This window comes from Streptococcus oralis (assembly GCF_001075875.1).
Lineage (GTDB): Bacteria > Bacillota > Bacilli > Lactobacillales > Streptococcaceae > Streptococcus > Streptococcus oralis_I.
Map to the genome: position 1 here is coordinate 1 of NZ_JUOS01000074.1, position 45383 is coordinate 45383.

Consider the following 45383-nt stretch of genomic DNA (forward strand, 5'->3'; position numbering starts at 1 on the left):
AGAGCAAACTAGGAAGCGAGCCGCAGGCTGTACTTGAGTACGGCAAGGCGAAGCTGACGTGGTTTGAATTTGATTTTCGAAGAGTATAAGATGTTTTATTTTTATAATTCTAGTATAAAGCATAGATATCAAAGAATCGTCAAGCATTTCTAAAGTGTTTCTAAAGTTTTTAAGTTTCTAAAAATAAAAAGCCCAGTTGGCTAGAAATACTAGTTGACTGGGCTTATTTTCTACAAAATATATTTCTCAATAGCGCGTGCAACACCATCTTCTTCATTGCTAGCAGTTACGGCATCCGCGAGAGATTTGACGTAGTCGCTGGCATTTCCCATGGCAATCCCAAGCCCTGCAAATTCTATCATCTCAATATCGTTATTGGCATCACCCATGGCCATGATTTCAGAAGGTTGGATATCCAAAATCTCAGCCAAGCGAGAAAGAGCAGAAGCTTTTGTGGTACCGAGTGGCATTGCTTCATAGATAACTGGTTGTGAACGAACTCCGCTAAATCTCTGACAAAGTTCATCAGCAAATCGTTGTTCAAAATCATCTGTTTGTTCTTTTGTACCTAAGAACATACCCTGGAACATGCGATATTTTCCACTGGTAGCTTCCTCTAGTGAAATTTCAGTCAGGTCAGAAAAGACGAGTGTCGCATCGTATTTTACGATAGGATTTGGTTCGCCTCCGAGAACGAAGTAGTGCTCTTCATCAAAGAGAGTTAATTGAACATCACTCTTTTCAGCAAGGTCATTGAGGTATTCGATGTCTGATTTGCTAAGTTCCCGCCAGTCAACAAGGCCCCAGTCACTGGTTTGGTGGGTAGAACATCCATTGTTGACGATGACGTATTCATTTTCCAAATCCAGACCCAGTTTCTTATAATATGGGAGGACTCCAAAGAGTGGACGACCAGTACAGAGAACCAGTTTGACGCCTTTGTCGATAGCCTTATGAATGGCGTCAATATGAGCCTGAGGGATTTCCTTGGATTCGTTGAGTAGAGTTCCATCCATATCCAGAGCAAGTAGTTTAATCATAGTATTTCCTTTTCACGTATTTTGTCTATATTATAGCATATTTTGGATGAAATAAGGATTACTATGTCAATTTAGGACGTTTCAATTACAATTCATGATTGGAAGAAGTTTTTTTGCAAATATATGCTATACTAAACTTGCAATATACTGATAGTGGATAAAAAAGCAGAGGGTTTATCATGAAAAGAAGAACAGTACAGATTTTACTAGCCTTGTTAGTAATTATTTATAGGAAGACATGGTTTTGGTGGATTTTTAATCACTTTTCAGCTAGATTTGTAGCCGCTAGTCGAGAATTTTTTCAGGTTCTTTCTATTTTAGAGTTTATCGTTATTCTTCTAGCTATGCTATATTTACTAGTATTCGAAGGTAGAAAAATGCTTGAGTTGAAGTGGAAATGGAGATATCTAGTTTATTTGCTTCTTGCTTATGGAGTCAGTTATCTTTCAGATATTGTGTTTTCTTTTTTAACCCCAGCAACATCCAATCAAATCGCTTTAAATGAATTAGTTGAGATGACAGGGCGACAAGAGTTACCTTATCTTTTACTTATTGTTTGTCTGCTAGGACCAATTACAGAAGAATTGGTATATCGAGGAGTTATCATGAATACTTTTTTGAAAGATTCACCTTGGTATGGAGATGTTTTACTATCAGCCTGTATCTTTGGCTATGTGCATGTCAGTTCAGGTTTAACACCACTCGCCTTTTTCACCTATGCAAGTGGAGGAGCAATTTGTGCATTCCTCTACCGAAAAACTCATTCTCTCTATTATCCTATTTTGCTCCATATCATGATTAACATTACAGCATTTTGGGAATTATGGCTTCTCGTATTTTCATGAAGTTAGTGTTTATCGATCAATGCCGGAAATTTCTGGCATTTTACTTTTTATCAGTAGTTTAAGAACTCTCTATTTATAGGATTAGCAGTCAAAAAATGGTATAATGAAAGGTAATGAAAAAATCAAATGAGGCAGAGATGAAACTACTTTATACCGACATTCGGACTTCTTTGACAGAAATCCTGACCAAGGAGGCTCAAGGACTGGTTGCCCAAGGCAAACGAGTCTTTTACATAGCTCCTAACTCTCTTTCTTTTGAAAAGGAACGTGCCGTGCTGGAGTGCTTGAGTCAGCAGGCTTCTTTTGCGATCACAGTCACGCGCTTTGCTCAAATGGCTCGTTATCTGATTTTAAACGATATACCAGCGAAGTCTAGTCTCGATGATATTGGTCTGGGCATGGTTTTCTATAAATGTTTGTCTGAGATAGACGCTAAGGATTTGCGTGTTTACGGGGCTATTAAGCAAGATCCGCAATTCATCCAACAACTGATTGAGATTTATCATGAAATGACAACTGCGAAGATGAGCTTTTTGGATTTAGAAAGTCTATCTGACGCTGATAAACGTTCTGATTTACTCTTGATTTTTAAAAAGGTAACAGCTTATCTGAATCAAGGTCAAGTTTCGCAAGGGAGTCAATTATCATATCTGATCAATGCTATCGAAGAAAACAAGGTAAGTAGTGATTTTAGTTCGATTGCCTTAGTTATTGATGGTTTTACCCGATTTTCTGCAGAAGAGGAACACCTAGTGGATTTGCTTCATCGTAAGGGTGTTGAAATTGTTATTGGGGTTTATGCGACTAAAAAAGCTTATACAAGTCCGTTTACTGAAGGGAACCTCTACCAAGCCAGTGTTGAGTTTCTACGCCATTTAGCTTTTAAATATCAGACCAAGGCAGAAAATGCATGTCAAGAACACGGAAATCTTGATGCCTTTGCCAAAGCCTCAAAACTTCTCGAAAGTGCCTATGATTATTCCGAAATTAGTTTAGATGTGAATGACGAAGATAGAAAGGACTTGCAAATCTGGTCTTGTCTGACCCAAAAAGAAGAGTTGGAGTTAGTTGCTCGTAGTATTCGTCAGAAATTGCACCAAGAGCCAAAACTTAGCTATAAGAATTTTCGAATCCTACTTGGTGACGTAGAGTCCTATAAACTATCCTTGCAGACAATTTTTAATCAATATCAGATTCCTTTTTATTTGGGCAAGAGTGAGTCTATGGCTCATCATCCTCTAACTCAATTCGTAGAATCCATCGGGCGTTTGAAACGATACAATTTCCGTCAAGAAGATTTGATTAATCTCCTACGAACCGGCTTATATACCGACCTTAGTCAAGAGGAAATCGATAGCTTTGAGCAATATCTTCGTTACTTAGGTATTGATGGTCTTTCTAGTTTTAAACAAGAATTTACAAAAAATCATCATGGGAAATTTGATTTAGAAAAATTAAATAAGCTTCGTGTTCTTGTTCTAGATCCATTAGAAACGTTATTAACCAGTCGTAAGCAAAAAGCCGAGAATCTTCTTGCAAGATGGAGCAACTTTTTGAAAGATGCTTATTTGACCAAGCAGTTACAAACCTTATCTGCAACAATGGAAGTAGCGGAGCAAGAAAGACAAGAGGAGGTCTGGAAGGCCTTTTGCCACGTAATGGAGCAATTTGCAACTGTATTTGAAGGTTCTCAGGTCACTTTGGATGATTTCTTAGCTCTTCTTCATTCAGGCATAAGCTTGTCCAATTATCGTACAATCCCAGCAACAGTAGATACTGTCCTGGTGCAAAGTTATGATTTGATTGCACCTTTGACATCTGATTACATCTATGCACTTGGTTTAACTCAAGATCATCTACCTAAAATTGCTCAAAACACCAGTTTGTTGAGCGATGAAGAAAGAGAAGTGCTGAACCGAGCAACTCAAGAAGGTTCTCAATTACTGATTGCAAGTCAAGAAAACCTCAAGAAGAATCGCTATACCATGCTTTCTTTGGTCAACTCTGCTAGGAAGGAATTGGTCTTATCAGCACCAAGTTTACTCAATGAAAATGAGTGTAAAGAGTCAGTATATCTGAAAGAATTACAAGACTTTGGTTTTAGCAAGATTGAAAAGAGAATTGACCGAAAAAATCTAACAAAGGATGATATTGGTTCTTATCACAGTCTTTTGTCTAGTCTTGTTGCCTATCATCAGCAAGGTGAGAGTGAGACAAGTGACCAAGACTTAACTTTTGTAAAAGTTCTGGCTCGTGTGATGGGTAAAAAGTTGGAAGACCAAGGTTTAGAAAATCCCGTCCTTCCAACAAGTCCGAAAAGCAAAACTTTAGCTAGAGATACACTAGAAGCTTTATATCCGCAGGAACAAGATTTCTATCTATCTACTTCTGGATTAACAGAATTTTACCGTAATGAATACAGTTACTATCTCCGTTATGTCTTAGGTTTGCAAGAAGAATTGCGTCTGCGTCCTGATGCAAGAAGTCACGGTAATTTCTTGCATCGTATTTTTGAACGTGCATTGAAACTTCCGAGTTATGAATCCTTTGATCGTCGTTTAGAACAAGCTATCTCTGAAACCAGTCAAGAACGTGAGTTTCAAGCTATTTATCAGAAAAGTTTGGAGGCTCAATTTACTAAGGAAGTCCTCTTGGATGTCGCACGCGCTACTGGACATATTCTTCGACATAATGCGGATGTTGAAACGATTCAGGAAGAGGCAGTCTTTGGTGGCAAGGAACAAGCCTTTATTCAGCTAGATAATGGTCGAAATCTCTATGTTCGTGGTAAGGTTGACCGAATTGACCGTCTAAAATCAGATGGAGCTATCGGTGTTGTAGATTATAAGTCTTCTTTGACTCAGTTCAAGTTCCCTATGTTTTATAATGGTCTTAACTCGCAATTACCAACCTATCTAGCTGCCCTCAAGCAAGAAGGGAATAGAGACTTCTTTGGAGCTATGTACCTAGAAATGGCTGAACCAATTCAGTCATTACAAACTGCTAAAACTCTTTCAAAGGCAGTAACAGAAACGAATAAGACTATGAAATACCAAGGCCTCTTTCTTGAAAAAGAGATAAAAAACCTTGGAGAGTTTTACAATAAAAACAAGACTTATCAGTTGTCTGATGAGGAATTCCAGTTATTGTTGGACTATAATGCCCTTCTCTACAAAAAAGCGGCAGAGAAGATTTTATCTGGTGAATTTGCGATCAATCCCTATACAGAAAACGGTAGAAGCATTGCACCTTATGTTCAACAATATCAAGCTATTACAGGTTTTGAAGCTAATTACCATCTAGGTCAGGCTAGATTGTTAGATAAGGTTGCTAAGAGCAATGATAAAGAAGCATGGTTTAATAAAATCAGAGAGGAGTTGGAGCGATGAAATTTTTATCCCAAGAAGAGATTGCAGCCTTGCAAGTAGCAGAAGCTCAGTCTAACAAGAAACCCAAGAAAACTGCTGAACAAATTCAAGCTATTTACAGTTCTGGTCAAAACATTCTGGTCTCAGCATCAGCTGGTTCAGGAAAAACCTTTGTCATGGCTGAACGAATTCTTGATCAACTAGCGCGTGGTGTTGAGATTCGCCAACTCTTTATCTCAACCTTTACGGTAAAGGCAGCAACCGAGTTAAAAGAACGCTTGGAAAAGAAAATCAGCCAACAAATCCAAGAGACTCAAGATTTGGAGCTAAAAAAACATCTTGGAAGACAATTAGCTGATTTACCAAACGCTGCGATCGGGACCATGGACTCTTTTACTCAGAAGTTCCTAACCAAACATGGCTATCTTCTCGACCTTGCTCCAAACTTCCGCATTCTTGAGAATGAAAGTGAGCAACTCCTCTTAAAGAATGATGTGTTTCGACAAGTTTTCGAAAGTCACTACCAAAGTAAGGAACAAGAACAGTTTAGTCAGCTAGTCAAAAACTTTGCAGGAAAAAGCAAGGATGCGCGTGGTTTGCGTAAACAGGTCTATATGATTTATGAGTTCTTACAATCCACTAGTAATCCCCAGGATTGGCTACAGGAATCTTTCATAAAAGGATTCGAAAAGGCCGATTTTACAAGTTCTAAAGAAAAGCTAGCTCAAGACATTCAGCAAAGACTCTGGGATTTGGAAAGTTTCTTCCGTTACCATCTAGAGAATGATGCTAAGGAATTTGGGAAAGCAGCCTACTTAGAATGTGTCCAACAAGTTCTTGATGAAATTGGAGCTTTAACCAACGAATCAACTTTTAATCAATATCAAGAAGTTCTAGAGCGAGTTGTGAATATTTCTAAGGATAAGGGTGGCCGTGCTCTCACAAATGCTAGTCGCAAGGCTGAACTCCAAGCTCTAAAAGAAGCGTACAATCAAGAGAGAAAAGATAAGTTTGAAAAGTTAATTGCATTAAATGTCCAACTTACTTTATTGAAATTCCAGGAAAAATATCATCAAGAGTCTTGGGACTTAGCTAAGACTTTCCAAGTTTTCATGAGAGATTTTGTTGTAGCTTATCGACAACGTAAACGTGAAGAAAACGCCTTTGAATTTGCTGATATTAGCCACTATACCATTGAAATTTTAGAAAACTCCCCTCAGGTTCGACAAGAATATCAAGAACGTTTCCACGAAGTCATGGTCGATGAGTACCAAGATACCAACCATATCCAGGAAAGAATGTTGGAACTTCTCTCTAACGGGCATAATCGTTTTATGGTAGGAGATATTAAGCAGTCTATTTATCGTTTCAGACAAGCAGATCCCCAAATCTTCAATGAAAAATTTAATAGCTTTGCTCAAGATGGCAAAGAAGGTCAGTTAATTCTGCTTAAAGAAAATTTCCGTAGTAGTTCAGAAGTTCTTGATGCTACTAATGATGTCTTTAAACATCTTATGGACGAGGAAGTTGGAGAGATTTCTTATGATGGTATGCACCAGCTTGTTTTTGGGAATACTGATATACAAGCAAATCCTGAAAACAAGGCAGAAGTTCTCTTATATGATAAGGATGATGATAGTGATGACGATGAGGAATTAGTAACCAACAAACTGACTGGTGAAATGCGAATGGTGCTTAAGGAGATAATTCATCTTCATAATGATAAAGGTGTGCCCTTCAAGGATATTGCTCTTTTGACTGCAAGCAGAAGTCGCAATGACCAGGTTCTACTTGCTTTGTCGGAGTATGGGATTCCAGTCAAGACAGATGGTGCTCAAAGCAACTATTTACAGTCTTTAGAAGTCCAAGTTATGTTAGACACTCTTCGAGTCATCCATAATCCTCTTCAAGATTTCGCTTTAGTTGCTTTAATGAAGTCTCCAATGTTTAGCTTTGATGAAGATGAATTGGCTCGATTAGCCCTTCAGAAATCCGAGGATAAGGTTCAAGAAAACTTTTATGAGAAACTAGTCAATGCTCAGGAGAAAATTGGTCTTCAAAAGGATTTAATCAAAGCTGAATTACAAAAGAAGCTAGGCTTTTTCATGGAAACCGTCCAAGATTGGCGTTTGTATTCCAAAACGCATTCACTTTATGATCTCATTTGGAAAATTTATAGCGACCGCTTTTACTATGACTATGTTGGTGCTTTACCAAATGGACAGGCCAGACAGGCAAATCTCTACGCCCTTGCCCTAAGAGCCGATCAGTTTGAAAAGAGTAATTTCAAGGGATTATCTCGCTTTATTCGAATGATTGACCAAGTCTTGGAAGCCCAGCATGATCTTGCCAATGTCGCTGTGGCACCACCTAAGGATGCTGTAGAACTAATGAGTATTCATAAGAGTAAGGGGCTTGAGTTCCCTTATGTCTTTATTCTCAATATTGATCAGCAATTTAACAAGCAAGATTCCATGTCTGAAGTTATCCTAAGTCGTAAAAATGGCCTTGGTCTTAAGTACGTAGCTAGAGTAACTACAAATGCAAAAGAGGAATACGTTCCATCTACGATTAAATTATCTATCCCTAGCTTGACCTATACGCAAAATGAAGAAGAACTCCAATTAGCAAGCTATTCTGAACTCATGCGTTTGCTTTATGTAGCCATGACGCGTGCTGAGAAAAAATTATATTTAGTCGGAAAAGGATCTCGAGAAAAGTTGGAGTCTAAAGAATATCCGACAAATGGAAAAGGTCTTTTGACTCGAGAAACTAGACTAGATGCTACTAATTTCCAGGACTGGATTTGGGCGATTTACCAAGCATTTACGAAAGAGGATTTGCACTTCACTGTACGTTTTGAGGGTGAAGAAGACTTAACCAAGGAAGCTATCGGAGTCTTGGAAAATAAAAGTAAGCTTCAAGATCAATCTCAAGCAGATAACCGTCAATCTGATACCATTAAGGAAGCTTTAGAAATGCTGAAAGAAGTGGAAGTCTATAATCAAGTTCACCGTGCAGCAATTAACCTTCCAAGTGTTCAAACGCCAAGTCAGATTAAAAAATTCTATGAACCTGTCATGGATATGGAAGGCGTAGTAGTGGCTGGTCAAAGTCAACTAAAAGAAAGCACAGTTCATTTCAACCTTCCTGATTTCTCTAAAACTAAGAAAGTTACTGGTGCTGAAATTGGTAGTGCTACCCATGAACTAATGCAACGAATCAATCTCGATAAAAAACCTACTTTGGAAACCCTGACAGAAGCCTTGGAGCAAGTTCAGGCTAGTACAGCTGTTAAAGATAAAGTTAATCTAGAAAAAATCTTGTCCTTCTTTGATACAGCTCTAGGTCAAGAGATTCTTGCAAATCAAGATAAACTCTATCGAGAACAACCTTTCGCAATGTTAAAAAGAGACGAGAAAAGTCAAGAAAACTTTGTTGTCCGTGGAATCTTAGATGGGTATCTCCTCTACAATGATAAGATTGCTCTCTTTGACTACAAGACAGATCGTTATGAGCATGCTAGTCAGCTTGTTGAACGCTATCGAGGACAATTGGATCTCTATGCAGAGGCTCTATCTCGCTCTTATCAGATAGAAACAGTTGAGAAATATTTGATTCTACTTGGTAAAGACCAAGTAGAAGTCGTTAAACTCTAAAAAGAAAGGAGACATCATGTCCATTCCTGTTAGAAAAAACTTATATGATGCAGTTTTAGAGGCATCTAAAGCCGATACTTGGGAACAAGCTACCAAAGAATGGAGTGAAGTTTCCTTGATTTTTAATGGAATCGGTCGAAGCAATTGTGTCTGCGGTAATGCTATTAAGTATGCTTATGAACTTTTTAACGGAGTTACTGGCAAACGTCTCTTTCCCATTGGGAGTGACTGTGTTCGCCATTTCCAGAGAATTAGCCTAGATCAACAGCTAGAAGAGGAGGAAAAACTTCTCAGAAAGCTTGAAAATCTAACCAGAAAGGTCCAGAAAAAAGAAACCATTCGAGTTAATAAAACAGATTTTGATGAGCGACTGATCAACTGGCTATGGAAAAAGGGAGCTTTTAAGTCAAATCGAGGTAATCAATTCTCACCAGAAAAGGATTATCAACTCTTTTTGGAGGTATTTCAAGGTGGAAGTTGGACTAAGGCAGAGCCTTTGAAGAAAGCTCGTATGGAAGAAGTCCTTGAGAAATTTATCAAACCCTTTCTACTTGGAAAATCTGACGATCAACTTTATCTAGTTAAACTAGGAAAAGAAAAAATTGACTATGAGCAAGAACTTCGCATCAAAGCTGAAAAGGAACGAAAGAAGCGAGACAAGATTGCAAAACAATATGCGGATAACCTGGTTCTAGCAATGGGACCAGCTGAACGTGCCTATCAAGATTACTTTGGACTGAGCGAAACACTGACTCTAGAAGAACGCCAGTGGGAAAAGATTCTCTTTGGTAAAAATCGGACAGAACGTTCTATAAAATCAAAACCGTATCAAAGAGAACTCGAAAAGGATCAACGTATTGCTAGTCAAGATCCTCTTGAAAGAAAACAAAAGCAAGTCTGGTTGCTTAACTCTTATTTTAAGGATATACCCGAAGAAAAAGCTCGCTTTTCTCGACTTTTAACCATGTATCGAAAAACTGGAGAAATCCCATTTTCAACTGACTATCTCTCTAACACTTTGTTTGACTTTTTCTACAAAATGAAGGCTTTTGAATTTGAAATAGAACCTGATCAGGTACGGGATTTTCTAAAGGAATGTTTAGATGCGGAAAACCTATCGTCCGCTCAAAAATCTTGGATAGAAGGCATTTTAACCAACTGCATCAAACCTTTTTTAGAAAGAATGATAGTATAAAGAGGAAAGCTACCGATAGAATGGCGGTAGTTTTCGTGCTGAATAGGAATTTTTGAATTAAAAAATATTGAATAGGGATATAGATACATAATTAAATTTATGTAAATTATTAATAGTTTTATATCAAAGTAAAGAAAAAATAGAAAGAAACTATGTCAAAAGAAATCGATATCGAATATTATCACCAACTAGCCTTGCAAAAACAAAAAGAGCATCGTAAGTTTTTAGGAAATCTGAAAAAGAAAGCACCTAAAAATTTGGATAAAATTGCCCTTGAAATCCATCAAGAAGTTTTTACTGAAATTGATTGTACAGCCTGCGCTAACTGCTGCAAGAGTCTTGGTCCAGACTTTAAAGAAGCAGATATCACACGTATTGCCAAGTATTTTAAAATGAAATTGCCAGCCTTTGAAGCTGAGTTTTTGCAAGTAGATGAAGACGGTGATAAAGTCTTTAAGTCAATGCCTTGTCCCTTCTTAGGAGGCGATAATCTTTGTTCCATTTACGACGTTCGTCCCAAAGCCTGTCGTGAATTTCCACATACTGACCGTAAAAGAATCTATCAAATCAATAATCTAACAATCAAAAACACTTTGACCTGTCCAGCAGCCTATCTCTTTGTTGAAAGATTAAGAGAGAAGATAGATTAAGAACTCTCATTGTATGATAAGATTCATCCTCAAATACAGTTACTGTTTGGGGATTTTTGTATATTTATTTTTATCTGAAAATTCAAACCATATTTCTTATTAATTGATAAGTCGTTTCTTTAAGCTTAAATTTTTTTAAACCGAATCTTAAAGAAAACTGATATAAGGTATCTTTAAGCGATGTTCTGTATAGTTATACCATCATCAAAGAAAGAGGTATCGATATGAACTACATAGTCATTCCAGCTTATCAACCAGATAATAAACTTATCAAACTCATCGAAAAAATTCACGAAAAGAGTGATTTTCATATCTTAGTCATAGACGACGGCAGTTCATCAGAGTGCCAAAAAATCTTTGACAAAGCAGAACAATATGCAACTGTCATCCGTCACCAAGTGAACCAAGGTAAAGGGCAGGCTCTAAAAACAGCCTTTACTTATATCCAAGAACAAAACATTTATGGTACGGTTGTCACAGCAGATGCGGATGGACAGCACAAGGTATGGGATATTTTCCGCACGGCTAATAAAGCTTCCGAAAATCCAAACAAGCTAATCTTGGGTGTACGTGCCTTTTCTGGAAAAGTTCCCCTTCGTAGCCGTTTTGGTAACAGCTTAACCAAAACTCTCTTTAAGCTTCAAACAGGAGTAGGAGTAACAGATACGCAGACAGGTCTTCGTGCTTTTACTACAAACTTGATACCGTTTATGCTTAAGATTGAAGGCCAACGTTATGAATATGAAATGAATATGTTGCTCGAAGCAACGAAAGAATATGAGATTTTAGAAGTTCCTATTGAAACTGTCTATATTAATGACAATGAGGCTTCACACTTCCGTCCAATCCAAGACGGGCTCATGATTTATAAAAATATCTTTAAATTCGCCTTATCATCTCTCAGTAGCTTTGTTGTAGACTATATCGTTTACGCCCTAGCAATCTTGATTTTGCCGACAGTTCCGACGAGTCTACGAATTTTTCTAGCAAACGGAGTCGCTCATGTGACTAGCTCTATTTTCAACTATTCTACAAATAAAAAACTAGTCTTTAAAAATGACGATAGCCTTGTAAAAACAGGGATGGGGTACTTTGGTCTAGCAGTCGGACTCTTTGTCTTAGACACGCTACTGATTCGTCTCTTCTTTACAGTCTTTGGAATCAACCTTCTGATTGCCAAAGTTATCGTCGGCATCCTTCTCTTCGCTGTCTCTTGGACAGTGCAGAAGAAATTCATCTTTAAAGAAAGGACATCAACTGTATTATGAAATTTTTAAAGAAACGCTATGCTTACGCCTCAGTTCTTGGCCTACTCTTGACAGGATCCTTTAGTTACTCCATGTTAAAGACCTTTGTCCTCGCTGAAACTATCTCGACAGTTGCCACAACTAGCACAAGCTCCAATGCTGCAGCAGCAAGTCAAGCTGCTAAGACAGCTACTGTCACTGACTCTAGTTATAAAGATGACAATATTTTCGTCAATTTGTCTGAAACGACGGTCAATAATACACAAGTCTACGTTGCCGATATTACTCTGAGCTCATCAGATTATCTGAAAACTGCCTTTGCTCAAAATGCTTATGGAACTAACGTAACTGCAAAAACCTCTGTAACCGCAGCTGACAACAATGCCATTTTAGCGGTAAACGGGGACTACTATGGTGCTAACTCTACAGGTTATGTTATCCGTAATGGCGTTGTCTATCGTGATACTGTTCGTGAAGATTCTAGCAATGGTGATTTAGCTATTTATAAAGACGGCTCTTTCAAGGTTATTTACGAAGATCAGATATCAGCTGAGCAACTAGTAAATGACGGTGTCGTCAATCTCTTGGCATTTGGACCAGCCTTGATCGAAAATGGTGAAATTGCAGTTGATACCAATACAGAAGTAGGACAAGCAATGGCTTCAAATCCTCGTACAGCGATTGGCATTATCGATGAAAATCACTATATCATCGTTGTTTCAGATGGACGTACATCAGAAAGTGAAGGACTCTCTCTTTATCAGCTTGCTGAGGTCATGAAATCTTATGGTGCAAAGACTGCCTACAATCTTGATGGCGGTGGATCATCTACACTTTATTTCAACGGTCAGGTTATCAATAAACCAACGACTGGTGGAAACAAAATTTCAGAAAGGGCGGTGAGTGACATTGTCTACATCGGTTACTAATTTTGGCAAAAAACGTTTTAAGAAAACAGTCATTACTTACACACTAATCACTATTTTCTTCTTTGCATTTTCTAGAATTTATGAAGCTTTTAGTTTTGGAGAAACTTCTGTTCATATGCACTATTTATTTGCAGCACCTCTTGTAGGGGGGATTCTACTAGCAATCTTTCTCAAGGTTCTCCCTCATTTCTCTCGTATTAGTCTAAATCTATGGAATTCGGCAGTAGCGATTATTACAGCGGGTACACTTTTCCGAGGAATTGTCAATCTTTCAGGACGCTCTACAACCTTGGATGCACCCTACTGGTATGTTGGGATTGGTTTTGCAATACTAGCGATCGTCACTATTTTCATCAATCCAAACCTTTGGAAGAATTCTACTAAAGCAACCAAAACAAATCACAAAGAAGTCTATGGTCAGGCATAATGTTATAAAAAAAGTAGTCGTTCAGCTGATGTTCGACTACTTTTTATTGACTTTTATTTCTAAAATATTTTAAAAATATTACAAGTTCTTTTCTTCTGAAAGATACTACTTTTATATTTAACAGAATATTGTATAATATAGTGGATAATTACTGTTTTTTACACAATATATAGAAACATCAAATCCACTATTTAGGTATTTGTAAGGAGAAAAGAATGAAAAAAATATTGCTGGCAAGTACAGTTGCCCTCTCTATGGCAGGCTTTGCAAAAACGACCGTCTATGCCGAGGATTCTCAAGCTACCAATAATGTTCAATCATCAGAAAAGATTGCTACGAATACAGTAAGCAATGAAAAGAAAAATCAAAGCGAAGCTGAAAAAGCAACTTCTCAAACTCCAGAGACCAAAGAACAACCTTCAAAAGAAACAGTAGTAGAAGTAGTTAACAAAGAAGGTTGGCAAAAAGAAAATAACCAATGGCGTTATTATGAGGATAATCAGCCAGTTTCGAATTGGAAAAAAATAGCTGGTGTTTGGTACTATTTTAATCAAGATGGTATCATGCTTAGTAATACTATCTTTAATGATTACCTACTGAATAATAGCGGTGCTTTGACAGAATCTTCTTGGGTAAAAATTGACAACCAGTGGTATTATTCCACTGAGGACGGGAAAGTTACTCGTAATAATTGGAAAAAGATAGCTGGAGTTTGGTATCGATTCGATGAAAATGGTATCATGATCAGTAATGCTGTTTACGATGACTATCTATTCAAATCAAGTGGAGCCTTAGCTGAAAATAGCTGGGTAAAAATTGCTGATAAATGGTATTATGGGAATCAAGAAGGTAAAATCAATCGTGACAAGTGGGCAAAGATTGATGGCCTATGGTATCGATTTGATGAATCTGGTGTCATGCTAAGTGCTACTATTTATAAAGACCATCTTCTCAATACTAGTGGAGCTATGGCAGAAAATGCCTGGGCAAAACTCGAAGATAAGTGGTATTATGCTACAGCATCAGGAAAAATTATTCGCGATAAGTGGGAGAAAATCAGCGGTTCATGGTACTATTTTAATAAAGACGGTGTCATGTTAAGTAGCCAATGGAAAGAGAAATACTATCTAAAAGATAGTGGCGCCATGGCTAAAAGCGAATGGATTTTCGATGAAAAATACAAGAGTTGGTTCTACCTCAAGTCGGACGGTACCTACGCTGAAAATCAATGGGTAGGTTCTTACTATCTCAAATCTTTTGGTTATATGGCCAAAAATGAATGGATTTTCGATAAGGACTACAACGCTTGGTATTATCTAAAAGAAGATGGAGTCTATGTAACTGGTAACTTCATCATTAATGGAAAAGACTATACTTTCCAAAGCAATGGAAAATGGATTACTGATACAGCCTCATACTATAAAGTAAAACCAATTACAGCAAATGTCTATAGTGCTTCTGGTGAGAAACTTAGCTATATTTCGCAAGGAAGTATTGTAGCGATTGATGGAGCTGAAGCCAAAGACGGTCGACTTCCGGTCAAAATTTCTGGCCTTTCAGGATATATGAACAAGAGTGATCTTGTAGCAGTCAGCTCAGATAGTGATTTCATTCCTCACTATGCCACTGACGGTAATTATCTTTACCATGAGTTATCACCTTACGCAAGTATTCGTGTAGCACCTCATAGTTCATCAATGGCAATTGGTAAAAAATACTATTCAGCTGATGGCATGAACTTTGAAAACTTTACAGTTGAAAATCCTTTCTTATTTAGAGATTTAAGAAAACCAACCAATTACACAGCTGAAGAATTAGATAAAGTCTATTCTCTTATGAATATCAAAGGAAGTCGTCTGGCAGGTAAGGGAGCAATCTTTAAAGAAGCTGAAGAACGTTATCAGATCAACGCTCTCTATCTAATCGCCCATAGTGCTATAGAAAGTTCATGGGGACGTAGCCAAATTGCTAAGGATAAAAACAACTTCTTTGGTATCGCTGCTTATGATACAACACCATATGATTCAGCAAAAAGCTTTGACGATGTTGATAAGGGTATCTTAGGTGCAGCCAAGTGGATCCGCGAAAATTACATCGATAATGGCAGAACATACCTTGGAAATAAAGCGTCAGGGATGAATGTTCTTTATGCTTCAGATCCATATTGGGGAGAAAAAATTGCAAGTATCATGATGAGAATCAACAGTCAGCTAGGTGAAAAAGATTAAAAATCATTAAAATCGATAACGACTGCAAAGTGGTTATCGATTTTGCTTATCAAGAGAAATTTGAGAAATGATCTTTATGAAGCAGAATTTTGAGAATACAAATAAAAGAGGAATTGATTTACGTGACTTAGGGATTGATGCATACGCTTATGACTACTCGCTTATCCCAGACTTACTTGATAATCTCAAAGCCAATAATCAAATTATACTAGGTGGGGATGTTTTTTGCTACAAGAATGGCCAATTGAAACAAACTTATGATCATTGGTATTACGAGAAACAAGATCCAACCATTGATAGCAGTAAATCCATTTTTCAAACAGAAAAATATATCAGCAACTATGTTAAAGATCATGGTGAACACTATTATTTTTTAATTGTTTTAGACAATGAGGAATTTAATTTGTGACTGATTTACTTAGAAAACATTTTACAATCGGCATTGAATCAAGCGTCAAATATGAGAAATCATGTTATAATAAAAGATAGTGATTTATTTTTAGAAAAAGGATATCTATTTAATTTTTAAATATGAAAAAATAGATACAAATCCAATAAAAGAAAGGAATTTTACAGAATGGCAACTATTCAATGGTTTCCTGGACATATGTCCAAGGCGCGTCGTCAGGTCCAGGAAAATTTAAAATTTGTTGATTTTGTGACAGTTTTAGTAGATGCACGTTTGCCCTTGTCTAGCCAAAATCCAATGCTGACTAAAATCATTGGGGACAAACCAAGGCTATTGATTCTAAACAAGGCAGACCTTGCAGACCCAACATTGACAAAAGAGTGGCGTCAGCACTTTGAATCACAAGGTATTCAGACACTTGCTATCAATTCTAAAGAGCAAATTACAGTTAAAGTCGTGACCGATGCTGCTAAGAAACTTATGGCAGATAAGATTGCTCGTCAAAGAGAACGTGGTATTCAAATTGAAACCTTACGCACCATGATTATTGGGATTCCAAACGCAGGAAAATCAACTCTGATGAACCGTTTGGCTGGTAAGAAAATTGCTGTAGTTGGTAACAAGCCTGGTGTGACAAAAGGTCAACAATGGCTCAAAACCAATAAAGATTTGGAAATCTTGGATACTCCAGGGATTCTTTGGCCAAAATTCGAAGATGAGACTGTCGCTCTTAAACTTGCCCTTACTGGAGCAATCAAGGATCAGTTGCTTCCAATGGATGAAGTGACTATTTTCTGTCTCAACTACTTTAAAACCCATTATCCCGATAAGCTTCAAGAACGTTTTAAACAAATGAATCTGGATGATGAAGCTCCTGAAATTATTATGGATATGACTCGTATCCTTGGTTTCCGTGATGATTATGATCGTTTTTACAATCTCTTTGTTAAAGAAGTTCGTGATGGAAAACTTGGTAATTACACATTAGATACATTGGATGATCTAAATGGCAACGATTAAAGAAATCAAAGAAGAATTAGCAAAGATAACTGAACTTGAAAGTCCCTTGTTCAAGGAATTTGAAAACGATTCTCGTTCAGGTGTCCAAAAAGAAATTCATAAACGGAAAAAAGCCCTTCAAGCTGAAATTGATGAAAATCTCCGCTTAGAGGCTATGCTTAGCTATGAAAAAGAGCTTTACGAGAATGGAATAAGCTTCATTGCTGGAGTTGATGAAGTTGGTAGAGGTCCCTTAGCTGGCCCTGTTGTTGCTGCAGCAGTCATTCTGCCAAAAAATTGTAAAATTAAAGGTTTGAATGACAGTAAAAAGATTCCCAAGAAAAAACATGAAGAGATTTTTCAGGCTGTTAAAGATAAGGCTCTAGCAATTAGTATTGGGATTATGGATAATCAAGTCATTGATCAAGTCAATATCTATGAAGCGACGAAACTAGCCATGAAGGAAGCTATCTCTCAGCTTGAACCTCAACCAGAGCACCTCTTGATTGATGCTATGAAGTTGGACTTGCCGATTTCTCAGACATCCATCATCAAAGGGGATGCCAACTCCTTATCTATTGCAGCAGCATCGATTATAGCTAAAGTTACTAGAGATAAGATTATGGCTAACTATGACGAAGAATTTCCAGGCTATGATTTTGCTCAAAATGCTGGCTATGGAACTGCTAAGCATCTAGAAGGAATTGAAAAGCACGGTGTCACACCTATTCATCGCACCAGTTTTGAACCGATTAAAACGATCGTTTCAGAAAATAGTAAAAGATAATTAAAGGAGAGAATTATGGAGGAACAGTCAGAAATACTTAGTCCCAAGAAAGAATTTGCCTTCGCGTCCAGTACGATCTTAGCTCAAGTAGGGCGAGGTATTATTGTTGGATTAGTCGTAGGACTTATTGTAGGATCATTTCGATTTTTGATCGAAAAAGGCTTTCATATCGTTCAAGGATTTTATCAAGACCAAGAGAATCTGATACGGAATCTATTGATCATTTTATTGTTTTATATCCTCATTTGCTTACTTAGTGCCAAATTAACACGCTCAGAAAAAGATATTAAAGGATCAGGTATTCCTCAAGTTGAAGCGGAGTTAAAAGGTCTCATGTCTCTCAATTGGTGGAGTATCCTCTGGAAGAAATACATTCTAGGTATCTTGGCCATTGCGAGTGGGCTCATGCTCGGTCGTGAAGGTCCCAGTATTCAGCTAGGTGCCGCTGGAGGAAAAGGAATTGCTAAATGGCTCAAGTCTAGCCCTGTTGAGGAGCGTTCTTTGATTGCTAGCGGAGCTGCTGCTGGACTTGCTGCAGCCTTTAATGCACCGATTGCGGGGTTATTATTTGTAGTAGAAGAAGTCTACCATCATTTTTCACGATTTTTCTGGGTTTCTACCTTGGCTGCTAGTCTAGTAGCAAACTTTGTTTCCCTTCTCATCTTTGGCTTAACACCTGTACTTGATATGCCGGACAATATCCCTCTCATGAACTTGAGCCAATATTGGATTTATCTGGTGATGGGAATTTTTCTAGGACTCTCAGGTTTTCTCTATGAAAAAGCCGTTCTGAATGTCGGAAAAGTATATGATTGGATTGGGAAAAAGGTTCACATTGACAAAGCTTATCATCCAATTTTTGCTTTTATCCTGATTATTCCTGTGGGAATATTCCTACCTCAAATACTTGGTGGGGGCAATCAGGTTGTCTTATCCTTAACAGAACAAGATCATAGTTTCCAAATTCTCTTAGTTTACTTCATCATTCGTTTTATCTGGAGTATGATTAGTTACGGAAGTGGACTACCAGGTGGTATTTTCTTACCAATTTTAGCTTTAGGATCCTTACTTGGAGCTCTGGTCGGTGTTATTTGTGTCAATCTTGGCCTTGTTACCCAGCAGCAATTTCCTATCTTTGTGATTCTTGGAATGAGTGGGTATTTTGGGGCCATCTCAAAAGCACCTTTGACAGCTATGATTCTTGTGACTGAGATGGTCGGTGATATCCGCAATCTCATGCCTTTAGGGATGGTGACCCTAGTTGCCTATATTGTTATGGATCTGCTTAAAGGGGCGCCCGTCTATGAAGCCATGCTGGAGAAAATGTTACCAGAAACCGCAAGTGACGATGGTGAAGTCACTCTTATTGAAATCCCAGTTTCTGATAAGATAGCTGGTAAGCAAGTACATGAACTCAATTTACCTCATAACGTACTCATCACAACCCAAGTACATAATGGGAAAAGTAAGACAGTTAATGGATCTACAAGGATGTATCTAGGTGATATGATTCATCTCGTGATTCCAAAAAGTGAAATTGGAAAAGTGAAAGATTTGTTGTTGTAGGATTGTTTTTACATAACTTATGTTATGTCTCGTATATAGTTGGTCTAAAATTAGTAATTAAAAAGATAGACCGAGTCAAAAGATAGACCGAGTCATATGAATCAAAACTCGATTCCTAAATAATGGTATCGAGTTTTTATATTTTATTCCGATAAACTGTAGAAGCTTTAGAAATTTTTTAAGTCAATAAATTAATGATCAATAATTCACATAGTGAATCTAGTTGTTTTTTAGAAAAACTAAAAGTTTATGTACAATTGACTTAACGTGAGCTAAACTATTGATACAACTGAATTAGAAGCATAAAGTACATTCTTTAAGGAGTGTACTTTATTTTTATTTTGTACATTATTTTGAAGTGTTATTTTGTATATTTTCTAGTTCATAACATCATCTGATTTAAGGAATTGATTTGTACATTTTTACTCTAATAGGTGCAGAAGAAGTAGTGGTTCAATTGTACATTTTTTGCTACTCATTTAAGGTCTTATTGATAGTAAGATATAGATTTTTACTCGTGGTGCTAGTTAATCTCAAAGTATCTCAGATTATAAGTCAGTACAATTTGCTCCATTCTCAACTGCAATCCTGTTAAGCCTCTAGCTAGGTGTTTGTTCGACATCAAAAAAAGTACAAAGTTCTGAAAATCGAGTTTCAATAGTCCGTCTCATAGCCATTAGTTTCCAATGATTATGTTGATTAGCTCTTGCCATATTTTGACGTAAAGGCGTCCAAGGATGGTAACCTTTCTGTTTCAACTGTTCTCTGAGTTCATAGCTAACTAAGATAAGCTAAATCAGCTAAAACATAGGGTTGAGAACAATTTTCTAGTAAGTCATCAACTGCCTTGACCGTCGATTAAACCGACTTCTTTCAAGGAGACACCCACAAGGATTCTTGTTTAGAAGCACCGAATCAATCAAGAAGGATCACCCAGAGGTTCCAGCATTTGAAGAATATGACGAGCTACTTGAAGCAATCAAAAAATCCCTATAAAGGGATTTTTTTATACCTATAATACCTTGTGCAAAATAGTCGTATATATCAAAATCAGAGTCACGTTACCTACTATTAGACCAAAAGTCGCAAGCAAGGTCTTTGCTGTACCCGGCTTAAAATCTGCACTAATCAAATATGGCCAAAAGCATACCATTGGGAAAACGGCTACTAACACGCATACATAGGTAGGAAAGCTTGTCCAAAGAAAGCGTGTCGTCTCTAACCAGTGACCCCATGAAGGTATCACTATTTTGCTTATAGTGAAAAGTATGCATATAAGGTGGACCACTAGAAGATAAATAGCATACTTTGTCTTACTTAGTACTTTTTTCTTTTTCATTTTGCCTAATTATCCCTGCAAATTCTTCTATCGCTCTTCTGCAATATTAGAACTAAAATTAAAATTAACTATATCATTATTCGAATCAAGGTCTAAATTCATAAAATAATGATTCCAAAAGAATTCATTGTTACCTGCTCCCCACTGCACGCCATAATGACCCAAATATTCATCTCTTGGCTCGCTTGGAGTCAGCCATATTTTTTTCCCAAATACTTTCGTGAACTCGTTTTCGTCAAGCTTCTTTAGCAAATCTATACCATCTATATTATATGAAATTCCATATTTTTTTGAAACAGCTGTGCACTCAGAATCGACGCAAACCTGCGTAACTACACAGTCCTTCAGCTCCGTACTCTTCCTCTTATCTCCGTAAACACCTATACATCCGAGAACTACATTCTTCTTTACAAGAAGATAGGTAGATCGCGTAACTGCTGAGTCATATGACTTAAAGCCGTTTGGTACGCTAACCCCAGCTCCTTGGTATTTAGTATAGCTTCCCGTTGTCAAAAGCTCGTTATAATTAGGATAATCATGTCTACCATTTGACACATAAATTTCAAACCCCTTGTCTATCAAATCCGAAATCTTAGTCTCTGTAAGATGAATTTCAGTTCCGTCAATTTTAAGTGGAGGTGCGTTATCAGGTAGACCTATAATTATATATACAAACATCAAAAACACGAATATCATAAGCACTGCAACGATACTCATCCAAGATTTCCCGGTTCTCCTTCGTGCATTGAAAAGCGACATTATAGAAGGCGTGATTATAGTAGCACCAATTGGCGCCGCCCCATGACGGAACATGCTCATGACCTTAAAGGCAATTACAGCGCTAATTAGTATTAAAAATATGTGCACTGCATACTCTCCTACGCTTAGCTTACTCGTCCTAGTCTGATTATTTGCTGGGGCATCGTACACTGGAACACCGTTCTCAAAGGTGTTCTTCATTCTAAAACGCAGCCAAAACAATATTCCAATAAACACAAATGCCAAGAACACTAGCATTCCGATAAAAACTAATTTTTCCATCTGTAACCTTTTCTCTGACCTAATTATCGTCCATCAAAATTCATATCTAGTCTACCACATTTTGAAATTGTTTTACAATATTTACATACTTGTGCACGAATCAAAAATGTATACAAGCTTTTCAGAGTATTTATTCTTTACACATCTTTTCCGCTATGTTAAAATTGTATTAAGTTTAATACTTGTTTTATTCTAAACGTGCGCATCATTTTAGCGCAAAAAACAAATTTAATTCCGTTGTTTGAGTGGGATTATGTAAATAACCTCCTAATAACAAGTCCAACTGAAATCACAGAGTTGAGTAATATGTCTGTATGGTGGATATGTCAGGAAAACCCAGATTATCGTTATAAAATTCAAGTTAAAGAAAGAATGGCGTACAGAAAACGAAATAAAAAGGCATGTTCGATTTGCAAAGGTTACAAAAGAAAGCAAGAACATTTTATACAGTTTAAAAAAGATATAAAAAAATAAGAACACTTTAAGTAATATAAAGTGTTTTTATTTTGTCAAAATGTACAATTGAAAAATTTTCAGTTTTCACTTAGATAAAGTACATATTACAGTAGATGGATAGCTTTTAAGATTTCCAGTATTCACTTAAATAAAGTACATAATTAAGAATAATTAGCTCTAAAAAAATTTGAGGTTACTTTTTCGCTTAGTTAGGCAAGCCCAAATATCTCCTATGTCATCTTTCCGAAAAACTATAATTTTCTTGAAAAATATATCTAACTATGCTATACTACTAGTATAGAAATATTTGGAGAAAAACATGAAACGCGAGATCTTATTAGAACGTATTGATAAACTCAAACAAGTCATGCCCTGGTATGTTCTGGAATACTACCAATCGAAACTGGCTGTTCCCTATAGTTTTACGACCTTGTACGAATATTTAAAGGAATACGATCGATTTTTCAGCTGGGTTTTAGAATCTGGTATATCGAATGCTGACACCATGGCAAATATACCTTTAGATGTACTTGAGAATATGACAAAGAAAGACATGGAATCTTTTATTCTTTACTTACGTGAACGTCCTTTACTCAATGCTAATACGACAAAGAATGGTGTCTCCCAAACAACCATCAACCGGACTTTATCAGCACTTTCTAGTCTTTATAAGTATTTGACTGAAGAGGTTGAAAATGAGCAAGGAGAACCTTATTTCTACCGCAATGTTATGAAGAAAGTTGCTACTAAGAAAAAGAAAGCAACTTTGGCTGCTCGAGCCGAAAATATCAAGCAAAAGCTCTTTTTAGGGGATGAAACAGAGGGATTTTTGAATTATATCGATGAGGAATACCCCAAAACTCTCTCAAATCGAGCCCTATCCTCTTTTAATAAGAATAAAGAGCGAGATTTAGCCATCATTGCACTGCTTCTTGCCTCTGGTGTCCGTCTCTCTGAGGCGGTTAACCTGGACCTTCGTGATCTCAACCTCAAAATGATGGTGATTGATGTTACTCGTAAGGGTGGGAAACGCGACTCGGTCAATGTAGCCGCCTTTGCGAAGCCTTATCTGGAGCAATATCTTGCAATTCGAGACAAACGTTACAAGACAGAAAAGACTGATACAGCCCTCTTTCTAACCTTGTATAGAGGTGTTCCAAACCGGATTGATGCTTCAAGTGTTGAAAAAATGGTAGCTAAGTATTCGCAAGACTTCAAAGTTCGGGTAACTCCCCATAAACTGCGTCACACACTAGCAACGCGTCTCTATGATGCTACCAAGTCACAGGTTTTGGTCAGCCACCAGCTGGGACATGCAAGCACACAAGTTACCGACTTGTATACACATATCGTTAATGATGAGCAAAAGAATGCCTTGGATAGTTTATAATTTTTAACATAATATAAATTATGTAATTATAATTCTAAAAAAAGAAGTTGGACTAACCAACTTCTTTTTATTTTATTCTACAACTGCCTCAGCAATTTCTTCTGCAGTGATTCCTGCGAAGTAACGACCTAGGTTAATGGTTTGAAGGGCTTTGAGGACATCTTCACGTTCGTATTTGACACCACGAAGAACATTTTCTACTGCTGCAACATCTTCGATACCGAAAAAGTCACCGTAAATCTTGATATCTTGAATTTTTGATTCAATGACGTTTGCGAAGATTTCAACCTTACCACTTGGGAATTTAGTTCCACGACGGACATTGTATTCAGGTGATTTACCGTAGTTCCAGTCCCAAGTTCCAAACTTAGTTTCTTTGATTCGATTGATTTCAGCCAATTCTTCCTCAGAAAAAACGTACTCTGTCATTTCAGGGTATTCTTTTTTCATGTATTCCAAAAGTAAGTCACGGAATTCTTCTACAGTAATTTTTTCTGGCAATTCGTCTACGATATTGGTTACTCGTGCGCGAACTGATTTAACACCTTTTGATTCGAACTTATCTTTAGAAACCTTAAGTGCGTTAGCTAGGACTGACAAATCCACGTCAAAGAGAAGACAACCATGGTGCATGATGCGTCCATTGATATAAGCTTGTGCATTTCCACAGAATTTCTTACCGTCAATCTCAAGGTCATTGCGGCCTGTAAATTCAGCTTTAACACCAAGTTCCGCCAAAGTGTTAATAACTGGAGTAGAGAAGCTCTTGAAGTCAAAGGCCTTGTTTTCATCTTCTTTTGAAATGATTGTATAGTTGAGGTTGTTCAAATCATGGTAAACAGCCCCACCACCACTGATACGACGTACTACTTCAATTCCGTGTTCACGAACATAGTCACGGTTAATTTCTTCGATAGTATTTTGGTGACGTCCTACAATGATAGATGGTTTGTTGATCCAAAGAAGGAAGATTTGATCCTCGTCCAAAAGGTGTTTAAAAGCATATTCCTCTAAAGCAATATTAAAGGCAGTGTCATTTGAATGATTGATAATGTATTTCATAAGTTACCTTCTAATACGATAGAGACTGGAAAATAATTCCAGTCTAGTCTATCTATTTTTATTTTTTCTTAGGTGAATGGATGGCCATTCCAAGAACATCCGCAAAGGCTTCGTACATTACTTCAGAGTAAGTTGGGTGTCCGTGGATAGTCTTAAGCATTTCTTCAACAGTAATTTCCATTTCAATGATACTTGACGCTTCGTTGATCAATTCAGCTGCTGCTGGACCAATGATATGAACACCAAGGATTTCACCATATTTCTTGTCTGCAATGACTTTAACAAATCCTTGAGCAGCATCTGATGCAATGGCACGTCCGTTTGCTGCAAAGTTAAATTTACCAATTTGAACATCGTATTTTTCACGAGCTTGTTCTTCAGTCAAACCAACAGCTGCTACTTCAGGAAGTGTATAAATAGCTGCAGGAGTCAAGTTCAATTTGGCAACAGCGTGGTTTCCTTTAAGCGCATTTTCAGCCGCAACTTCACCCATACGGAAGGCAGCGTGAGCCAACATCTTAGTACCGTTGATATCACCTGGTGCATAGATACCTGGAACAGAAGTTTCCATGTATTCGTTAACCTTAATACGGCCACGGTCTAATTCAAATTCAACATCTCCGATTCCTTCAAGATCTGGAACACGACCGATTGAAAGAAGGGCTTTATTTGCGATGATATCATCTTTTCCTTCAACCTTGATACGAAGTTTGCCATCTTCTTCAATGATTTCTTGCAGTTTAGTACCTGTCAAGATAGTCATACCTTTGCGTTCAAGAATCAAGCGAAGGTTCTTAGAGACTTCCGCATCCATTGCTGGAACAATGCGATCCATCATTTCGATAACAGTAACTTTTGAACCAAATGTCATGAAGGCTTGTCCGAGTTCGATACCGACAACTCCACCACCAATGATAACGAGGCTTTCTGGTACTTCATTCATTTCAAGGATATCGTCACTAGTCATAACAAGTGATGATTCCATACCGGGAACGTTGATTTTGCTTACTTTTGAACCACCAGCAAGGATGATCTTCTTAGTTTCAAGCAATTCAGAACCATTTACCAAGACATTCTTATCTTTAGTAATAGTACCGATACCCTTATGAACATCAACTCCATAACTACGAAGAAGTCCTGCAACACCACCTACAAGGGTATTGACAACTTTAGATTTTGTTTCTAAAAGTTTCTCCATATCAACTGTGAAATTAGGATTTTCAATTACGATACCACGATTTGCTGCATGACCAATATTCTCGATAATTTCAGCGTTGTGAAGGTAAGTTTTAGTTGGGATACATCCACGGTTTAAGCAAGTTCCACCAAGTTCAGATTTCTCAACAAGAGCAACCTTACCACCTAATTGAGCTGCTTTAATAGCAGATACATAACCAGCAGGTCCACCACCAATAACAACGATATCATAAGCATCATCGCTCTTACCGTCATCGTTTGAAGCACTTGTTGCAGGTGCTGGGCTAGCTTCTGGTGCAGCTGCTCCAGCTGTTGGGATATTTTCCCCTTCTTCACCAAGATAACCGATAACTTCAGTAACAGGAACAGTCTCGCCGTCCCCTTTCAGGATAGCGATCAAGTAACCGTCTTCTTCTGCTTCCAATTCCATGCTGACTTTGTCAGTCATGATTTCCAAAAGGATTTCTCCTTCTTTTACAAATTCTCCGACTTTTTTATTCCATTGGACGATTTGTCCTTCTGTCATATCCACGCCGGCTTTTGGCATAATTACTTCTAAGGCCATATCTTACTTCCTTTATATATATTTCTAATAATAAATACTTTAAACCAACATTGAGATTGGGTTTTCAATTAAAGCTTTCAAGTCTTTCATAAACTTAGCACCAGCCATACCATCTACGACACGGTGGTCAATTGTCAATCCAAGACTCATAATTGGACGAATCACGATTTCACCATTAACTACAACTGGTTTCTCAACTGTTGAGCTAACCCCGAGAATTGCTGAGTTTGGTTGATTGATGATAGGACCAAATGATTGAACACCAAACATCCCCAAGTTACTGATTGTGAAGGTTGAATTTTGCAATTCGCTAGGAGCTAGTTTACCATCCAAAGTACGTCCGATGACATCTTTGAATGCAACTACCAACTCAGACAAGCTCATCTTTTCAGCGTTGTAGACGACTGGAGTCATAAGACCATTATCCATACCAACAGCCATCGCAAGGTTGACGTAGTTGTGGGTGATAATTGTCTTACCATCTTCTGTCAATGAAGCATTGATGTATGGGTGTTTCATAAGTGTCTTAACAACCGCAAGTGAAAGCAAATCTGTAACAGTGATTTTCTTACCTGTTGCTTCCATAATCGGATCAAGAACTTTCTTACGAAGGGCAAGCATTTCAGACATATCTACATCGTAGTTAAGCGTAAAGGTTGGTGCAGTTAAATATGATTCAACCATACGTTGTGCAATAACCTTACGCATAGGAGTCATCGGGATACGTTCGATTTCTCCATAAGGTGTTACGTTATCTGGAACTTCTTCCACTTTCTCAATTTGAGCAGGTGATTTAATGGTATCGTTTTCGATATTTTCAGGAAGAAAGGCTAAAACATCCTTCTTCATAATCTTACCACGGTGACCAGTTCCTTGAATTTCTTGCCAAGCAATATTATGCTCTAGTGCAATTCGTTTTGCGAGTGGTGAAATGCGAACCACATTAGTGTCTTTAAATGTTTCCACGTCTTCTTTGTGGACACGACCGTTTGCGCCTGAGCCAGAAATGTCGTAGAGATTGATCCCTAAATCATCTGCTAATTTTCTAGCTGCAGGAGTCGCTCTTAGCTTATCATCAGCCATGACCTCTCCTATTCTATTATAAGATACTAAGGGCGTCAAAAGTCTCAGTGAAAATAGGAAACTTGACGAAGAAACTTTAGTTTCTAGGAAAGTTTATCTTTTTCACCCAGACTTTAGCCCGAGTTCAACTCTACAAGCAACTTGGACACGGAACGTGTCTCAAGTTGCTACGGTTGCCGCTATCGAGCGGCCAACCTAGTAGACTTACTAAGTTTTTTGCCAAATATTATCGATTCGTCAAAAAACTGTCGCAACTATACAATCAACTTGGATACAAAATATATCTCAAGTTACAACTGTTGTAGCTATCAAGCGATCAACCTAGTAGTCTTACTAAGTCACTCATCGAATGATAACGATTCGATTCGTTCCTTGTCGCTTTTTATCAATTTAAAACGAAAGATAAAATACTAATGCATATTACATAATTTATGTTATGTATTATTGTTTGTTGTGAGTTTTACGAATGGCATCTTTGATGCTTTCAACTGTCGGAATCATTGCATTTTCTAGATTTTGTGCATAAGGCATTGGTACATCTTCACCTGCACAACGGCGAATAGGTGCATCTAAATAATCAAATGCTTCTGATTCTGAGATAATAGCTGAGATTTCTCCGATAAATCCACTTGTCTTATGAGCGTCATTGACAAGAACCACTTTTCCAGTTTTCTTAACTGAGTTAATGATGATGTCTTTATCAAGTGGAACCAAAGTACGTGGGTCTACTACTTCTACTGAAATGCCTTCCTCAGCCAATTCTTCAGCTGCTTGCATGACACGACGAAGCATTTTACCGTATGTTACTACTGTTACATCAGTACCTTCGCGTTTGATTTCTCCGACACCAAGTGGGATAGTATAGTCTGGATCAACAGGAACTTCACCTTTTTGGTTAAATTCAGATTTGTATTCAAGAATGATAACAGGGTTGTTATCGCGAATAGAAGACTTGAGAAGTCCCTTCATATCAGCTGGTGTACCTGGAGCTACTACTTTCAATCCTGGGATATGCGTAAACCATGTTTCTAATGATTGTGAGTGTTGTGCTGCAGAACCTACACCATTACCAGCTGCACAGCGGATTGTCATTGGTACTTGACCTTTTCCACCAAACATATAACGAGTTTTTGCTGCTTGGTTAACGATAGCATCCATGGCAATTACAGAAAAGTCCATGAAGGTCATATCAACGATTGGACGAAGACCAGTCATAGCTGCACCAGCAGCTGCACCAGAAATAGCAGCTTCTGAAATAGGACAGTCACGTACACGTTCTGGTCCAAATTCCTCAAGCATACCTACAGATGTACCAAAGTCTCCACCGAAAACTCCGACATCTTCACCCATCAAAAGCACATTTTCGTCGCGACGCATTTCCTCAGACATTGCAAGGATAATGGTATCGCGGAAAGACATTAATTTAGTTTCCATATTTTCTCTACTTCTCCTTAGTCTGCGTATATATCTTCAAATGCTGATTCTAGTGGAGGGAATGGACTTTCTTCTGCAAATTTAACAGATGCTTCCACTGCTTCCTTAACTTGTGCTTGAATTTCTTCAAGTTCCTCTGCACTTGCAATCTTGTTCTCAACAAGGTACTTGCGAAGATTTTCGATTGGATCTTTTTGTTTCCACTCTTCTACTTCTTCACGTGTACGATATTTACCTGGGTCTGAAGATGAGTGACCAAGCCAACGGTAGGTTACACTCTCAATCAAGACAGGACCTTTACCAGAACGAACATGGTCAACTGCTTTCTTAAATCCTTCATAGACATCGATTACATTGTTACCATCTTCGATAAACATACCAGGAATACCGTAAGCTGCGCTACGTTCATGGATATGTTGAACATTGGTCATTTTCTTAATATCTGCTGAAATTCCGTAACCATTATTGATACAGTAGAAAATTACTGGGAGATTCCAGATTGACGCCATATTCACCGCTTCGTGGAAGACACCTTCGTTTGTTGCACCGTCACCAAAGAAGCAGACAACGATTTTACCAGTGTTTTTCATTTGTTGAGTAAGGGCAGCACCTACTGCGATTCCCATACCACCACCTACAATACCGTTGGCACCAAGGTTACCTGCATCAAGGTCGGCGATGTGCATTGATCCACCTTTACCTTTACAAGTTCCGGTATACTTACCTAGGATTTCAGCCATCATGCCATTAAGGTCAATACCTTTAGCAATAGCTTGACCGTGACCACGGTGATTTGAAGTGATCAGATCATCTGCGTTTAGAGCTAACATAGCCCCGACGTTAGCAGCTTCCTCACCAACAGAAAAGTGCGTCATACCGGGCACTTTTCCTTTTTTTACTAATTGAGCAATTTTTAAGTCCATTCGACGAATTTCTTCCATCTTACGGAACATCTCAAGCAAAAGATTTTTATCTAAAGTTGACATAATCTTGCCTTTCTAAGTTTAAATTCTTATAGTTCTATTTTACTTTATAGGTTAATTAGTGTCAAAAAATATGCTTGCAATTTTTCACAATATAAAAAAAGAAAAGTCAGTAAAATCAAGACTTTTCTTTATATAAAATACAAATTTCACAAGCTTTTTTTCATCGTTTTTCAACAAATTATTTGAATCTTTTCATAATAACTTGTAAACGCCATTGATAAAGAATTCCACTTACCATTAAACTAATGATAAGAGCAATCCAATAGGAATACGCACCTAAACTAGTCGAATAATCAAGATATAAGCCAAGCGGAATCCCAACACCCCAGTATCCGAGAAGACCAAGACAAAAAGGAACAATCGTATCCTTGTAACCTCTTAAAATACCTTGTAAAGGTGCCGCAAATGTATCAGCTAACTGGAAAAATAAGCTATAGGTCATAAAAGAAGCTGTTAGTTGGATAAATTCTGGATCTTGACCATATAGTCTGGCTACATTTTCACGATAGATGTATAGAAAACTAAGTGTTAAAACAGCAAACACCATAGCTGTTAAACGACCAATATGGATATACTGTTTAGCATCCTCTAGACGTTTAGCACCAACTTCATAAGAAACAACAATAGCCATCGCTGTTGAAATGCTCATTGGAAAGGCGTACATGAGAGATGAAAAGTTCATGGCAGACTGATGACTAGCTATTATCAATGATGAAAACTTCGCCATAATCAAGCCAACAGCTGAAAAAATAGCAACTTCTGCAAATACAGTTCCACCAATTGGCAGACCAAGATAAATAGCTTCCTTGATTTTTTTGATTTGTAGGGGCATAGGTCTTTGGAGTTGATATTCCTTGAGCTTTTTATGCTTTAACAAGACCAAAACCGAAATCAGCAACAAAGCCCAGTACGCAAGGGAAGTTCCCAGACCTGCTCCTGCACCTCCTAACTCAGGAAAACCAAAAGCTCCGTATATTAGTAAATAGTTAAATCCACTATTTAAAGGAAGTAAAAGAAGCATGAGATACATAGACAATTTTGTCAGTCCTAGTGTATCAAGTAGCGAACGAATAACACTAAAAAGTAAGAGAGGAATAATACCGATGGCTAAGAGCCACAGATAACGTTTGGCAACGCTGGATACAGCCACTTCCAGTCCCATGAATTGTAACACAATTGGTGCTAAAAAGAAAACCAAGCCAAAAAGTACGATAGATAAGGCTAAAGCCAAATAAAGAAATTGATAAAAATCCGAAGAAACTTCTTTCTTTTTTCCTTGTCCCAAATGGTGACCAATAATAGGGACCAAGGCTGAGACGATTCCAGTTAAAAAAGTAAAGAAAGGATTCCATAAACTAGTTGCAATTGAAACACCCGCTAGATCGAGAGTATTATATTGGCCCGTCATCGTGGTATCGACAAAAGATGCGGAATAATTAGCGAATTGATAAATTAAAATAGGAAAGAAAATTTTTAAAAATAAGATGATTTTGTCTTTAATAGTTTCTGTTGAATGCATACCTACTCTTTCTGCTCCTTTGCATCCAAGCCAAAAAGCTTTAAGCCGTATTTTCTCAAGCTCAAAGGTGGATTACTAGTTTTTGATGTCGTGTGCCAGCAATTACATGAGGCGCAATAATAGCTTCTAACCAAGCCACCATTATCATAGTCTACGGCGTGATCAGCTTTTTCCTTGGTTTCATACTGAATTTTAGCACGGTTAGCTGCTGGACAAAATACTCCATGGCAAGCATTTCGTTTACGATTTCTAAGTTTACGAAAATAATTCATCCTCAAGCTCCTAATCTGCTTGATAAACGATTTGTCCCTTACAGATAGTAAATTTGACCTGCCCTTTTAATTGTTCACCAATGAATGGTGAATTAGCTGCTTTAGAAGCAAAATGTGTGTCAACGATTCGGTCAGCTTTATCATCAAAAATCGTAATATCAGCTGGCCTATTTTCAGTTAGATAACCTGCTTCAAAATTATACAGTTTTGCTGGATTATAGGTCATTTTTTCTAGCAATTGCATTAAACTCAACTCGCCAGTTTCCACCAGATAGGTTAAACCTAGTGACAAAGAAGTTTCCAAACCTGTCATACCTGATGGAGCTTTGGTAATATCCTCAACATTTTTTTCGTCAGCATGGTGAGGCGCGTGGTCAGTAGCAATGACAGAAATGACTCCAGATTTTAAACCTTCAATGACGGCGCGACGGTCTGATTCCAAACGAAGAGGAGGATTCATCTTAGCGTTACTTCCTTTAGTCAATAGAAGCGTTTCAGTCTTAGAAAAATGCTGTGGAGCTACTTCTGCAGTTACATTTGCTCCCATATTTTGAGCAAACTCAACAACTTTGACACTTTCTTCTTTAGACAAATGCTGGATATGAACATGAGCCTTGGTTGCATAGGCAATCATGACATCACGAGCAATCATAGCGTACTCTGCAACTCCTGTTGCACCGCAGATATGGAAATGTTCTTTTGCGATATTTTCGTTAAAACCAAGCGTACCATTTAAGCCAGGATCTTCTTCATGAAGACTAATAAAAGTATTTAGTTTTTTCGCTTCTTCCATGGCTTCCTTGACAACTTTACTGCTTTCAAGTGGAATCCCATCATCAGAAAATCCAACAGCTCCAGCTTCTAAAAGCGACTTAAAGTCTGTCAAATCTTGGCCATTAAAGTTCTTGGTAATTGTTGCTACAGATTTAACGTTGATCTTTTCTTTTGCCGCAGATTGAAGAACTTCCTGCAAAGTCTCAACATCTGAGATAGTTGGATTAGTATTAGCCATCATAACGACAGTTGTAAATCCACCTGCAGCTGCTGCTAGTGCTCCTGTATGAATGTCTTCTTTATGAGTTTGACCAGGTTCACGGAAATGAACATGGATATCCACCAATCCAGGCGCAACTACAAGACCAGTAGCATCTATTACTTGAACTCCCTCAACATCGATTCGAGGAGCGATTTTAACAATTTTTCCATTTTCAACTAAAATATCACTGACTTGATCCAAACCAGACTTAGGATCCATTACACGGCCGTTTTTGATTACTAACATCGCTTTACTCCTTTATTCGTAGAAATCCACTTGGGTATCCAATAATTTATTACCATCATAGACAAATTTAGCTGAAAAGAATGGTTTATCTTCTAAAAGCCACTCTACAAAGGTATGGTCCCCTTCCCAGGTCGGCTTACTTAAAACCTCATCGTAAGGAACCCATTCTAAGGTTCCTTCATTACAGTCAATCAACTCACCTTCAAAATCAGTTACTTTAAATACATAGGTGTACCAGTCAAGGTCTGGTGTAAACTCTGGAAAGGTGATAACTCCTTTTAATACTGGTTTTGCTTTTAGACCAGTTTCTTCAAGAATTTCACGAGCAGCACATTCTTGTGGAGTTTCCCCCCGTTCTAACTTTCCACCTACACCGATCCATTTCCCTTCATGGACATCATTAGGCTTTTTATTGCGATGAAGCATGAGCAGTTCTTTTCCGTTATCAATGTAGCAAATTGTCGCTAACTGAGGCATATTCTCTCCTTATCTAAGCCAATCAATTGGCTCTTGTCCACTTTCTTTTAAGAATGCATTTGCTTTTGAAAATGGTTTTGACCCCCAAAATCCTTTGTAAACAGAAAGAGGACTCGGGTGGGCTGATTCGATAATCAAGTGCTGAGGATTTGTAACCAAGGACTTCTTCTTACGTGCATAAGCACCCCAAAGTACAAAAACTACGGGTCTATCAATATTATTGACAACCTTGATCACAGCATCTGTAAAAGATTCCCATATCTTCCCAGCATGACCATTTGCTTGACCAGCAGGAACCGTCAAGCAAGCATTGAGAAGCAAGACACCCTGCTCGGCCCAAGTAGTCAAATCATGTGAATTCTTAACTCCAATATCATCTGCAAGTTCTTTCAAGATATTTTGCAAAGAAGGAGGTGCTGGAATAGAATCTGGAACTGAAAAACTCAAGCCCTGAGCTTGACCAGGCCCATGATAGGGATCTTGGCCTAGAATCACTACCTTAACCTCTTCCAGAGGAGTTGTTATAAGAGCCTGAAAAACCTTTTCTTTAGGAGGATATACAGTTCCTTGAGCATAAACCTGCTCCATAAAGTGATTGATTTTCCCAAAATAACCCTCAGGTAATTGCTCTTTAATCAAAGCATGCCAAGATGAGTGTTGCATCTTTCTCTCCTTTATAGTATCCATCTAAAAGCACGTCTTAATTCATCCGTACCATTTTTAAAAAAGCATAAACCATGTGCAAGTATGATTTTATCCGGTTTCCAGTTTAACATACGGGAAAAGGAAACCTTTGCTTCCCTTTGTCTTCCTAAAAAAGTCATCCGATAATCGATAGGAGTTTGACCATCAGGGGATGTTACACGAGCTAAACGATAGAATTTTCTTCGGATTGGACTAGCTATCTTTTCCGGTTCAAAGTTCTCTATGAGATCTGTTACAATTAGTGTTTTTGTTGATTTATGAAAAAACACCACCTCTTCAATGACTGAACTTCCCTTAAAAATGAGTTGATCAATCTCATCAGACCATAAGTCAGGAGCCTTATCTGTTAAGGGAGCATCAAATACAACCCAGACTTTCTGACTTTTCGCTCTCTCTTCTACTCCTGGACTAGACAATGCTTGCGCATGAGGATATCTTTGTTTCCAATCTGCAATATAGGCGTAGTGAATCTTATTTGGTGAAATCAGGTAAGCGACTTTGCCCAAAGCATCCAGTTCAGTAAAAAGTTTCTCATTTGGCGCAATAGGAGAATGAATCCAAAGTTTGCCATCATTTAACTTAATCACCGTCATACGTGTCTGAAAAGGAAGTTTGAAGACCTTCATATCCATTTGTATCAAATCACCGTCTACTATCCAGATATTTTGATCAACTTCCTTTAGTGAATACAACGGTTCATAAAGAGAAAGAGTTGGCCTAGACATCATTTACTACTCCTTCGTTAATACTGCCTCTATTATAGCAAAAAGTGGCTATCTAAACCACTTTTAAAAGTATCTATTGAGATTTGAGAAGTTTTATACAGAATTTATACTAAAGAGCCTTTATTCAACACCTTTTCTCGTATTAGAAAGGATAAATTCTTTGTCGATTTCATTAATAATCAATTTTGTTCGAGTATTAAGTTTTTCATCAAATCTTTTATTCAATTCCTTTACAACGCTTATCTTAAAATCATCACTTGATTTTTGTTTATAGTAATCAAATCCTCTAGAAGCCGCGCTACAGCAACTCCCCCAATCTGAAAGATAGCCTATAATTTCAAAAACACTATCATTGTATTTTTCAAATTTTTTAGTGGCTGTACTTTTTAAATAACCTGAAATACAATTTACAAAAGAGTAGTAATACTTAGAGTCACGAAATGAATTGTATTCTGCACTATGAAAACTTGGATCGAGAATTCGTGCTGATCGCACATCTTCCATAGTGGGTTTTCTGGGCATTTTAATATCAGTCTGCAGATAAGCATAATAGGTTTCCTTATCAAAGAAAGCTCCATCTACTGCTATCAAAGCACCGTACATGCCATCTTCATACTGAAAGACGATCACAGCACCGTTCCTATATTTGCTTTCTACAGGAACAGGCGGAGCAATTCTCTTTTTGGGATTTTCTTTTTTTACACTAATTTTTTCTAAAAACTTTTCTAGATTTTCACTTCTTTGTTCTAAAAATTCACTATCTGCACCCAATTCTTGGGCAAGTTCTAAATCCTCTTTGTTGAGAATGATTTCTTTAATTTCAAGCAAGAATTCGTCATCTAATTGCCCAACTTCCCATAAACAGTGTGCTAAGGCGAACAAGACATCATACATATCGTCATCGTATAAATCCGACGTCAAGTCATTTTTAATTGTATTTGCATCTTCTCCTTGATTGTATCTCTCGAAGAATTCTTCTTTAATATCTAAGGAGGTGTCATTTCCAAAAATCGTTGCATCCCATGTTCCCATAATTTCGAGACTCCTATCTACTTTTAAACAGTTCTAAATATTTTGTAAAGTTATGCTGACAACAAACTAGATTAAATCTCCCCTTAGCCAGAGATAAGGAGAGATTACTATAACTATACTTAAGCACATCTAAAAGATTAAATTTCTATTATTTGACTTTCACCCAATAAATAAACTATTTAACAATCAAATAATGTGCATCTTTTATCTTATAATTTTCTAAACTGATAACTGTTTGTTTCTTATCAACAATATCATATTTAACCAGAGAATCATTAAATAAAAAATAATAGATGTTGTCTTTAAATGTAAAATATGGTGCAATATATTGCTCTGTACTAAAGCCTTCCACATGAATAATATCTTTTTCTAAATTATCTAGATTGACTGTAGTAAAGGAAAATTCGCCATTATATAATCCCTCATTCTCTATAATCAATTGGTTATTTTTAGCATCATAGTGAATATTTGTTGGATACTTTTCAGGAATATCGATATAATTCTTACTCTGACTTTTTAAATCAAAAACCAATAATTTATTTCCTGACTTATATTCCCCATCAGAATTATGCCCACTAAGTGCTTCCACAATATACAAGACATCATCTACATTAACCATTCTCATATATGCTGATGTTTCGTCAAGATTATATTTTTCTACGATGTTAAACTCTTTATCCATTTTCCAAATTTCTACATTAGTAATTTGAGTAGATAAATCCAATGTGGTTACAAGTAAGTATAAATAATTATCTACAATAACAAACTGTTGACTGGCATTTAGCTGACCATCATTTTTCACGGTAACATTAGTGACAACCTCTAAATTATTATCATATTTATAAAATTCAATTCTATCTGTAAAGACAGCAGTTGCATATAAATAATCCCCATCTGTTATAGATGCGTATGCATCATTTCCCTCTGCTAATTTAAACGTTTCACTTAAATTTTCCTTATTAATTCTAGATACATATCTTTTTAGGCCTGAGGTATCTTTTGTTTTTGCAGTTGAGTAGGATCCTGCTTCCGAAAAACTTTCTGCCCAATAGATATATTTTTCTTTTCTAGATATATTATCCTTGAACTCATTTAAATCATAATCATCAAAGACAGCTATTTTATCGCTATCCCAGATAGCCATTTTATAATCATCTACCGAATTTACCTTATTTGACTGACAGGCACTTAGAAAAATAAGGCAGCAACAAGCACTTATTAACATCAACATGAAATTTATGGTTCTTTTATTACTTTTCAATATCATACTGATTTGCCCCTATATAGCTTTTTATACCAATTTAAGACGTTCAAACAGATGAATAGATAATTTATTGACTAGTTTAGATGCTTCTTTTTCAATACCTGCTTGATTAACTGTACTACCAATTTGATATCCAGATACAACTTAACGGTAGATGACAATCACAATATTCTTGTCATTATATCCTAGCATGATTTATTATATCAAAAAAATAAAACGTTTTCAAAAAATACCTAAATTTCTTGCACTCCATGCTCCAGGTTTTCTAGAATTTTTTATATTTTGTGATTGTTAAAGGAGCCCCAAGCAATCAAGCAGAGCCTGATAAGAGTCGACTTCATAAGTTGGCTGGGCTAAGCTCTTATTTTCCAGATGATGAGGATTGTACCAGATGGTATCGATGCCAGCATTATTTCCACCTTGAATATCAGCTGACAAAGAATCACCAATCATAAGGGTCTGATTTTTATCAAAATTAGGGATACGTGCTCCAATTTTTTCATAAAATTCAGCATCTGGTTTTTGGGTATGGAGTTTCTCTGAAATGAAGATTTCCTTGAAAAATGGCGCAATACCAGATTGTTCCAAACGACCTGTTTGAATAAGGGTAATTCCATTTGTCGCAGCATAGAGCTCATAGCCTTGTTTTATCAAATTTTTTAATAAATCTTTCACACCTGGGAAAGTCTGTCCCTGTTTTGATAGGAAAAACTGGTAGCGCTCTGCTAAGTAAGCCCCATCTTTTTCAATGCCAAAGTGAGCAAACAATTTTGCAAAACGTGTGTTAATTAACTCAGCCTTTGTAATTTTTTTCTGTTCCAAATCCTTCCAAAGAGCCTTGTTCATTGGTACATAATAATCTTTGTAAGCTTGGATATCCACTACTCCTTCTTCTTTTAGGAGTTGCGATAAGGCAATGTCTTCTGCAGCATCAAAATCAAGTAAGGTGTGGTCGAGGTCGAAGAGTAAATACTTATATTTCAAATCTAAATGCTCCTTTCTGAACATTAAGTGAGTAAAAAAATAAATAGTCATTCAAAAGATTGCAGGAGCTAATTTCTATAGAACTGGCAGTATTGACTATGGTTCCAACTAGGTCTTTGGGTATCTATAGGTTTGATCTATAAACTTCACCGAGTATTAACAAAAGCCGATATTCCTATCACCTTTTAATAACCAGTTTGAATTCTTCCTACTTGAAAAGCTCCTTTAACAGAAAAGGAGCTATCTTTTATTTTATTGGTGTACAGCTTGGGCTGCTGTGATAAGAGTAAGTTTGAAGACGTCGTCTGAATTACATCCACGAGAAAGGTCATTAACTGGTTTGTTCAAACCTTGCAATACTGGACCAACCGCTGCAAATCCACCGAGACGTTCTGCCATCTTGTACCCAATATTCCCTGCTTCAATACCTGGGAAGATAAAGACATTTGCTTGTCCAGCAACCTTGCTTCCTGGTGCTTTAAGAGCAGCTGTTTCTGGAACGAAGGCAGCATCAAATTGCAATTCCCCATCAATTTCAAGATCAGGACGAAGATCATGAGCAATCTTAGTTGCTTCAACAACTTTATCTACGTTTTCACCAAAACCAGAACCTTTAGTTGAATAGCTTAGCATCGCAATTTTTGGTTCGATACCGAACATCTTAGCTGTGATAGCAGAGTTAATCGCAATTTCTGCCAAAGCTTCAGCATCAGGATTGATATTGATGGCACAGTCACCAAATAGGTAACGCTCAGTGCCACGAACCATAAGGAAGGCACCTGAAGTACGACTAACATTTGGACGTGTTTTAATGATTTGAAGGGCTGGACGAACAGTTGCCGCAGTAGAGTGAATAGCTCCTGAAACCATTCCATCTACCAAGCCCATGTATACCAACATGACACCAAAATAGTTCACGTCTTTAACCAAGATTTCGTGAGCCTCTTCTTCAGTCATTTTCCCTTTACGACGTTCTACAAGTGATGCTACCATGTCTTCAAATTGAGGGTAGTGGGCTGGGTCGATGACTTCATAACCATCCATGATTCCTTCGATTTCAAGATAGATTTTAATTTTATCAGGATTTCCTAGTAGGACAGGGATAACTTCTGTTTCTTTTACGATGCGTTTTGTAGCTTGAAGGATACGTGGTTCTTCACCTTCTGGCAAGACAATACGTGCATTTTTACCAACTAGGTTGGCTTTTAAACTTTCAAAAATTTCCATGAGTTTTGACTCCTTTTAAGATAAATTATTATTTGATAACTGAGTTATAAGAGTGTTAAAATCATCCGGCAGTGGACTTTCCATCTCCAACTGCTCTTCAAGAAAAGGATGATAAAACGATAAGTAATGGCAATGCAGAGCTTGGCGCTCTATGCCATGTTCAAGACTACCACCATAGAGGTCATCGCCAAACAAAGGGAAACCGATATGGGAGAAATGAACACGAATCTGGTGTGTCCTTCCCGTATGTAGTCGAATATCAACTAGATGAATATTGCCATAAGACTGCACTATTCGATAGGAAGTATGGGCATACTTACCACCTTTTGCCACTCGTCTAGTGATGATTGAATCTTCATCACGGGCAATCGGGGCAATAATTTCACCTTGAGGTTCCAGAACCCCATCTCCTTTAACGAGTGCAAAATAGCGCTTTTCAATGGCTTTCTTTTGCAACTGCTTGTCTAGTCTAGCATGAGCATAACCATGTTTAGCAAAAAGCATGAGACCCGAAGTATCGCGATCTAGTCTGGTTACAATGTGAACCTGCTGATTTTCATAGTTCTGTTTCACATAGTAGCCCTTGATAAAATTAGCGATGGTATTGGAATGATTGACACTAGGAATCGAGGCCACACCAAAGGGTTTGTTTAGGATTAAGAAATGATCATCTTCAAACAGAATATCCAGTGGATAATCAATTGCTTCCAGTGTCTCAAAACCTTCCTCAGGAGGAATGTCGATGACAACCACATCCCCAATATCTAAGAGATAGGTTGCATTTTGTGGATGACCGTTTACGCGAATATCCCCACCTCGAAACTTGATTTTGGCAAGTAAACCTTTCGAGACTTCGTGTTTTTTTAAAAAGGTCTTTACCTTGACATGTTCGTCAGCAATAAATTCAAACCTCATTCATCCACCTCACCAATAAAGGCATCCTTGACACGATTCCAAAAACTGGTATGTCTTGGAGTCGCGACAAAGTGGATCTTGTGATGATCTATTTGGTATTCTATTCTTTCAATATTACGATAAGAATAAATACTATTATCAACCGAGATCGTATGATAGTCATTACGAGTTGGTATCAATTCTATCTTATCCTTTTTAGGCACAATGATAGAAGAACCTAAAGTTCTGAAGACACGATTATTGAGACTCGCAATTTCTGTCAATTGAAGGGCCTCAATGGTAGGATGTAAAACAGCACCACCAAGAGATTTATTATAGGCTGTACTTCCAGTCGGAGTTGAGATGGTCAAACCATCCCCTCGGAAGCGTTCAAACGGTACATGATTGATAACAACATCTACTACCATGGTTCGATCAGTTCTACGAATACTAGCTTCGTTCAAGGCACGGAAAATCTTCACTTCACCATTTTCCAGAAAAATCTTTACATTTAAAATCGGATATGATACTCGAGCTCCAGTATCCAACTGTAAATTAGTAACCAATTGATCCAGTTCGAAATCACGATAGTCCGTATAAAAGCCTAAATGACCTGTGTGAACTCCCACAAATCGAACCTTATCCAGCTGGTCTTCATACTTGTGAAAGGCAGACAAGAGCATACCATCTCCACCAATTGAAATCACAATATCTGGATTTTTGTCGTTTAATATAAAGTTATTTTTCTTAAGTCGATCTCTTAATTCGTATAAGACTCTTTGACTTTGAGGTTTGCGGTTAGCAATTAGATCAATTCGTTTACCTGTATTCTTCATCGGTATCGTCACTATTACCTACCCCGTCATTTAACTTTCTATGCAGTGGATCAAAGAGTGCCTGTGCTTCTTGGATATCATCACGAATTTTGCTCATTTCTTCATCCAATTGGTGGGATATCCTTGCTGTAATTTCCAAACGTTTCTTAATTTCTTCTGGAAAATCGCCTTGATATTTATAATTGAGAGAATGCTCGATGGTAGCCCAGAAATTCATCGCCAAGGTACGAATCTGAATCTCCACTAAAATCGTTCTTGCCCCATTGATTGTGTCAACAGTATACTCAATAATCAAATGGTATGAACGGTAGCCTGAAGCCTTTCGATGAGTGATGTAGTCACGTTCTTGGACAACTCTCATGTCTTGCCTCTTACGAAGAATAGCAACAACTTCGCTCACGTCATCTACAAATTGAACCATGACACGTAAACCTGCAATATCTTGCAAGTCCTGTTCCAGCGTATCATACCCAATTCCTCGACGAGCCATTTTTTCTTTAATACTTTCAATCGGTTTGACTCGACCAGTTACAAACTCAATTGGAGAATGTTTATTTTGTTTGCGGTATTGTTTTCGAATACCTCGGAGTTTTATCTTCAGCTCTCCAACAGCCTGAATGTAAGGATCTAAAAATTCTTCCCATTCTGTAATCATATATCTTTTTTATCCAATCCTCTATAAACTTCGATTTATCTAGTTTTTGATTTTCGAGGAAAAATCTTATACAATAAATACAATGCTTATTATACCATACAATCGCTTTCAAAGATAAGGAAAAAGTAAAAAAAATGAAACATTTAGAAATTGAAATGAAAACACTTCTAAACAAGGTTGAATATCAAAGATTGCAGGAGCACTTTTCAGGAGTCACACCTATTACACAAAGAAATTACTACCTAGACACGCCTGATTTTTACCTTCGCCAACATAAAATCGCTATGCGCATTCGTACTTTTGAAAATAGTGCTGAATTGACCATAAAAATCCCACAAAAAGTTGGAAATATGGAGTACAATCAAGATCTCAGTCTTGAGGAAGCAAACCATTGTCTTAAAGAATGTAAACTTCCACAAGGAATGATTCTTGACGAATTGACTAGCCGTGGACTTTCAACCAGTGGCTGGGTAGTTTTAGGTTGCCTAACTACTGTTCGCTACGAAAAGCAAACTCCTATCGGCCTCATGGCTCTTGATCAAAGCCAATACTTTGATATTGTTGACTATGAGCTTGAATTAGAAGTAGAAGATGGTAAGCAAGGTAGTCTTGATTTCCAAGAATTTTTACAAGCCAATGAAATCCATTACAAAAAAGCTCCTTCAAAATTGGTTCGTTTTATAGAAAATATGAAAAAATACTGAAATAATCTTCTTTTTTTGATAAAATAAAAGGGATGAAAAATAATAGAATCTGTTGTAGAGAGCATTTATCACTAAAAGTGTTTCACTACAGCGGTTCACTTAGTTTAAAGAGGACGGTTTATCGATGTCAGATACAAAAAACATGAAACTTTTCGCACTATCTTCCAACCAGGAAATTGCTCAAAGAATCGCAGATGCTGCAGGTGTTCCACTTGGAAAAGTATCTTCACGCCAATTTTCAGATGGTGAAATCCAAGTTAACATCGAAGAAAGTGTTCGTGGATATGATGTTTATATCATCCAATCAACTAGTTATCCAGTAAATAACCACTTGATGGAACTCTTGATTATGGTTGATGCTTGTGTTCGCGCTAGTGCTAATACTATTAACGTTGTACTTCCATACTTCGGCTACGCTCGCCAAGATCGTATCGCTTCTTCACGCGAACCACTTACTGCAAAACTGGTTGCAAATATGTTGGTGAAAGCTGGAGTTAGTCGTGTATTGACTCTTGACCTCCATGCCGTTCAGGTTCAAGGATTCTTTGACATTCCTGTAGATAACCTCTACACAATCCCGCTTTTTGCCAAACACTACTGCGATAAAGGTTTGACTGGTTCAGATGTGGTTGTTGTCAGTCCTAAAAACTCTGGTGTAAAACGTGCGCGTAGTCTTGCAGAATACCTAGATGCTCCGATTGCTATCATTGATTATGCGCAAGATGATTCTGAACGCAGTCAAGGTTATATTATCGGAGATGTCGAAGGTAAAAAGGCAATCTTGATCGATGACATTCTGAACACTGGCCGTACCTTCTCTGAAGCTGCTAAAATCTTAGAACGTGACGGCGCAACTGAAATCTATGCGGTTTCAAGTCATGGACTATTCGTTAATGGAGCTGCAGAGTTATTAGATGCAACAAATATCAAGGAGATCTTGGTTACAGATTCTGTTGTGACAGAAAGTAGAAAACCTAAAAACGTACAATACATCACTGCTAGCGAATTGATTGGTGATGCCATGGTTCGTATTCATGAAAGAAAACCAGTTAGTCCACTATTTAAATAGAAATTAGGTGAGTTTTTGATTTATTTGGATAATATTTATTTGGATAATGCTGCAACGACTCCGATGTCTTCAGTAGCTATCTCAGCAATGACTCAAGTCATGCAAGAAACTTATGGCAACCCTTCTAGTATTCATGGACATGGGCGCCAAGCAGGTAAACTTTTACGAGAAGCTCGTCAAGAACTAGCAAGTTTACTAGGAACAAAGCCACAACATATATTCTTTACCACTAGTGGTACTGAAAGCAATAATACTGCTATCATCGGCTACTGCCTTCGCCATCAAAATCGTGGAAAGCACATTATCACTACTGCGATTGAGCACCATGCTGTTCTAGAACCCATCAAATACTTGGTTGAAAATTTCGGTTTTGAAGTGACTATTTTACAGCCTGAACATCAAGAAATCACTGCAGACCAAGTCAAAAATGCACTGCGTGAAGATACCATTCTTGTTTCTACTATGTTTGCCAACAATGAAACTGGTACACTATTACCTATTGCTGAAATTGGTGAGGTTCTAAAAAATCATCCAGCCGTCTATCATGTCGATGCAGTTCAGGCAATTGGTAAATTCCCAATTCTTCCCGAAAAATTGGGAATTGATTTTCTCAGCGCTTCTGCCCATAAATTTTATGGTCCAAAAGGAGTTGGTTTTCTCTATGCTGCATCTACAGATTTTGATTCCTACCTTCATGGTGGTGATCAAGAGCAGAAAAAAAGAGCAGGAACAGAAAATCTTCCTGCCATTGTAGGAATGGTAGCAGCTCTAAAGGATGATCTTGAAAACCAAGCACAAAACTTTGAAAAGGTTCAACAACTAAAAGACACCTTCTTAAAGGAAATGGCTGAGACAGACTATTACCTCAATCAAGGAAAAGACCAGCTACCTTATGTCCTTAATATCGGATTTCCAGGTCAACGAAATGATCTACTACTCCTTCGTCTGGATCTTGAAGGGATTTCTATTTCAACTGGTTCTGCTTGTACTGCAGGTGTCGTTCAGGTTAGTCATGTTCTTCAGGCTTTCTACGGAGAAGACTCTCCTCGCTTACACGAATCCGTTCGCGTCAGCATTTCACCTCAAAACACAGAGCAAGAAATGATCACCCTCGCACAAACTCTAAAAGAAATCATTGGAGGATAACTCAATGGCATTCGAAAAAACTATTAGTCTCAAAAATTGCCGTTACGATTACACAATCAGTCCAACTATCAAAAAGTTTACTCTAAAAGATAACACTTTTTTTGAAACAAAGGTTGGTAACTATGAACTAACACGCCTTCTTGAGAAGGTTCCAAATAGTGGGGAAGGTTTCCAACTTAAGATTATCATCAACAAAGACTTAACTGGTGCAAAAATCAACATCACTGATAAATTTGGTCTACGTTTGGTTGATATCTTTAAGTCAGAAGAAACTCATATCCACCAAGAGAAATTCTACTTCTTGATGGACAGTCTTGTTGAGCGTGGTGTCTTCACTAAAAGTGAAAGATAGGTGGCCTATGTTTCGATTAACTTACAAGGACACCTATCAAGTCGAACGTGTCTTAGAATACGAAGATTACGAAGCACTCATGCTGTCACTTTCAGGATGTGTGACTCTTCCAGATACGACCGTCATTACTTCTCTTACCTATAAGGGAGAAGAAATCTATCAAGGACTTCTAGGAAATCTCTATCATTTTCTATATCACTATGATTTTACAAAGATAAACTAAGATTTTCTTAGTTTTTTCTTGTTTTTGTTGATTTTTTCACAATCTTTCTATAAAATAGTATTTAGAAAGGTTGTGATTTTGTGAAAGAAAAACAGTCTGCTATTCCAAAAGCAAC

At 37.5% G+C, this 45383-nt stretch carries 40 protein-coding genes and 1 pseudogene; 20 read left to right on the top strand and 21 right to left on the bottom strand.

What is annotated here, in order from left to right:
- Positions 1-230: 230 nt before the first annotated feature.
- Positions 231-1040 carry a Cof-type HAD-IIB family hydrolase gene (locus tag ADM33_RS04320; RefSeq protein ID WP_049503319.1) on the bottom strand — a complete coding sequence of 270 codons (810 nt, stop codon included), beginning with the start codon at positions 1038-1040 and terminating at the stop codon, positions 231-233.
- 179 nt (positions 1041-1219) lie between these two features.
- Between ADM33_RS04320 and ADM33_RS04325 the strand changes: the two genes are divergently transcribed.
- The 13 genes from ADM33_RS04325 to ADM33_RS04385 all read left to right on the top strand — a co-directional run bounded on the left by ADM33_RS04325 (position 1220) and on the right by ADM33_RS04385 (position 19349).
- The gene (locus ADM33_RS04325; RefSeq protein ID WP_049503320.1) at positions 1220-1885 is read left to right on the top strand and encodes a CPBP family intramembrane glutamic endopeptidase; all 666 of its coding nucleotides are present in this window, start codon (positions 1220-1222) and stop codon (positions 1883-1885) included.
- 137 nt (positions 1886-2022) lie between these two features.
- Positions 2023-5274, top strand: coding sequence for an ATP-dependent nuclease subunit B (gene rexB / locus ADM33_RS04330; RefSeq protein WP_049503353.1), 3252 nt, complete (start codon positions 2023-2025; stop codon positions 5272-5274).
- A complete protein-coding gene (gene addA, locus ADM33_RS04335) occupies positions 5271-8912 on the top strand; it encodes a helicase-exonuclease AddAB subunit AddA (protein WP_049503321.1) in 3642 nt (1213 codons plus the stop codon). Before rexB ends, addA begins: the two co-directional genes overlap by 4 nt.
- 16 nt (positions 8913-8928) lie before the next feature.
- A complete protein-coding gene (locus ADM33_RS04340; RefSeq protein ID WP_049503322.1) occupies positions 8929-10107 on the top strand; it encodes a hypothetical protein in 1179 nt (392 codons plus the stop codon).
- A gap of 152 nt (positions 10108-10259) precedes the next feature.
- Complete coding sequence (locus tag ADM33_RS04345; protein WP_049503323.1) at positions 10260-10757, top strand: YkgJ family cysteine cluster protein; 498 nt, start codon at positions 10260-10262, stop codon at positions 10755-10757.
- A 224-nt stretch (positions 10758-10981) separates the two neighbouring features.
- Positions 10982-12025 carry a glycosyltransferase gene (locus ADM33_RS04350; RefSeq protein ID WP_049503324.1) on the top strand — a complete coding sequence of 348 codons (1044 nt, stop codon included), beginning with the start codon at positions 10982-10984 and terminating at the stop codon, positions 12023-12025.
- On the top strand, positions 12022-12933 hold the full coding sequence (locus ADM33_RS04355; RefSeq protein WP_049503325.1) for a phosphodiester glycosidase family protein: 912 nt from the start codon (positions 12022-12024) through the stop codon (positions 12931-12933). The genes ADM33_RS04350 and ADM33_RS04355 overlap by 4 nt, the downstream gene beginning before the upstream one ends.
- On the top strand, positions 12914-13360 hold the full coding sequence (locus ADM33_RS04360; RefSeq protein WP_080982688.1) for a hypothetical protein: 447 nt from the start codon (positions 12914-12916) through the stop codon (positions 13358-13360). The genes ADM33_RS04355 and ADM33_RS04360 overlap by 20 nt, the downstream gene beginning before the upstream one ends.
- A gap of 215 nt (positions 13361-13575) precedes the next feature.
- The gene (locus ADM33_RS04365; RefSeq protein WP_049503327.1) at positions 13576-15588 is read left to right on the top strand and encodes a glucosaminidase domain-containing protein; all 2013 of its coding nucleotides are present in this window, start codon (positions 13576-13578) and stop codon (positions 15586-15588) included.
- Positions 15589-15664: 76 nt separating this feature from the next.
- Positions 15665-15997, top strand: coding sequence for an Imm40 family immunity protein (gene imm40, locus ADM33_RS04370; protein ID WP_161801451.1), 333 nt, complete (start codon positions 15665-15667; stop codon positions 15995-15997).
- Positions 15998-16165: 168 nt separating this feature from the next.
- The gene (ylqF, locus tag ADM33_RS04375) at positions 16166-17017 is read left to right on the top strand and encodes a ribosome biogenesis GTPase YlqF (RefSeq protein ID WP_049503329.1); all 852 of its coding nucleotides are present in this window, start codon (positions 16166-16168) and stop codon (positions 17015-17017) included.
- Positions 17004-17783, top strand: a complete 780-nt coding sequence (locus ADM33_RS04380) for a ribonuclease HII (RefSeq protein ID WP_049503330.1) — start codon at positions 17004-17006, stop codon at positions 17781-17783. The genes ylqF and ADM33_RS04380 overlap by 14 nt, the downstream gene beginning before the upstream one ends.
- 15 nt (positions 17784-17798) lie before the next feature.
- Positions 17799-19349 carry a ClC family H(+)/Cl(-) exchange transporter gene (locus ADM33_RS04385; protein ID WP_049503331.1) on the top strand — a complete coding sequence of 517 codons (1551 nt, stop codon included), beginning with the start codon at positions 17799-17801 and terminating at the stop codon, positions 19347-19349.
- A 523-nt stretch (positions 19350-19872) separates the two neighbouring features.
- Here ADM33_RS04385 and ADM33_RS10855 read toward each other — a convergent pair.
- Positions 19873-20201: pseudogene (locus ADM33_RS10855) on the bottom strand (transposase); the annotation flags it as partial.
- Between the two features lie 514 nt (positions 20202-20715).
- Positions 20716-21729, bottom strand: a complete 1014-nt coding sequence (locus tag ADM33_RS04395) for a hypothetical protein (RefSeq protein WP_049503333.1) — start codon at positions 21727-21729, stop codon at positions 20716-20718.
- A gap of 198 nt (positions 21730-21927) precedes the next feature.
- Here ADM33_RS04395 and ADM33_RS04400 point away from each other — a divergent pair, with 198 nt between their 5' ends.
- Both ADM33_RS04400 and xerS read left to right on the top strand, forming a co-directional pair.
- Positions 21928-22203, top strand: a complete 276-nt coding sequence (locus tag ADM33_RS04400) for a zinc-ribbon domain-containing protein (RefSeq protein WP_239684814.1) — start codon at positions 21928-21930, stop codon at positions 22201-22203.
- Positions 22204-22504: 301 nt separating this feature from the next.
- A complete protein-coding gene (gene xerS / locus ADM33_RS04405) occupies positions 22505-23575 on the top strand; it encodes a tyrosine recombinase XerS (RefSeq protein WP_049503334.1) in 1071 nt (356 codons plus the stop codon).
- A 72-nt stretch (positions 23576-23647) separates the two neighbouring features.
- Here xerS and ADM33_RS04410 read toward each other — a convergent pair whose 3' ends face one another.
- The 18 genes from ADM33_RS04410 to ADM33_RS04495 all read right to left on the bottom strand — a co-directional run bounded on the left by ADM33_RS04410 (position 23648) and on the right by ADM33_RS04495 (position 41774).
- Entirely contained in the window at positions 23648-24637 is a 990-nt protein-coding gene (locus tag ADM33_RS04410) for a lipoate--protein ligase (protein WP_049503335.1), read from the bottom strand.
- A gap of 58 nt (positions 24638-24695) precedes the next feature.
- A complete protein-coding gene (gene lpdA / locus ADM33_RS04415; protein ID WP_049503336.1) occupies positions 24696-26399 on the bottom strand; it encodes a dihydrolipoyl dehydrogenase in 1704 nt (567 codons plus the stop codon).
- 39 nt (positions 26400-26438) lie between these two features.
- Positions 26439-27482 (bottom strand): dihydrolipoamide acetyltransferase, encoded by a 1044-nt coding sequence (locus tag ADM33_RS04420; protein WP_049503337.1) that lies wholly within the window; start codon positions 27480-27482, stop codon positions 26439-26441.
- 441 nt (positions 27483-27923) lie between these two features.
- Entirely contained in the window at positions 27924-28916 is a 993-nt protein-coding gene (locus ADM33_RS04425; protein WP_049503338.1) for an alpha-ketoacid dehydrogenase subunit beta, read from the bottom strand.
- Between the two features lie 17 nt (positions 28917-28933).
- The gene (locus ADM33_RS04430) at positions 28934-29902 is read right to left on the bottom strand and encodes a thiamine pyrophosphate-dependent dehydrogenase E1 component subunit alpha (protein ID WP_000105346.1); all 969 of its coding nucleotides are present in this window, start codon (positions 29900-29902) and stop codon (positions 28934-28936) included.
- Between the two features lie 178 nt (positions 29903-30080).
- Entirely contained in the window at positions 30081-31421 is a 1341-nt protein-coding gene (locus ADM33_RS04435) for an MATE family efflux transporter (RefSeq protein WP_049503339.1), read from the bottom strand.
- Positions 31422-31423: 2 nt separating this feature from the next.
- Positions 31424-31693, bottom strand: a complete 270-nt coding sequence (locus ADM33_RS04440) for a hypothetical protein (RefSeq protein WP_049503340.1) — start codon at positions 31691-31693, stop codon at positions 31424-31426.
- Positions 31694-31703: 10 nt separating this feature from the next.
- Positions 31704-32975 carry a dihydroorotase gene (locus tag ADM33_RS04445; RefSeq protein ID WP_049503341.1) on the bottom strand — a complete coding sequence of 424 codons (1272 nt, stop codon included), beginning with the start codon at positions 32973-32975 and terminating at the stop codon, positions 31704-31706.
- 12 nt (positions 32976-32987) lie between these two features.
- The gene (locus ADM33_RS04450) at positions 32988-33452 is read right to left on the bottom strand and encodes an NUDIX hydrolase (RefSeq protein WP_049503342.1); all 465 of its coding nucleotides are present in this window, start codon (positions 33450-33452) and stop codon (positions 32988-32990) included.
- A gap of 9 nt (positions 33453-33461) precedes the next feature.
- Complete coding sequence (locus tag ADM33_RS04455) at positions 33462-34115, bottom strand: uracil-DNA glycosylase (protein WP_049503343.1); 654 nt, start codon at positions 34113-34115, stop codon at positions 33462-33464.
- Between the two features lie 11 nt (positions 34116-34126).
- Entirely contained in the window at positions 34127-34882 is a 756-nt protein-coding gene (locus ADM33_RS04460) for a DUF4336 domain-containing protein (protein ID WP_049503355.1), read from the bottom strand.
- 120 nt (positions 34883-35002) lie between these two features.
- Positions 35003-35914 carry a hypothetical protein gene (locus tag ADM33_RS11715; protein ID WP_049503344.1) on the bottom strand — a complete coding sequence of 304 codons (912 nt, stop codon included), beginning with the start codon at positions 35912-35914 and terminating at the stop codon, positions 35003-35005.
- Between the two features lie 175 nt (positions 35915-36089).
- Positions 36090-37058 (bottom strand): hypothetical protein, encoded by a 969-nt coding sequence (locus tag ADM33_RS04470; protein ID WP_049503356.1) that lies wholly within the window; start codon positions 37056-37058, stop codon positions 36090-36092.
- Positions 37059-37469: 411 nt separating this feature from the next.
- Positions 37470-38162 carry a YjjG family noncanonical pyrimidine nucleotidase gene (locus tag ADM33_RS04475; protein ID WP_049503345.1) on the bottom strand — a complete coding sequence of 231 codons (693 nt, stop codon included), beginning with the start codon at positions 38160-38162 and terminating at the stop codon, positions 37470-37472.
- Between the two features lie 252 nt (positions 38163-38414).
- Positions 38415-39389, bottom strand: a complete 975-nt coding sequence (gene pta, locus ADM33_RS04480; protein ID WP_049503346.1) for a phosphate acetyltransferase — start codon at positions 39387-39389, stop codon at positions 38415-38417.
- 15 nt (positions 39390-39404) lie between these two features.
- Positions 39405-40304 (bottom strand): RluA family pseudouridine synthase, encoded by a 900-nt coding sequence (locus tag ADM33_RS04485; protein ID WP_049503347.1) that lies wholly within the window; start codon positions 40302-40304, stop codon positions 39405-39407.
- Positions 40301-41119, bottom strand: coding sequence for an NAD kinase (locus ADM33_RS04490; RefSeq protein ID WP_049503348.1), 819 nt, complete (start codon positions 41117-41119; stop codon positions 40301-40303). The genes ADM33_RS04485 and ADM33_RS04490 overlap by 4 nt, the downstream gene beginning before the upstream one ends.
- On the bottom strand, positions 41103-41774 hold the full coding sequence (locus ADM33_RS04495) for a GTP pyrophosphokinase (RefSeq protein WP_000627444.1): 672 nt from the start codon (positions 41772-41774) through the stop codon (positions 41103-41105). The genes ADM33_RS04490 and ADM33_RS04495 overlap by 17 nt, the downstream gene beginning before the upstream one ends.
- 134 nt (positions 41775-41908) lie before the next feature.
- On the opposite strand from ADM33_RS04495, the gene ADM33_RS04500 reads away from it, so the two are divergent.
- The 5 genes from ADM33_RS04500 (at position 41909) to ADM33_RS04520 (ending at position 45268) form a co-directional block, all read left to right on the top strand.
- Entirely contained in the window at positions 41909-42478 is a 570-nt protein-coding gene (locus tag ADM33_RS04500; protein WP_049503349.1) for a CYTH domain-containing protein, read from the top strand.
- Positions 42479-42602: 124 nt separating this feature from the next.
- Positions 42603-43547 (top strand): ribose-phosphate diphosphokinase, encoded by a 945-nt coding sequence (locus tag ADM33_RS04505; RefSeq protein WP_049503350.1) that lies wholly within the window; start codon positions 42603-42605, stop codon positions 43545-43547.
- 63 nt (positions 43548-43610) lie between these two features.
- Positions 43611-44693 (top strand): cysteine desulfurase family protein, encoded by a 1083-nt coding sequence (locus ADM33_RS04510; RefSeq protein ID WP_049503357.1) that lies wholly within the window; start codon positions 43611-43613, stop codon positions 44691-44693.
- Between the two features lie 4 nt (positions 44694-44697).
- Positions 44698-45045, top strand: coding sequence for a DUF1831 domain-containing protein (locus ADM33_RS04515; RefSeq protein WP_049503351.1), 348 nt, complete (start codon positions 44698-44700; stop codon positions 45043-45045).
- A 7-nt stretch (positions 45046-45052) separates the two neighbouring features.
- Positions 45053-45268 carry a DUF4649 family protein gene (locus ADM33_RS04520; protein ID WP_049503352.1) on the top strand — a complete coding sequence of 72 codons (216 nt, stop codon included), beginning with the start codon at positions 45053-45055 and terminating at the stop codon, positions 45266-45268.
- Positions 45269-45383 lie beyond the last annotated feature (115 nt).

Bases quoted from the DNA above. Each gene is read 5' to 3' on its own strand.
- ADM33_RS04320 (WP_049503319.1), bottom strand. From the start codon at position 1,040: ATGATTAAACTACTTGCTCTGGATATGGATGGAACTCTACTCAACGAA.
- ADM33_RS04325 (WP_049503320.1), top strand. From the start codon at position 1,220: ATGAAAAGAAGAACAGTACAGATTTTACTAGCCTTGTTAGTAATTATT.
- rexB (WP_049503353.1), top strand. From the start codon at position 2,023: ATGAAACTACTTTATACCGACATTCGGACTTCTTTGACAGAAATCCTG.
- addA (WP_049503321.1), top strand. From the start codon at position 5,271: ATGAAATTTTTATCCCAAGAAGAGATTGCAGCCTTGCAAGTAGCAGAA.
- ADM33_RS04340 (WP_049503322.1), top strand. From the start codon at position 8,929: ATGTCCATTCCTGTTAGAAAAAACTTATATGATGCAGTTTTAGAGGCA.
- ADM33_RS04345 (WP_049503323.1), top strand. From the start codon at position 10,260: ATGTCAAAAGAAATCGATATCGAATATTATCACCAACTAGCCTTGCAA.
- ADM33_RS04350 (WP_049503324.1), top strand. From the start codon at position 10,982: ATGAACTACATAGTCATTCCAGCTTATCAACCAGATAATAAACTTATC.
- ADM33_RS04355 (WP_049503325.1), top strand. From the start codon at position 12,022: ATGAAATTTTTAAAGAAACGCTATGCTTACGCCTCAGTTCTTGGCCTA.
- ADM33_RS04365 (WP_049503327.1), top strand. From the start codon at position 13,576: ATGAAAAAAATATTGCTGGCAAGTACAGTTGCCCTCTCTATGGCAGGC.
- imm40 (WP_161801451.1), top strand. From the start codon at position 15,665: ATGAAGCAGAATTTTGAGAATACAAATAAAAGAGGAATTGATTTACGT.
- ylqF (WP_049503329.1), top strand. From the start codon at position 16,166: ATGGCAACTATTCAATGGTTTCCTGGACATATGTCCAAGGCGCGTCGT.
- ADM33_RS04380 (WP_049503330.1), top strand. From the start codon at position 17,004: ATGGCAACGATTAAAGAAATCAAAGAAGAATTAGCAAAGATAACTGAA.
- ADM33_RS04385 (WP_049503331.1), top strand. From the start codon at position 17,799: ATGGAGGAACAGTCAGAAATACTTAGTCCCAAGAAAGAATTTGCCTTC.
- ADM33_RS04395 (WP_049503333.1), bottom strand. From the start codon at position 21,729: ATGGAAAAATTAGTTTTTATCGGAATGCTAGTGTTCTTGGCATTTGTG.
- xerS (WP_049503334.1), top strand. From the start codon at position 22,505: ATGAAACGCGAGATCTTATTAGAACGTATTGATAAACTCAAACAAGTC.
- ADM33_RS04410 (WP_049503335.1), bottom strand. From the start codon at position 24,637: ATGAAATACATTATCAATCATTCAAATGACACTGCCTTTAATATTGCT.
- lpdA (WP_049503336.1), bottom strand. From the start codon at position 26,399: ATGGCCTTAGAAGTAATTATGCCAAAAGCCGGCGTGGATATGACAGAA.
- ADM33_RS04420 (WP_049503337.1), bottom strand. From the start codon at position 27,482: ATGGCTGATGATAAGCTAAGAGCGACTCCTGCAGCTAGAAAATTAGCA.
- ADM33_RS04425 (WP_049503338.1), bottom strand. From the start codon at position 28,916: ATGGAAACTAAATTAATGTCTTTCCGCGATACCATTATCCTTGCAATG.
- ADM33_RS04430 (WP_000105346.1), bottom strand. From the start codon at position 29,902: ATGTCAACTTTAGATAAAAATCTTTTGCTTGAGATGTTCCGTAAGATG.
- ADM33_RS04435 (WP_049503339.1), bottom strand. From the start codon at position 31,421: ATGCATTCAACAGAAACTATTAAAGACAAAATCATCTTATTTTTAAAA.
- ADM33_RS04440 (WP_049503340.1), bottom strand. From the start codon at position 31,693: ATGAATTATTTTCGTAAACTTAGAAATCGTAAACGAAATGCTTGCCAT.
- ADM33_RS04445 (WP_049503341.1), bottom strand. From the start codon at position 32,975: ATGTTAGTAATCAAAAACGGCCGTGTAATGGATCCTAAGTCTGGTTTG.
- ADM33_RS04450 (WP_049503342.1), bottom strand. From the start codon at position 33,452: ATGCCTCAGTTAGCGACAATTTGCTACATTGATAACGGAAAAGAACTG.
- ADM33_RS04455 (WP_049503343.1), bottom strand. From the start codon at position 34,115: ATGCAACACTCATCTTGGCATGCTTTGATTAAAGAGCAATTACCTGAG.
- ADM33_RS04460 (WP_049503355.1), bottom strand. From the start codon at position 34,882: ATGTCTAGGCCAACTCTTTCTCTTTATGAACCGTTGTATTCACTAAAG.
- ADM33_RS11715 (WP_049503344.1), bottom strand. From the start codon at position 35,914: ATGGGAACATGGGATGCAACGATTTTTGGAAATGACACCTCCTTAGAT.
- ADM33_RS04470 (WP_049503356.1), bottom strand. From the start codon at position 37,058: ATGGCTATCTGGGATAGCGATAAAATAGCTGTCTTTGATGATTATGAT.
- pta (WP_049503346.1), bottom strand. From the start codon at position 39,389: ATGGAAATTTTTGAAAGTTTAAAAGCCAACCTAGTTGGTAAAAATGCA.
- ADM33_RS04485 (WP_049503347.1), bottom strand. From the start codon at position 40,304: ATGAGGTTTGAATTTATTGCTGACGAACATGTCAAGGTAAAGACCTTT.
- ADM33_RS04490 (WP_049503348.1), bottom strand. From the start codon at position 41,119: ATGAAGAATACAGGTAAACGAATTGATCTAATTGCTAACCGCAAACCT.
- ADM33_RS04495 (WP_000627444.1), bottom strand. From the start codon at position 41,774: ATGATTACAGAATGGGAAGAATTTTTAGATCCTTACATTCAGGCTGTT.
- ADM33_RS04500 (WP_049503349.1), top strand. From the start codon at position 41,909: ATGAAACATTTAGAAATTGAAATGAAAACACTTCTAAACAAGGTTGAA.
- ADM33_RS04505 (WP_049503350.1), top strand. From the start codon at position 42,603: ATGTCAGATACAAAAAACATGAAACTTTTCGCACTATCTTCCAACCAG.
- ADM33_RS04510 (WP_049503357.1), top strand. From the start codon at position 43,611: ATGTCTTCAGTAGCTATCTCAGCAATGACTCAAGTCATGCAAGAAACT.
- ADM33_RS04515 (WP_049503351.1), top strand. From the start codon at position 44,698: ATGGCATTCGAAAAAACTATTAGTCTCAAAAATTGCCGTTACGATTAC.
- ADM33_RS04520 (WP_049503352.1), top strand. From the start codon at position 45,053: ATGTTTCGATTAACTTACAAGGACACCTATCAAGTCGAACGTGTCTTA.